At 69.3% G+C, this 55,191-nt stretch carries 57 protein-coding genes and 1 riboswitch (1 of these 58 running past the window's edge); of the genes, 30 read left to right on the top strand and 27 right to left on the bottom strand.

Features of this window, described 5'->3' with window-relative positions; genetic code table 11:
• The 5 genes from OHT76_RS28700 to OHT76_RS28720 all read left to right on the top strand — a co-directional run.
• A protein-coding gene (locus OHT76_RS28700) for an HD-GYP domain-containing protein (RefSeq protein WP_328873746.1) crosses the window boundary here: on the top strand, positions 1–975 show its 3' portion. It extends 273 nt beyond the left edge of the window; only the last 975 of its 1,248 coding nucleotides appear in the window; the start codon falls outside the window, past its left edge; it ends in the stop codon at positions 973–975.
• A 117-nt stretch (positions 976–1,092) separates the two neighbouring features.
• Positions 1,093–2,073: a tetratricopeptide repeat protein gene (locus OHT76_RS28705; protein ID WP_186284740.1), complete on the top strand. Its 981-nt coding sequence runs from the start codon at positions 1,093–1,095 to the stop codon at positions 2,071–2,073.
• A gap of 61 nt (positions 2,074–2,134) precedes the next feature.
• Positions 2,135–2,785 carry a peptide deformylase gene (gene def / locus OHT76_RS28710; RefSeq protein WP_328873747.1) on the top strand — a complete coding sequence of 217 codons (651 nt, stop codon included), beginning with the start codon at positions 2,135–2,137 and terminating at the stop codon, positions 2,783–2,785.
• A gap of 290 nt (positions 2,786–3,075) precedes the next feature.
• Positions 3,076–4,161 (top strand): epi-isozizaene synthase, encoded by a 1,086-nt coding sequence (gene cyc1 / locus OHT76_RS28715; protein WP_328876643.1) that lies wholly within the window; start codon positions 3,076–3,078, stop codon positions 4,159–4,161.
• Positions 4,158–5,534, top strand: coding sequence for a bifunctional albaflavenone monooxygenase/terpene synthase (locus OHT76_RS28720; RefSeq protein WP_328873748.1), 1,377 nt, complete (start codon positions 4,158–4,160; stop codon positions 5,532–5,534). The genes cyc1 and OHT76_RS28720 overlap by 4 nt, the downstream gene beginning before the upstream one ends.
• A 4-nt stretch (positions 5,535–5,538) precedes the next feature.
• On the opposite strand, the gene OHT76_RS28725 is transcribed toward OHT76_RS28720, so the two are convergent.
• The 9 genes from OHT76_RS28725 to OHT76_RS28765 form a co-directional block, all read right to left on the bottom strand.
• Positions 5,539–6,504 (bottom strand): GlxA family transcriptional regulator, encoded by a 966-nt coding sequence (locus tag OHT76_RS28725; protein WP_328873749.1) that lies wholly within the window; start codon positions 6,502–6,504, stop codon positions 5,539–5,541.
• Between the two features lie 211 nt (positions 6,505–6,715).
• The gene (locus OHT76_RS28730) at positions 6,716–7,729 is read right to left on the bottom strand and encodes a ribonucleotide-diphosphate reductase subunit beta (RefSeq protein WP_328873750.1); all 1,014 of its coding nucleotides are present in this window, start codon (positions 7,727–7,729) and stop codon (positions 6,716–6,718) included.
• Positions 7,729–10,080 (bottom strand): ribonucleoside-diphosphate reductase subunit alpha, encoded by a 2,352-nt coding sequence (locus OHT76_RS28735; protein WP_328873751.1) that lies wholly within the window; start codon positions 10,078–10,080, stop codon positions 7,729–7,731. The genes OHT76_RS28730 and OHT76_RS28735 overlap by 1 nt, the downstream gene beginning before the upstream one ends.
• A gap of 123 nt (positions 10,081–10,203) precedes the next feature.
• Positions 10,204–10,328, bottom strand: a riboswitch (cobalamin riboswitch).
• Between the two features lie 52 nt (positions 10,329–10,380).
• Positions 10,381–10,884, bottom strand: a complete 504-nt coding sequence (locus OHT76_RS28740; protein WP_328873752.1) for a GNAT family N-acetyltransferase — start codon at positions 10,882–10,884, stop codon at positions 10,381–10,383.
• Between the two features lie 67 nt (positions 10,885–10,951).
• Complete coding sequence (gene mctP, locus OHT76_RS28745; protein WP_328873753.1) at positions 10,952–12,547, bottom strand: monocarboxylate uptake permease MctP; 1,596 nt, start codon at positions 12,545–12,547, stop codon at positions 10,952–10,954.
• Positions 12,544–12,798: a DUF3311 domain-containing protein gene (locus OHT76_RS28750; RefSeq protein ID WP_328873754.1), complete on the bottom strand. Its 255-nt coding sequence runs from the start codon at positions 12,796–12,798 to the stop codon at positions 12,544–12,546. The genes mctP and OHT76_RS28750 overlap by 4 nt, the downstream gene beginning before the upstream one ends.
• 107 nt (positions 12,799–12,905) lie before the next feature.
• Positions 12,906–13,112 (bottom strand): YbdD/YjiX family protein, encoded by a 207-nt coding sequence (locus OHT76_RS28755; protein ID WP_328873755.1) that lies wholly within the window; start codon positions 13,110–13,112, stop codon positions 12,906–12,908.
• Positions 13,087–15,222, bottom strand: a complete 2,136-nt coding sequence (locus OHT76_RS28760; RefSeq protein ID WP_328873756.1) for a carbon starvation CstA family protein — start codon at positions 15,220–15,222, stop codon at positions 13,087–13,089. The genes OHT76_RS28755 and OHT76_RS28760 overlap by 26 nt, the downstream gene beginning before the upstream one ends.
• Before the next feature lie 75 nt (positions 15,223–15,297).
• Positions 15,298–16,062: a GntR family transcriptional regulator gene (locus OHT76_RS28765; RefSeq protein ID WP_315883503.1), complete on the bottom strand. Its 765-nt coding sequence runs from the start codon at positions 16,060–16,062 to the stop codon at positions 15,298–15,300.
• Positions 16,063–16,369: 307 nt separating this feature from the next.
• Here OHT76_RS28765 and OHT76_RS28770 point away from each other — a divergent pair, with 307 nt between their 5' ends.
• From OHT76_RS28770 to OHT76_RS28790, 5 genes are all read left to right on the top strand, one after another.
• Entirely contained in the window at positions 16,370–17,647 is a 1,278-nt protein-coding gene (locus OHT76_RS28770) for an extracellular solute-binding protein (RefSeq protein ID WP_328873757.1), read from the top strand.
• A 76-nt stretch (positions 17,648–17,723) separates the two neighbouring features.
• On the top strand, positions 17,724–18,716 hold the full coding sequence (locus OHT76_RS28775) for a carbohydrate ABC transporter permease (protein WP_328873758.1): 993 nt from the start codon (positions 17,724–17,726) through the stop codon (positions 18,714–18,716).
• Positions 18,713–19,543, top strand: coding sequence for a carbohydrate ABC transporter permease (locus tag OHT76_RS28780; RefSeq protein ID WP_328873759.1), 831 nt, complete (start codon positions 18,713–18,715; stop codon positions 19,541–19,543). Before OHT76_RS28775 ends, OHT76_RS28780 begins: the two co-directional genes overlap by 4 nt.
• 9 nt (positions 19,544–19,552) lie before the next feature.
• Positions 19,553–21,028, top strand: coding sequence for a glycoside hydrolase family 3 protein (locus tag OHT76_RS28785; RefSeq protein WP_328873760.1), 1,476 nt, complete (start codon positions 19,553–19,555; stop codon positions 21,026–21,028).
• 136 nt (positions 21,029–21,164) lie between these two features.
• Complete coding sequence (locus OHT76_RS28790) at positions 21,165–21,818, top strand: DNA alkylation repair protein (protein ID WP_328876644.1); 654 nt, start codon at positions 21,165–21,167, stop codon at positions 21,816–21,818.
• A 22-nt stretch (positions 21,819–21,840) separates the two neighbouring features.
• Here OHT76_RS28790 and nagB read toward each other — a convergent pair whose 3' ends face one another.
• Positions 21,841–22,626, bottom strand: a complete 786-nt coding sequence (gene nagB, locus OHT76_RS28795) for a glucosamine-6-phosphate deaminase (RefSeq protein ID WP_328873761.1) — start codon at positions 22,624–22,626, stop codon at positions 21,841–21,843.
• 154 nt (positions 22,627–22,780) lie between these two features.
• Between nagB and OHT76_RS28800 the strand changes: the two genes are divergently transcribed.
• Positions 22,781–23,854 carry an SIS domain-containing protein gene (locus OHT76_RS28800; RefSeq protein ID WP_328873762.1) on the top strand — a complete coding sequence of 358 codons (1,074 nt, stop codon included), beginning with the start codon at positions 22,781–22,783 and terminating at the stop codon, positions 23,852–23,854.
• 78 nt (positions 23,855–23,932) lie between these two features.
• Here the strand turns inward: OHT76_RS28800 and OHT76_RS28805 are convergent, their stop codons facing one another.
• On the bottom strand, positions 23,933–24,688 hold the full coding sequence (locus OHT76_RS28805) for an SDR family oxidoreductase (RefSeq protein ID WP_328873763.1): 756 nt from the start codon (positions 24,686–24,688) through the stop codon (positions 23,933–23,935).
• Between the two features lie 83 nt (positions 24,689–24,771).
• Between OHT76_RS28805 and OHT76_RS28810 the strand changes: the two genes are divergently transcribed.
• Both OHT76_RS28810 and OHT76_RS28815 read left to right on the top strand, forming a co-directional pair.
• Positions 24,772–25,401: a TetR/AcrR family transcriptional regulator gene (locus OHT76_RS28810; protein ID WP_328873764.1), complete on the top strand. Its 630-nt coding sequence runs from the start codon at positions 24,772–24,774 to the stop codon at positions 25,399–25,401.
• Between the two features lie 405 nt (positions 25,402–25,806).
• The gene (locus OHT76_RS28815) at positions 25,807–27,273 is read left to right on the top strand and encodes a sensor histidine kinase (protein ID WP_328876645.1); all 1,467 of its coding nucleotides are present in this window, start codon (positions 25,807–25,809) and stop codon (positions 27,271–27,273) included.
• A 183-nt stretch (positions 27,274–27,456) separates the two neighbouring features.
• On the opposite strand, the gene OHT76_RS28820 is transcribed toward OHT76_RS28815, so the two are convergent.
• Positions 27,457–27,714 (bottom strand): WhiB family transcriptional regulator, encoded by a 258-nt coding sequence (locus OHT76_RS28820; RefSeq protein WP_016639615.1) that lies wholly within the window; start codon positions 27,712–27,714, stop codon positions 27,457–27,459.
• Positions 27,715–28,034: 320 nt separating this feature from the next.
• A complete protein-coding gene (locus OHT76_RS28825; RefSeq protein ID WP_328873765.1) occupies positions 28,035–29,003 on the bottom strand; it encodes a diacylglycerol/lipid kinase family protein in 969 nt (322 codons plus the stop codon).
• A gap of 146 nt (positions 29,004–29,149) precedes the next feature.
• Between OHT76_RS28825 and OHT76_RS28830 the strand changes: the two genes are divergently transcribed.
• Positions 29,150–29,590 carry a hypothetical protein gene (locus OHT76_RS28830; protein WP_328873766.1) on the top strand — a complete coding sequence of 147 codons (441 nt, stop codon included), beginning with the start codon at positions 29,150–29,152 and terminating at the stop codon, positions 29,588–29,590.
• A gap of 2 nt (positions 29,591–29,592) precedes the next feature.
• Here the strand turns inward: OHT76_RS28830 and OHT76_RS28835 are convergent, their stop codons facing one another.
• The 3 genes from OHT76_RS28835 to OHT76_RS28845 all read right to left on the bottom strand — a co-directional run bounded on the left by OHT76_RS28835 (position 29,593) and on the right by OHT76_RS28845 (position 31,630).
• Positions 29,593–30,699, bottom strand: a complete 1,107-nt coding sequence (locus tag OHT76_RS28835) for an RNA polymerase sigma factor SigF (protein ID WP_328873767.1) — start codon at positions 30,697–30,699, stop codon at positions 29,593–29,595.
• The gene (locus OHT76_RS28840) at positions 30,696–31,109 is read right to left on the bottom strand and encodes an anti-sigma factor (RefSeq protein WP_015657891.1); all 414 of its coding nucleotides are present in this window, start codon (positions 31,107–31,109) and stop codon (positions 30,696–30,698) included. The genes OHT76_RS28835 and OHT76_RS28840 overlap by 4 nt, the downstream gene beginning before the upstream one ends.
• A 260-nt stretch (positions 31,110–31,369) precedes the next feature.
• On the bottom strand, positions 31,370–31,630 hold the full coding sequence (locus OHT76_RS28845; RefSeq protein WP_315883516.1) for a UBP-type zinc finger domain-containing protein: 261 nt from the start codon (positions 31,628–31,630) through the stop codon (positions 31,370–31,372).
• 62 nt (positions 31,631–31,692) lie between these two features.
• On the opposite strand from OHT76_RS28845, the gene OHT76_RS28850 reads away from it, so the two are divergent.
• The 3 genes from OHT76_RS28850 (at position 31,693) to OHT76_RS28860 (ending at position 35,983) form a co-directional block, all read left to right on the top strand.
• A complete protein-coding gene (locus OHT76_RS28850; RefSeq protein ID WP_328873768.1) occupies positions 31,693–33,288 on the top strand; it encodes a Na+/H+ antiporter in 1,596 nt (531 codons plus the stop codon).
• An 86-nt stretch (positions 33,289–33,374) separates the two neighbouring features.
• On the top strand, positions 33,375–33,806 hold the full coding sequence (locus OHT76_RS28855; protein ID WP_328873769.1) for a hypothetical protein: 432 nt from the start codon (positions 33,375–33,377) through the stop codon (positions 33,804–33,806).
• Between the two features lie 83 nt (positions 33,807–33,889).
• A complete protein-coding gene (locus OHT76_RS28860; protein WP_328873770.1) occupies positions 33,890–35,983 on the top strand; it encodes a tetratricopeptide repeat protein in 2,094 nt (697 codons plus the stop codon).
• Here the strand turns inward: OHT76_RS28860 and OHT76_RS28865 are convergent.
• Together OHT76_RS28865 and OHT76_RS28870 are read right to left on the bottom strand one after the other, a co-directional pair.
• Positions 35,973–36,869 (bottom strand): 1-aminocyclopropane-1-carboxylate deaminase/D-cysteine desulfhydrase, encoded by an 897-nt coding sequence (locus OHT76_RS28865; protein ID WP_328873771.1) that lies wholly within the window; start codon positions 36,867–36,869, stop codon positions 35,973–35,975. The genes OHT76_RS28860 and OHT76_RS28865 overlap by 11 nt on opposite strands.
• 29 nt (positions 36,870–36,898) lie before the next feature.
• Positions 36,899–37,489 (bottom strand): N-acetylmuramoyl-L-alanine amidase, encoded by a 591-nt coding sequence (locus OHT76_RS28870; protein ID WP_328873772.1) that lies wholly within the window; start codon positions 37,487–37,489, stop codon positions 36,899–36,901.
• Positions 37,490–37,781: 292 nt separating this feature from the next.
• On the opposite strand from OHT76_RS28870, the gene OHT76_RS28875 reads away from it, so the two are divergent.
• The 3 genes from OHT76_RS28875 to OHT76_RS28885 all read left to right on the top strand — a co-directional run bounded on the left by OHT76_RS28875 (position 37,782) and on the right by OHT76_RS28885 (position 41,169).
• Positions 37,782–39,188 (top strand): family 2B encapsulin nanocompartment shell protein, encoded by a 1,407-nt coding sequence (locus OHT76_RS28875; RefSeq protein WP_328873773.1) that lies wholly within the window; start codon positions 37,782–37,784, stop codon positions 39,186–39,188.
• A 92-nt stretch (positions 39,189–39,280) separates the two neighbouring features.
• On the top strand, positions 39,281–40,357 hold the full coding sequence (locus OHT76_RS28880; RefSeq protein WP_328876646.1) for a family 2 encapsulin nanocompartment cargo protein polyprenyl transferase: 1,077 nt from the start codon (positions 39,281–39,283) through the stop codon (positions 40,355–40,357).
• 194 nt (positions 40,358–40,551) lie between these two features.
• Entirely contained in the window at positions 40,552–41,169 is a 618-nt protein-coding gene (locus OHT76_RS28885; protein WP_328873774.1) for a GNAT family N-acetyltransferase, read from the top strand.
• On the opposite strand, the gene OHT76_RS28890 is transcribed toward OHT76_RS28885, so the two are convergent.
• Complete coding sequence (locus OHT76_RS28890) at positions 41,166–41,756, bottom strand: TetR/AcrR family transcriptional regulator (RefSeq protein ID WP_328873775.1); 591 nt, start codon at positions 41,754–41,756, stop codon at positions 41,166–41,168. The two genes, OHT76_RS28885 and OHT76_RS28890, sit on opposite strands and share 4 nt — an antisense overlap.
• A gap of 114 nt (positions 41,757–41,870) precedes the next feature.
• Between OHT76_RS28890 and OHT76_RS28895 the strand changes: the two genes are divergently transcribed.
• The 6 genes from OHT76_RS28895 (at position 41,871) to OHT76_RS28920 (ending at position 45,022) form a co-directional block, all read left to right on the top strand.
• Positions 41,871–42,458, top strand: a complete 588-nt coding sequence (locus OHT76_RS28895) for a dihydrofolate reductase family protein (RefSeq protein ID WP_328873776.1) — start codon at positions 41,871–41,873, stop codon at positions 42,456–42,458.
• An 18-nt stretch (positions 42,459–42,476) separates the two neighbouring features.
• Entirely contained in the window at positions 42,477–42,743 is a 267-nt protein-coding gene (locus OHT76_RS28900; protein ID WP_328873777.1) for a hypothetical protein, read from the top strand.
• A 94-nt stretch (positions 42,744–42,837) separates the two neighbouring features.
• On the top strand, positions 42,838–43,251 hold the full coding sequence (locus tag OHT76_RS28905) for a YciI family protein (RefSeq protein ID WP_328873778.1): 414 nt from the start codon (positions 42,838–42,840) through the stop codon (positions 43,249–43,251).
• Positions 43,252–43,256: 5 nt separating this feature from the next.
• Positions 43,257–44,450 carry an RNA polymerase sigma factor gene (locus tag OHT76_RS28910; protein ID WP_328873779.1) on the top strand — a complete coding sequence of 398 codons (1,194 nt, stop codon included), beginning with the start codon at positions 43,257–43,259 and terminating at the stop codon, positions 44,448–44,450.
• A 9-nt stretch (positions 44,451–44,459) separates the two neighbouring features.
• Positions 44,460–44,786, top strand: coding sequence for a DUF952 domain-containing protein (locus OHT76_RS28915; protein WP_328873780.1), 327 nt, complete (start codon positions 44,460–44,462; stop codon positions 44,784–44,786).
• On the top strand, positions 44,777–45,022 hold the full coding sequence (locus OHT76_RS28920) for a hypothetical protein (protein ID WP_328873781.1): 246 nt from the start codon (positions 44,777–44,779) through the stop codon (positions 45,020–45,022). The genes OHT76_RS28915 and OHT76_RS28920 overlap by 10 nt, the downstream gene beginning before the upstream one ends.
• Here OHT76_RS28920 and OHT76_RS28925 read toward each other — a convergent pair.
• From OHT76_RS28925 to sodN, 4 genes are all read right to left on the bottom strand, one after another.
• A complete protein-coding gene (locus tag OHT76_RS28925; protein ID WP_328873782.1) occupies positions 45,019–45,753 on the bottom strand; it encodes a VOC family protein in 735 nt (244 codons plus the stop codon). The genes OHT76_RS28920 and OHT76_RS28925 overlap by 4 nt on opposite strands.
• 14 nt (positions 45,754–45,767) lie before the next feature.
• Positions 45,768–46,187, bottom strand: coding sequence for a VOC family protein (locus OHT76_RS28930; RefSeq protein ID WP_328873783.1), 420 nt, complete (start codon positions 46,185–46,187; stop codon positions 45,768–45,770).
• 53 nt (positions 46,188–46,240) lie between these two features.
• Positions 46,241–46,633 (bottom strand): helix-turn-helix transcriptional regulator, encoded by a 393-nt coding sequence (locus OHT76_RS28935; RefSeq protein ID WP_328873784.1) that lies wholly within the window; start codon positions 46,631–46,633, stop codon positions 46,241–46,243.
• Between the two features lie 130 nt (positions 46,634–46,763).
• Positions 46,764–47,159 (bottom strand): superoxide dismutase, Ni, encoded by a 396-nt coding sequence (gene sodN, locus OHT76_RS28940; protein ID WP_020123534.1) that lies wholly within the window; start codon positions 47,157–47,159, stop codon positions 46,764–46,766.
• Positions 47,160–47,304: 145 nt separating this feature from the next.
• Here sodN and sodX point away from each other — a divergent pair, with 145 nt between their 5' ends.
• A complete protein-coding gene (gene sodX / locus OHT76_RS28945; RefSeq protein WP_328876647.1) occupies positions 47,305–47,739 on the top strand; it encodes a nickel-type superoxide dismutase maturation protease in 435 nt (144 codons plus the stop codon).
• Here sodX and OHT76_RS28950 read toward each other — a convergent pair.
• Complete coding sequence (locus OHT76_RS28950; RefSeq protein ID WP_328873785.1) at positions 47,643–48,272, bottom strand: CGNR zinc finger domain-containing protein; 630 nt, start codon at positions 48,270–48,272, stop codon at positions 47,643–47,645. The two genes, sodX and OHT76_RS28950, sit on opposite strands and share 97 nt — an antisense overlap.
• A gap of 100 nt (positions 48,273–48,372) precedes the next feature.
• Between OHT76_RS28950 and OHT76_RS28955 the strand changes: the two genes are divergently transcribed.
• Positions 48,373–49,146, top strand: coding sequence for a class I SAM-dependent methyltransferase (locus OHT76_RS28955; RefSeq protein ID WP_328873786.1), 774 nt, complete (start codon positions 48,373–48,375; stop codon positions 49,144–49,146).
• Positions 49,147–49,199: 53 nt separating this feature from the next.
• Here the strand turns inward: OHT76_RS28955 and OHT76_RS28960 are convergent, their stop codons facing one another.
• Genes OHT76_RS28960 through OHT76_RS28970 form a run of 3 tightly spaced genes read right to left on the bottom strand, consistent with a single transcriptional unit; the run spans position 49,200 to position 51,920 of the window.
• Positions 49,200–49,961, bottom strand: coding sequence for an amino acid ABC transporter ATP-binding protein (locus OHT76_RS28960; RefSeq protein ID WP_328873787.1), 762 nt, complete (start codon positions 49,959–49,961; stop codon positions 49,200–49,202).
• Positions 49,958–50,920, bottom strand: a complete 963-nt coding sequence (locus OHT76_RS28965) for an amino acid ABC transporter permease (RefSeq protein ID WP_328873788.1) — start codon at positions 50,918–50,920, stop codon at positions 49,958–49,960. Before OHT76_RS28965 ends, OHT76_RS28960 begins: the two co-directional genes overlap by 4 nt.
• 31 nt (positions 50,921–50,951) lie before the next feature.
• Positions 50,952–51,920 (bottom strand): ABC transporter substrate-binding protein, encoded by a 969-nt coding sequence (locus tag OHT76_RS28970; protein WP_328873789.1) that lies wholly within the window; start codon positions 51,918–51,920, stop codon positions 50,952–50,954.
• 649 nt (positions 51,921–52,569) lie between these two features.
• Here OHT76_RS28970 and OHT76_RS28975 point away from each other — a divergent pair.
• Together OHT76_RS28975 and OHT76_RS28980 are read left to right on the top strand one after the other, a co-directional pair.
• Positions 52,570–53,793, top strand: a complete 1,224-nt coding sequence (locus OHT76_RS28975) for an NAD(P)-dependent malic enzyme (protein ID WP_328873790.1) — start codon at positions 52,570–52,572, stop codon at positions 53,791–53,793.
• A gap of 322 nt (positions 53,794–54,115) precedes the next feature.
• Positions 54,116–55,081, top strand: a complete 966-nt coding sequence (locus tag OHT76_RS28980; protein ID WP_328873791.1) for a zinc-binding dehydrogenase — start codon at positions 54,116–54,118, stop codon at positions 55,079–55,081.
• Positions 55,082–55,191: the final 110 nt, after the last annotated feature.

The raw sequence follows: 55,191 nt of genomic DNA on the forward strand, positions 1-55,191 counted from the left end.
GTCGCCATCGTCCTCGTCGCCGCCCTCCTCGGCGGCGTCCCGCACATCGCGCGCGGCCGGAGCCTCGAGCCCGACCATCTGGCCCGGCGGGTGCTCACCGTCGGCTTCGCCGCGATCTGCTTCCAACCCCTGTACAACCGGGGCGTGTTCGACGAGTGGAGCGGCGCCGCCTACGCGCTGCTGCTGCTCGCGCTGCTCGCCCTCACCGCGCTGTGCGACGCAGTTCTCGTCGCCGCCCTGGCCCACTCCAGGACCGGCTGGCCCTTCGGCCCGCTGCTGCGGGACGAGCTGCGCACCCTGCTCGGGATCGGCTCGGCCGTCTGCGCGACCGGCGCGGTGATGGCGCTCGCGGTGGCCGTCGTAGGCCTGTGGGCGCTGCCCGTGTTCTGTCTGCCGCTGCTGCTCACCCAGCTCTCCTTCCGCCGCTACGCCGCCGTCCGCGCCACCTACCGGCAGACCATCGCCTCCCTCGCCCGCGCCACCGAGGTGGCCGGCTACACCCCCGCCGGTCACGCCCGCAGAGTCGCCGCGCTCAGCGTCGCCGTCGGCCGGGACCTCGGCCTGTCCGGGGCCGAGCTCACCGTGCTGGAGTACGCCGCCCTCATGCACGACATCGGTCAGCTCAGCCTGGTCGACCCGGTCCCGTCCGGCGCCACCGCAGGCCTGCCCACCGCCGAGCAGCGCAGGATCGCCCTCCTCGGCGGCGCCGTCGTCCGCCAGACCGGCGTCGACGGCTCGGTCGCCGTGGTCGTCGAGCGCCAGGCCGACCCCTGCCGGGAGCAGCCGGTCGCCGCGCGGATCGTACGGACGGTGAACGCCTACGAGGAGAAGGCCCAGGGCGCGGGGCCAGGCGGGCCGCTGAAGGCGCTGGAGGAGCTACGACTGGGCACCGCGGGGGACTACGACCCGGACGTCGTCGAGGCGCTGGCCAGGGTGCTGTCAAGAGACTGTCTGACCTTGGGGCGAGCGGGGTAACCCATGGGTAATGAGCGCCCCTCCAGCGGTACGTGGTTGGATGCGAAGGGAGAGGGTCTCCGACAGGCTGTCCGGGGGCACAGCCGGCCCACTCCACGGAACTGGCAGGCGGGAATCGTGAGGATCTTCGGCAAGGGACGGCACCGGCCCTCCGCCTCCTGGCGGCAGGCCACCGACCGCGCGTTCACCCTGATCGGCGACGGTCGGTACGAGGACGCGGGCGCGCTGCTGACACGTGCCGCCGATCTGGAGCCCTGGCTGTCCGAGTCCTGGTTCAACCTCGCCCTGCTGCACAAGTTCCGGCACGACTGGGAGCAGGCGCGGGCGGCGGGCCTGAGGGCCGTGGCGCTGCTCGACCGGGAGACCGGGGCGCCCGACTGGTGGAACGTCGGTATCGCGGCCACCGCCCTGCAGGACTGGCCGCTGGCCCGGCGGGCCTGGCAGGCCTACGGGCTGCGGGTGCCGGGCGGCGCGACCGACTCCGGCGAGCCGGTCGGCATGGACCTCGGCAGCGCGGCCGTACGGCTGTCCCCCGAGGGGGAGGCCGAGGTGGTGTGGGGGCGGCGGCTCGATCCCGCCCGGATCGAGGTGCTGTCGATTCCGCTGCCGTCGTCCGGGCGGCGCTGGGGCGAGGTCGTGCTGCACGACGGGGTCCCGCACGGCGAGCGGACCACGGCAGCCGGGCACGCCTACCCCGTCTTCGACGAGATCGAGCTGTGGGCGCCCTCTCCGGTGCCGACCTGGGTGGTGCTGCTGGAGGCGGCGACCGAGGCGGACCGGGACGCGCTGGAGCAGCTCGCGGCGGACGCGGGGTTCGCGGCGGAGGACTGGTCGTCGTCGGTGCGGCTGCTGTGCCGGACGTGCTCCGAGTCGCGGATGCCGTCCGACGAGGGTGACGGGGAGCATCTCGATCCGCACGATCACAGCGAGCCGGGGCATCCGGGGCCGCTGGGGCACCGGACGGACGGGCAGCTGTGGGTGCCGGAGCGGGAGTGCGGGGTGGCTGCGCCGGCTTCGCTGGTTCGGGGGCTCTTGGACGGATGGGTTGCGGACAGCCCCGATTCCCGGGACTGGCGGGATCTGGAAGAGGTCTGCTGAAACCTCGCCGTACCCTGTATCAGCACCGAATCCCAGTTTTCCAGGAAGGCATACGTCGGTCATGGCGCAGCAGGACACCGATCAGCAGCACGCGGGCGTGCTCCCCGTGGACGACGAGGGCTTCGTCATCGACACCGAGGAGACCGAGGAGCGCGAGAACGCCTGGCACGAGCGGGGTACCTCGCGGCCGATCACCGTCGTCGGGAACCCGGTGCTCCACAAGGAGTGCAAGGACGTCACCGAGTTCGGCCCGGAGCTGGAGCAGCTGATCGCGGACATGTTCGCCTCGCAGCGCACCGCGGAGGGCGTGGGCCTGGCCGCCAACCAGATCGGCGTGGACCTGAAGGTCTTCGTCTACGACTGCCAGGACGACCAGGGCGCGCGGCACGTCGGCGTCGTCTGCAACCCCAAGCTCGTCGATCTGCCCGCCGAGCAGCGCAGCCTCGACGACAGCAACGAGGGCTGTCTGTCCGTGCCGACCGCGTACGCGCCGCTCGCCCGGCCCGACTATGCCGAGGTCACCGGGCAGGACGAGAAGGGCAACCCGATCAAGGTGCGCGGCACCGGCTACTTCGCGCGCTGTTTGCAGCACGAGACCGACCACCTGTACGGCTACCTGTATATCGACCGGCTCTCCAAGCGTGAGCGCAAGGACGCGCTGCGGCAGATGGCCGAGAACGAGCCTCGCTACCCCGTGGTCGCAAACGACTGACGTCCCGCAAGATCTCTCAAGTCCCATACGCACGGCGTCTGTTCAGGAATCCCTTCCTGACCAGGCGCCGTTCGTCAGTGCGTCGCACGTTCGATCCCATGTGCGCATCTACTGATCCATATTCAGTCACACAAGGGGAGATTCTCGGCACCGTGGGGTAGTGAATGAAGCAAATCCGTTCCCAGACCGGTCAGTTGTGGTGCTGAATGGGAAGTGCGGGGATACGCAACGGCGCACGCCCGGCACGGCGGGAGGGGTGTGCGCAACTGGCGGCTGAGAGGGGTTTGTTCGTGCATGCTTTCTCACACAGCACCACATCGACGCCGACGGCGGTCGCGGTCCCACCATCGCTCTCCCTTCCGGTGATCGAGGCGGCGTTTCCCAGGCAACTCCACCCGTATTGGCCCCGACTTCAGGAGAAGACCCGCACCTGGCTGCTGGAAAAACGGCTGATGCCGGCGGACAAGGTGGAGGAATATGCCGATGGCCTTTGCTACACCGACCTGATGGCGGGGTACTACATTGGCGCCCCCGACGAGGTCCTGCAGGCGATTGCGGACTACAGCGCATGGTTCTTCGTCTGGGACGACCGGCACGACCGTGACATCGTGCACCGCCGCCCGTCCGCCTGGCGGCGGCTGAGGTTCCGGTTGCATGCGGCCCTCGACGCACCGGAGGACCACCTGCACCACGAGGATCCGCTGGTGGCCGGGTTCGCGGACAGTATGGTGCGGCTGTACTCGTTCCTGCCCTCGACGTGGAACGCCCGGTTCGCCCGGCACTTCCACTCGGTGATCGAGGCGTACGACCGGGAATTCCACAACCGCACAAACGGAATCATCCCGACCGTCGAGGATTATCTCGCCCTGCGCCGCCTCACCTTCGCGCACTGGATCTGGACCGATCTGTTGGAGCCGAGCGCCGGACATGAACTCCCGGACTCGGTAAGGAAACACCCGGCATATCGGCGGGCGGCGCTGCTGAGCCAGGAATTCGCCGCCTGGTACAACGACCTCTGCTCGCTTCCCAAGGAAATAGCGGGCGATGAGGTGCACAATCTCGGAATCAGTCTTATCAAACATGAGGGGCTGACTCTGGAAGAAGCGGTGGTGGAAGTAAGGCGGCGCGTCGAGGAATGCATATCAGAATTTCTGGTCGCCGAACGGGCCGCCCTTCGACTCGCCGATGATCTAGCCGACGGCACCCTGCGGGGAAAGGAAATGAGTGCCGCCGTACGGGCCTGTGTCTGCAATATGCGGAACTGGTTCAGCACCGTCTACTGGTTCCACCACGAGTCCGGCCGGTACATGGTCGACAGCTGGGACGACCGGTCCACGCCCCCGTACGTCAACAACGAAGCGGCAGGTGAGAAATGACCGTCGAGTCTGTGAAGCCCGAAGCGCAGATATATGCGGAATCGGAGCTGCGTGAGCCGCCTTTCGCCGGCGGCGGTGTCCCGCTTCTCGGCCACGGCTGGAAGCTGGTGCGCGACCCGCTCGCGTTCATGGCGGCGCTGCGCGAGCACGGCGATGTCGTCCGGCTGAAGCTGGGCCCGAAGACCGTGTACGCGGTCACCTCCCCGGACCTCACCGGCGCCCTGGCCCTCAGCACCGACTTCAAGATCGACGGTCCGCTGTGGGAGTCCCTCGAAGGCCTGCTCGGCAAGGAGGGTGTGGCCACCGCGAACGGCCCCCGGCACCGGCGTCAGCGGCGCACCATCCAGCCCGCGTTCCGGCTCGACGCGATCCCGGCGTACGGGCCGATCATGGAGGAGGAGGCGCATGCGCTGACCGTGCGCTGGCGGCCCGGCGAGACGATCGACTGCACCGCCGAGTCCTTCCGGGTGGCCGTCCGCATCGCTGCCCGCTGTCTGCTGCGCGGCGACTTCATGGACGAACGGGCGGAACGGCTGTGCATTGCACTCGCCACCGTCTTCCGTGGTATGTACCGCAGGATGGTGATACCGGCCGGGCCGCTCTACCGGCTGCCGCTTCCGCCCAACCGCAAATTCAACCGGGCCCTGGCCGATCTGCATCTGCTGGTCGACGAGATCGTCGCCGAGCGGCGCGCATCTGGTCAAAAGCCGGACGATTTGCTGACAGCCTTGCTGGAGGCGAAGGACGAGAATGGCGAGCCGATCGGGGAACAGGAGATCCACGACCAGGTCGTCGCGATACTCACCCCCGGAAGCGAAACCGTCGCGTCCACCATCATGTGGCTCCTGCACGTGCTCGCGGAACATCCCGAGCACGCCGACCGGGTGGCCGCGGAGGTCGAATCCGTCACCGGCGGCCGGCCCGTCGCATTCGAGGATGTCCGGGGGCTCCGGCACACGAACAATGTCGTCGTCGAGGCGATGCGTTTGCGTCCGGCCGTCTGGATATTGACGCGCCGGGCGGTCACCGACACCGAGCTCGGCGGGTATCGCATTCCGGCGGGCGCGGACATCGTCTACAGCCCGTATGCGATCCAGCGCGACGCGAAGTCGTACGCGGACAACCTGGAGTTCGACCCCGACCGCTGGCTTCCGGAACGCGTGAAGGAGGTGCCGAAATACGCCATGAGTCCCTTCAGCGTGGGCAACCGCAAGTGCCCGAGCGACCACTTCTCCATGGCACAGCTGACGCTGATCACGGCGGCGGTGGCCACGAAGTACCGCTTCGAGCAGGCGTCCGGTTCCAATGACACCACCCGGGTGGGCATCACCCTGCGTCCGCACAACCTGCTGCTCAGGCCGGTGTCCAGGTGACGGCTCAGGCCGCCTCCGGGCCCCGGAAGGTCCGCCGGTAGGCGTTCGGGGTGGTCCCGAGGGCCCGTACGAACTGATGGCGCAGCGCCGCCGCGGTGCCGAATCCGGTCCGGCTCGCGACGGCGTCCACCGTCTCGTCCGTCGTCTCCAGCAACTGCTGGGCCAGCAGCACACGTTGGCGCAGGATCCAGCGGTAGGGAGTCGTGCCCGTCTCCTGCTGGAAGCGGCGGGCGAAGGTGCGCGGGGACATATGCGCGAGGTCGGCGAGCTGCTCGACGGTGACCTCCTCGTCGAGGTGCCGTTCCATCCAGGTCAGGACATCGCCGACGGTGTCGCACTGGGAGCGGGGCAGCGGGCGGTCGATGTACTGCGCCTGCCCGCCGTCCCGGTGCGGTGGCACCACCATGCGCCGGGCGATGGCGTTGGCGACCTCCACGCCATGCTCCTTGCGGACGAGATGCAGACAGGCGTCGATCCCGGCGGCCGTGCCCGCCGAGGTGATCACCGGGTCCTCGTCCACGTACAGCACATCGGGCTCGATCACCGCGCGCGGGTAGCGCCGGGCGAGCTCGTCGGCCTGCCGCCAGTGCACGGCGCAGCGCCTGCCGTCCAGCAGCCCGGCCGCGCCGAGCACGAAGACGCCGGAACAGACGCTGAGCACCCGGGCACCCCGGTCCACGGCCCGCACCAGGGCGTCGAGCAGCGCGGGCGGATACTCCCGGCCGATGTAGTCGCTGCCCGCCGGCACGGCGATCAGATCGGCCTCGTCGAGCCGGTCGAGGCCGTACGGCGTGGAGACCGTGAATCCGGGGACATGGGTGGCCAGCGCCGGGCCCTCCGCCGAGACGACCGCGAAGTCGTACACCGGAAGTCCCTGGTCACTGCGGTCGAGTCCGAAGACCTCGCAGACGACGCCGAGTTCGAAGGGATGTACGCCGTCGAGCAGGGCGACGGCCACGTTTTTCAGCACACTGCCAGTGTGCCACCATCCTGGCAGTAATTCGATGGTGTGCGGCAGTCCTGCCACTGTCAGGAGTGTTCTCCGGGAACGAGACTTACCGCATGAACACATTCCTCGAATACGTCGCGCTCTTCCTGCTCTTCTCTCTTCTCGCGGGTCCGGCGCTCGTGGGAGCGGTCCTCGAGCGCCGGATCGATCGCCAGTTGAAGAAGGCGGAGACTCAGAAGTCCTCGTCCAAGTCGACCGTGCCCTCCACCGCCACCTGGTACGCGGAGGGACGCCGCTCGAAGAAGTTGGTGAGTTCCTGAACCCCCTGCAGCTCCATGAAGGAGAAGGGGTTCTCCGAGCCGTACACCGGAGCGAAGCCGAGCCGGGTCAGACGCTGGTCGGCGACGCACTCCAGGTACTGCCGCATCGACTCGGTGTTCATGCCCGGGAGGCCGTCACCGCACAGGTCGCGCGCGAACTGCAGCTCGGCCTCGACGGCCTCCCGCAGCATGTCGGTGACCTGCTGCTGAAGCTGCTCGTCGAAGAGCTCCGGCTCCTCCTTGCGGACGGTGTCGACCACGTCGAAGGCGAAGCTCATGTGCATCGTCTCGTCGCGGAACACCCAGTTGGTGCCGGTGGCCAGACCGTGCAGCAGACCCCGGCTGCGGAACCAGTAGACGTACGCGAAGGCGCCGTAGAAGAACAGGCCCTCGATGCACGCGGCGAAGCAGATCAGGTTGAGGAGGAAGCGGCGGCGGTCGGCCTGGGTCTCCAGGCGGTCCAGCTTCTCGACCTCATTGATCCACTTGAAGCAGAACCCGGCCTTCTCGCGGATGGAGGGGATGCTCTCCACCGCGTCGAAGGCCGCCGCCCTGTCCTCCGGGTCGGGGAGGTAGGTGTCCAGCAGCGTCAAGTAGAACTGGACGTGCACGGCCTCCTCGAAGAGCTGACGGCTCAAGTAGAGTCGCGCCTCGGGGGAGTTGATGTGCTTGTACAGCGTCAGCACCAGGTTGTTCGCGACGATCGAGTCGCCCGTCGCGAAGAAGGCGACCAGCCGGCCGATGAGGTGCTGCTCGGAGGGGGACAGCTTCGCGAGGTCGGAGACGTCCGAGTGGAGGTCGACCTCCTCGACGGTCCAGGTGTTCTTGATGGCGTCCCGGTAGCGCTCGTAGAAGTCCGGGTAGCGCATGGGGCGGAGAGTCAGCTCGAAGCCCGGGTCGAGCAGGTTTTTGGCATCGCTGGTCATTACTGGCAGGCCTCGCAGGACTCGGGGTTTTCCAGGGAGCAGGCGACGGCTTCGGGGTCGGCGGCCTGCTGGACGGGGACAGTTGCCTGGGCTGCGCGGGCGATACGGGTCGCCGGGCGCGAGCGCAGGTAGTACGTCGTCTTCAGCCCGGACTTCCAGGCGTAGGCGTACATCGAGGAGAGCTTGCCGATGGTCGGCGTCTCCAGGAAGAGGTTCAGGGACTGCGACTGGTCGAGGAACGGCGTCCGGGCGGCGGCCATGTCGATGAGCCCGCGCTGCGGGATCTCCCACGCCGTGCGGTAGAGCCGTCGTACGTCCTCGGGGATCCAGGCGAACTCCTGCACCGAGCCGTTCGCCTCGCGCAGCGCCTCGCGGGTGCGGGCGTCCCAGACGCCGAGCTCCTTCAGCTCCTGCACAAGGTAGGAGTTGACCTGGAGGAACTCGCCGGACAGCGTCTCGCGCTTGAACAGGTTGGACACCTGCGGCTCGATGCACTCGTAGACGCCGGCGATGGACGCGATGGTCGCGGTGGGCGCGATGGCGAGGAGGAGGGAGTTGCGCATCCCGACCTCGGCGATACGGCTGCGCAGCGCCGCCCAGCGCTCCGGCCAGGTGAGTTCGGCGTCGTAGTGGTCGGGGTGCAGGACGCCCTGCGCGGTACGGGTCTTCTCCCAGGCCGGCAGCGGGCCGCTGCGCTCGGCGAGGTCGGCGGAGGCCTCGTAGGCGGCGAGCATGATGCGCTCGGCGATCCGGGTGGAGAGCGCCTTGGCCTCGGGGGAGTCGAAGGGCAGCCGCAGCTTGAAGAAGACGTCCTGCAGCCCCATCGCACCGAGCCCCACCGGGCGCCACTTGGCGTTGGAGCGGCCCGCCTGCTCGGTCGGGTAGAAGTTGATGTCGACCACGCGGTCGAGGAAGGTGACGGCGGTGCGGACGGTGGCGTCGAGCCGCTCCCAGTCGATGTCACCGTCGACGACGAACGAGCCGAGGTTGACCGACCCCAGGTTGCAGACCGCCGTCTCCCCGTCGTCGGTGACCTCCAGGATCTCCGTGCAGAGGTTGGAGGAGTGGACCACCTGGCCCGGCAGGGCGGTCTGGTTGGCGGTGCGGTTGGCGGCGTCCTTGAAGGTCATCCAGCCGTTGCCGGTCTGCGCGAGGGTGCGCATCATGCGGCCGTAGAGGTCACGGGCGGGGATGGTCTTCTTCGCGAGGCCCTGTTCTTCTGCCTTGCGATAGGCCGCGTCGAACTCCTCGCCCCACAGGTCGACCAGCTCGGGCACATCGGCGGGCGAGAACAGGGACCACGGGGCGTCGGCGTTCACCCGGCGCATGAACTCGTCCGGGATCCAGTGCGCGAGGTTCAGATTGTGCGTACGCCGGGCGTCCTCACCGGTGTTGTCGCGCAGCTCCAGGAACTCCTCGATGTCGGAGTGCCAGGTCTCCAGGTAGACCGCCGCCGCGCCCTTGCGCCGCCCGCCCTGGTTCACGGCGGCGACCGAGGCGTCGAGGGTCTTCAGGAACGGGACGATGCCGTTGGAGTGCCCGTTGGTGCCGCGGATCAGCGAACCCCGGGAGCGGATACGGGAGTACGAGAGCCCGATGCCGCCGGCGTGCTTGGAGAGGCGGGCGACCTGGTGGTAGCGGTCGTAGATGGAGTCCAGCTCGTCGAGCGGGGAGTCGAGCAGGTAGCAGGACGACATCTGGGGGTGCCGGGTGCCGGAGTTGAAGAGCGTGGGGGAGGAGGGGAGGTAGTCGAGGCGGCTCATGAGCCCGTAGAGCGCGGCGACTTCGTCGAGGGCGCGCGTGGTGTCGTCCTCGGCGAGACCGGCGGCGACGCGGAGCATGAAGTGCTGGGGCGTCTCGATGACCTTGCGCGTGATGGGGTGCCGGAGCAGATAACGGCTGTGGAGGGTACGGAGCCCGAAGTAGCCGAAGCGGTCGTCGGCGCCGGTGTCGATCAGCGCGTCGAGGCGGGCGGCGTGGATCCGTACGAACTCGGCGGTCCGGTCGGCGATGAGCCCCTCCCGGTGCCCGACCGCGACGGACTCGGTGAAGGACGTGACGCCCTGGGAGGCGGCCTCGGCGGCGATGGAGACGGTCAGCAGCCGGGCGGCCAGCCGGGAGTAGGCGGGGTCCTCGGAGATGAGCCCTGCCGCGGCCTCGGTGGCCAGCTCGCGCAGCTCCGACACGTCCGCCCGGGCGGACCGGCCGCGCAGCGCGGCGGCGGCGACCCGGCCGGGGTCGGCGTCGGGGAGGTCGGCGGTCAGCTCGGTCAGGGTCCGCAGCAGCGCGGTTCCGGGACCGTCGGTCTCCACCTGGATGGCTGAAGCCGGGTCGGCTGGCGCGATGGTCACTGGGGGGCTCTCCCTCGCTCGGCACGGGGCCTTGCGGAGGGCAGGAGGCAGCTCACGAGCGCACGGGGCGTCGCGTCCACCGACCCATTCCACGAGGCCCGGACGTCAGGCGCACCGGCCGGTTGGCCGGGCGCGCTGTCGGCAGGTCCTCGGACTGACGCTTATGCACAGATGTGCACAAGTACACCGTTGCGGGACAGTTCCGGATTCGCACCGGATTCCCCTGCGACGACAGCGAGCATGAGCATACATCTTGTGCCGCCCTGCGGTGACACCCCCAGATGTTGTGTCGCGTCGGCTTCAGAGCGTCAACTGATAAGTGAGGAGAGTGAACTCGGGATGCTCCGGGATCGGGTTCCAGTCGCGCTCGGGGGCCCGGGTGAAGCCGAGACGTTCATAGATACGGTGGGCGGTGCGCATCAGGGACTGGGTCGACAGGACGATGCCCTTGCACTCCGCGGCTCTTGCCCGGTCGATACAGGCGCGGACGAGGGCTTCTCCGGCGCCCCTGCCACGGGCCGCGTGGGCGACGGCCAGCATGCGGATCTCGGCCTCTCCGGGGCGGGCGAGGTCGGCCATGGGGCCGGGGGAGGGGACGAAAGTGACGCCGCCCAGGAGCCCGTTGTGGTCTACGGCCACCAACACCTCAGCGGCTGCGGCCCGCTTGGCGACGTCCCTGAGTTCGCCGAGGTACCAGTCGCTCTCGCCGAAGGTGAGGAGGTCGTCCTGGAGGTAGGCCTGGGCGGTGATCTCGCCCAGTTCCTCGTATTCGATGGGTTCCGCCGGGCGGATCTGGAAGTCCATGGAGTGAGTGTGTACGACAGAGGGCCGCCGTTCGAATGGCTTTCGGCGGCCCTCTGCGGAGGATGCGTCAGTGCACCGGGGTCAGATCCTTCTGGACTCCCGGGTCTCCCGCGTCCGCCGTGTAGTCCTCCGGGCTCGTCTCGTCGATACCTTCGGGGGCCTTCGCCGCCTTCAGGACGAAGGTCAGGACCACCGTGACGACAAGGTTCAGGACGAACGCCGTCAGGCCGATGTAGCCGATCTCCCCGATGCCCGGGATCTCCTTCGACGAACCGCCGAAGTGCTTCTGCGTCGGCGACGCGACACCGTAGGCCGCCACCGTGCCGTAGATCATGCCGACCGCCCAGCCGGCGAGCAGCGCCCAGCGGTGGAACCAGCGCGTGAACAGGCCGCCGACCAGGGCCGGGAAGGTCTGCAGGATCCAGATGCCGCCCAGGAGCTGGAAGTTGATGGCGACCGTCTTGTCCATCGTCAGGACGAAGACCAGCGCGCCGACCTTCACCAGCAGCGAGACCAGCTTGGAGACCTTGGTCTCCTGGGCGGGCGTGGCGTCGGGCTTGATGAAGTCCTTGTAGATGTTCCGGGTGAACAGGTTCGCCGCCGCGATCGACATGATCGCCGCCGGCACCAGCGCGCCGATGCCGATCGCCGCGAAGGCCACGCCCGCGAACCAGGCCGGGAACATGTTCTCGAACAGCTGCGGGATCGCCAACTGGCCGTTCTCCACCTTCACTCCGGCCGCGATCGCCATGAAGCCCAGCAGCGCCAGCAGACCGAGCATCAGCGAATACAGCGGCAGGATCGTGGTGTTGCGGCGGATCACATCACGGCTCCGGGAGGAGAGGGTCGCGGTGATCGAGTGCGGGTACATGAACAGCGCCAGCGCCGAGCCCAAGGCCAGCGTGGCGTACGTCCATTGCCCGGCCTCCGGCGGGACCAGACCGCCCACCCCGGTGGTGGTGAACTTCTCGCCCGCGTCGGCGAAGATCTCGTCGAACCCGCCCAGCTTGATCGGGATGTAGATGATCGCCACCGCGATGACCAGATAGATCAGGGTGTCCTTGACGAAGGCGATCAGCGCGGGCGCCCGCAGCCCCGAGGAGTAGGTGTACGCGGCCAGCACACCGAACGCGATCAGCAGCGGGAGGTCCTTGATGAACCAGTTCGTGTTCTCCCCGCCGCCGACGCCCATCACATCCAGCACCGCCTGGATGCCGACGAGCTGGAGCGCGATGTACGGCATCGTTGCCAGGATGCCGGTCAGCGCCACCGCCAGCGACAGGCCCTTGGAGCCGTACCGGCCGCGCACGAAGTCCGAGGTCGTCACATAGCCGTGCTTGTGCGACACCGACCACAGGCGGGGCAGGAACGTGAAGATCAACGGGTAGACGAGGATCGTGTACGGCACCGCGAAGAAGCCCGCCGCGCCGGCCGCGTAGATCGCCGCCGGGACCGCCACGAAGGTGTAAGCCGTGTACAGGTCGCCGCCGAGCAGGAACCAGGTGACCCAGGTGCCGAACGAGCGTCCGCCCAGGCCCCATTCGTCGAGGCTCTGCTCGTTCTCGGCCTTGCGCCAGCGCGCGGCGAGGAAGCCCATGACCGTGACGGCCAGGAAGAAGAAGATGAAGACGGCGAGCGCGACGCCGTTCACGCCGTCGTTCACTTGGTACCTCCACGACGGGCGCGCTGGTCACGCTGCCACAGCTGGTACGCGATCACCGTCAGCACGGTCGACAGGAGTACCCAGGCCATCTGGTACCAGTAGAAGAACGGGATGCCGATGAAGGCCGGGTCGGCCTTCGCATACGAACCCACCCACAACATCGCCACGAAGGGCGCGATCAGGCAGAGGGCGATGACGACGCGCACAGGCGTCACCACCGGCTCTCTGCTCGCCTCTGAGGTATCTGACATCTGACGGCTCCGTCCCCTCACTGATCACCTGAAACAGGCAGGCAATCTAGGTCACGGCGTCGCAGAAGCGGAACCCCTCGTCCGCATATCGGTCCCTCAAGCTTCCCTCAACAGCAGCGGAAACCCTGGCGGGGGTCCGACTCCTGCCGGTCCGTCCGCATCCGTTCGAAGTCACGCCGGGACGGCACGGGCGCCCGGGGGTGGTCCTTGCGCACGTGCGCCACATAACGGTCGTAGGCGGATTCGTCGGTCAGTTCACGGACGTACCAGCGCACGGCCCTGAGCGCCCTAAGTGCCCGCCGGGGTGACCTCATCGCGCTGCTCCTCCTTCTCCTCACGGGTCGGGAACAGTCCGGCCGGGGCGACGATCTTCGATTCGATGTACGGCGCCTCGCTGAGCGTGGACAGGGCGGGGCGGAGGATGTGCCGGACGCAGACGCGGGTCGCGTCCACGATGACGACGACGATCAGCAGGGCGAGGACCGCGGTCAGGACGCCGTCCACCGTGGAGTTGGTGACCACGGTGTGCATGTCGTCCATGGACTTGGCGGGCGGCAGGATCTTGCCCTCGTCGATCGCGTCCTGGAACACCTGGCGCTGCTTGAAGAAGCCGACCCTCGGGTCGCTGGAGAACACCTTCTGGTAGCTGGCGGTCAGTGTGACCGTGGCGTCCCAGGCGAGCGGAATCCCGGTGATCCAGGCCCACTTGAGGCGGCCGGACTTCACCAGCAGGGTCGTGCAGACGGCGAGCGCGACGGCGGCCAGCAGCTGGTTGGAGATACCGAAGATCGGGAACAACTGGTTGATGCCGCCGAGCGGTTCATGGACGCCCACCCACAGGAAGTACCCCCAAAGACCGCACACGATCGCGCTGCAGATGACCAGACCGGGCTTCCAACTGACGTCCTTGAACGGGCGGTAGACGTTGCCGAGCGTGTCCTGGAGCATGAACCGGCCCACGCGCGTGCCGGCGTCCAGCGCGGTCAGGATGAACAGCGCCTCGAACATGATCGCGAAGTGATACCAGAAGGCCCGCAGACTGTCCCCGGTGATCTGGGAGAAGATGTCCGAGATGCCCACGGCCAGCGTGGGCGCCCCGCCGGTGCGGGAGAGCAGGCTCGCCTCCTCGACGTTCTCCGCGGCGCGGGCGAGCGCCTCGGGGGAGATCTGGTAGCCCCAACTGCCCACCACCTGCGAGGCGTTCTGCACGCTGTCCCCGATGACCCCGGCGGGCGCGTTCATCGCGAAGTACAGGCCGGGGTCGATGATGCTCGCCGCCACCAGAGCCATGACGGCGACCGAGGACTCCATCAGCATGGAGCCGTAGCCGATCATCCGGACCTGCGTCTCCTTCTGGATCATCTTCGGCGTCGTACCGCTGGAGATGAGGGAGTGGAAGCCGGACAGGGCCCCGCAGGCGATGGTGATGAAGACGAAGGGGAACAGTGAGCCCGCGAAGACCGGGCCGTCGCCGCGTGAGGCGAAGTCCGTCACCGCGTCCATCTTCAGGGTGGGCAGCGCGATGACGACGCCCAGGGCGAGCAGGAAGATCGTGCCGATCTTCATGAAGGTGGAGAGGTAGTCGCGGGGCGCCAGCAGCATCCACACCGGCAGGATCGAGGCGATGAAGCCGTACGCCACCAGCCAGACGACCAGCGTGGAGGGCGCGAGCGTGAACGCGTCGGCCCAGGACGACTCGGCGACCCAGCGGCCCGCGATCAGCGCGAGCAGCAGCAGGCCTACGCCGATGAGGGAGACCTCGCTGACCCGGCCGGGGCGCAGGACGCGCAGGTAGAAGCCCATCAGCAGGGCGATGGGGACGGTCATCGCGATGGAGAAGGTGCCCCAGGGCGACTCGGCCAGCGCGTTGACGATGACCAGGGCCAGCACCCCGAGCAGGATGATCATGATGGCGAAGGCGGCGAGGAGCGCTGCCGCGCCGCCGAACGGGCCGATCTCCTCGCGGGCCATCTGCCCGAGCGAACGGCCGTTGCGGCGGGTGGAGAAGAACAGCACCACCATGTCCTGGACCGCGCCCGCGAAGATGACGCCCGTGATGATCCAGATGGTGCCGGGCAGATAGCCCATCTGCGCCGCGAGGACGGGCCCGACCAGCGGTCCGGCGCCGGCGATCGCCGCGAAGTGGTGGCCGAGCAGGACCCGGCGGTCGGTCGGGTGGAAGTCGATGCCGTTGTCGAGCCGTTCCGCCGGGGTGGCCCGGGTCTTGTCGACCTTGAGGACCTTGTACGCGATGAACTTGGCGTAGAAGCGGTAGGCGATGGCGTACGAGCCCAGGGCCGCGGCGACCATCCAGGCGGCGGAGACATCCTCGCCGCGGGCCAGCGCGAGCACCGCCCAGCCGGTGCCGCCGACCAGCGCGACGAGGGTCCAGATGACGATGGTTCGAGTGTTCGCAGTGCGCACCGGGTCGTCCTCCCGTCCATGCGATGACGGGGAGGACGGTAGGGCAGGAACAGCAGGGGCGCTACACCACGAGCACTACTCTTGTGGACGCTTCAACCTCGCCACGAACTTGTAGCGGTCGCCGCGATAGACCGACCGCACCCACTCCACCGGCTGCCCCTCCCGGTCCAGCGAGTGGCGGGACAGCATCAGCATCGGCAGGCCCACGTCGGTGCCGAGCAGGCCCGCCTCGCGGGGAGTGGCCAGCGAGGTCTCGATGGTCTCCTCGGCCTCGGCGAGATGGACGTCGTAGACCTCGGCCAACGCGGTGTAGAGGGACGTGTACTTGACGAGCGAGCGGCGCAGGGCCGGGAAGCGCTTGGCGCTCAGGTGGGTCGTCTCGATCGCCATCGGCTCGCCGTTGGCCATGCGCAGGCGCTCGATGCGCAGCACCCGGCCGCCGGCGGTGATGTCGAGCAGGCCGGCGAGGCGGTCGTCGGCGGTGATGTAGCCGATGTCCAGCAGCTGGGAGGTCGGTTCGAGGCCCTGGGCGCGCATGTCCTCGGTGTACGAGGTGAGTTGGAGCGCCTGGGAGACCTTCGGCTTCGCTACGAAGGTGCCCTTGCCCTGGATCCGCTCCAGGCGTCCCTCGACGACCAGTTCCTGGAGGGCCTGGCGCACCGTCGTGCGGGAGGTGTCGAACTCCGCCGCCAGCGTCCGCTCGGGCGGGACCGGAGTGCCCGGGGCCTGCGTCTCCGTCATGTCGAGCAGGTGCTTCTTCAAGCGGTAGTACTTGGGCACGCGCGCGGTACGGACGGTGGCCCCACCCTCGTTCTCCGCACTGCTGACGTCGGTGCTCATGCTCTGCCTTCCCGGCTCCGGATGCGGCTCACATCGTGATCCCCTCTGTATACCGTCGCCACCGCTTTTGGTCTAGTCCATAGAGGCAAGTGGTCTAGCGGACGAGAGTACTCCGGCGCCGTTAATTTCGCTGGCTTCTTACTTAAAGGTTCCTGCATATGTAGGTCGCATAACGGCTGGTCAGAGCCCATTCCGTCCCCCTTGACAGGATTTTTGGTCTGGTCCAAGCTCCCCCTACTGGTCTACACCATTGGTCCAGGTCCCGGCCCATGGGCGGGAGGTGTGGGCATCCCCTGAGGAGGGTGGCGTGAAGCGCAAGCTGATATCCGCGATCGGTGTCGCGGCAATGATGGTCTCCATCGCGGCGTGCGGGGGCGACGACGGCGACGAGGGCGGCAAGGCCGGCGCGGACGGTTACGCGGGCCAGACCCTCACTGTGTGGGTGATGGACGGTTCCTCCCCGGACCAGTGGCAGAAGGACGTCGCCGCCGCCTTCGAGAAGAAGACCAAGGCGAAGGTCAAGTTCGAGATCCAGCAGTGGACCGGCATCCAGCAGAAGCTGACCACCGCCCTGTCGGAGGAGAACCCGCCGGACATCTTCGAGATCGGCAACACCCAGACCCCGGCCTACGCCAAGACCGGCGGCCTCGCCGACCTCGCCGACCTCAAGACCGAGATCGGCGCCGACTGGACCGAGTCCCTGAACAACTCCTCCGTCTTCGAGGGCAAGCAGTACGCGGCACCCTGGTACTTCGCCAACCGCGTCGTCCTCTACAACAAGAGCGTCTGGGCCGAGGCGGGCATCAAGGACACCCCCAAGACCCGCGACGAGTTCTACGACGACCTCAAGACCATCGGCGAGAAGACCGACGCCGAACCGATCTACCTGCCCGGCCAGAACTGGTACCACTTCGTCGGCCTGGCCATCGGTGAGGGCGCCGAGCTGGTCAAGAAGGACGGCGACAAGTACGTCTCCAACCTCGCCGACCCCAAGGTCGCCGCCGCCATGGAGACGTACAAGAAGTTCCAGTCCCTCTCCAAGGCCCCCAAGGACAAGGACGAGGCCACCCCGCAGCAGGGCGAGGTCTTCGGCAAGGGCAACGTCGGTGCCTTCATCGGCATGGGCTGGGAAGCCGGCATCGCCATCGAGGCCAACCCGAAGATCGAGAAGGAGATCGGCTACTTCACCATCCCCGGTGCCACGGCCGACAAGCCCGAGGGTGTCTTCCTCGGCGGCTCCAACCTCGCCGTCGCCGCGGGCAGCAAGAAGCAGGAGCTGGCCAAGGAGTTCCTGCGGATCGCCCTCTCCGACAAGTACGAGGGCCAGCTCGCCAAGCTCAACGGCGTCATCCCCAACAAGGAGTCGCTGCAGAGCAACCTGGCGGGCAACGTCGTCGCCGAGGCCGCCGCACCGGCCGCCGCGGGCGGTGGCACCACCCCGCTGATCGCCGAATGGGCCGCCGTCGAGAACGCGCCCAACCCGATCAAGACCTACATGACCGCCGTACTGAACGGAAAGTCCCCGGCCGAGGCGGCAGCCCAGGTCGAGGAGGAGTTCAACAAGCGCCTGTCGCAGCAGCAGTAGGCGCACCCGGGGCGGGGGCCGTCGAGGCGGCCCCCGCCCCGCGTTCAGGTTGGTCGAGGAGGAAGAGAACGCGAGCATGACCGTGCAGACCGAACGGCCGCCCTCCGGCCCGGCGGACGTCCGCAAGGGCCCCTCGGGATCCGGCGGGCCCACCCCGCGAGCCGCCTCCCGCTTCGGCGCGCTCGCCCCGTACCTTCTGCTGATGCCGGCCGTCGCGGCCTCCGTGCTGCTGCTCGGCTGGCCGCTGCTGAAGGACGTACTGCTGTCGTTCCAGAACCTCAACATGGGGCAGCTGATCCAGCACGTCACCGAGTGGAACGGCATCGACAACTACAAGGAGGTCCTCACCGGCGAGGACTTCTGGCGCGTCACCCTGCGCTCGATCCTGTTCACGGCGGTCAATGTCGCCCTGACCATGATCCTCGGGGCGTTCGTCGGCCTGCTGCTCGCCCGCCTCGGCAGGCGCATGCGGATCACCCTGATGATCGGCCTGGTACTGGCCTGGGCCATGCCCGTGGTTGTCGCCACCACCCTCTACCAGTGGCTCTTCGCCCAACGCTTCGGCGTGGTCAACTGGGTGCTGGACAAGCTCGGTTGGCACTCCATGGCCGACTACAGCTGGACCAGCGACCAGATGTCGACGTTCTTCGTCGTCACCGTGCTGATCGTCTGGATGTCCATCCCGTTCGTCGCGATCAACCTCTACGCCGCCACGACGACCATCCCGGGCGAGCTCTACGAGGCCGCCGCCCTCGACGGCGCCGGCGCCTGGAAGAGCTTCACCGCGGTCACCCTGCCGTACCTCAGGCCCTTCCTCTACGCGACCACGTTCCTGGAGATCATCTGGATCTTCAAGGCGTTCGTGCAGGTCTACACCTTCAACCAGGGCGGCCCCGACCGCCTCACCGAGATCCTGCCCGTCTACGCCTACGTCGAGGGCGTCGGCAACCAGCACTACGGCATGGGTGCCGCCATCGCCCTGCTGACCATCCTGATCATGATCGGCCTCACTGCCTACTACCTGCGGATCGTGCTCAAGCAAGAGAAGGAAGAGGAGGCCGGGCTGTGAAGCGCTCGCTCTTCGGCCGTATCTGGCCCAACGCCACGGCCGTCGTCCTGTTCATCGGCTTCGTCTTCCCCGTGTACTGGATGATCGCCACGGCGTTCAAGCCGACCGGCGACATCATCTCCGAGGACCCGGTCTGGTTCCCGACCGATATCACCTTCGACCACTTCAAGACGGCGACCGGCGCCGACCACTTCTGGACGTTCGTCACCAACTCGCTGACCGTCACGGTCCTGGCCGTGGTGTTCTCGCTGGTCATCGCGCTCGCCGGATCCTTCGCCCTGGCGCGGATGCGGTTCAAGGGGCGGCGCGGCTTCATCATCGGCTTCATGCTCGCCCAGATGGCGCCCTGGGAAGTCATGATCATCGCGATGTACATGATCGTCCGGGACGCGTCGATGCTCAACAGCCTGGTCCCGCTGACGGCCTTCTACACGATGATGATCCTCCCCTTCACCATCCTCACCCTGCGCGGTTTCGTGGCCGCCGTGCCCGCGGAGCTGGAGGAGTCGGCGATGGTCGACGGCTGCACCCGCATCCAGGCCTTCCGCCGGGTCATCCTGCCGCTGCTCGCGCCGGGCCTGATGGCCACCTCGATGTTCGGCTTCATCACCGCCTGGAACGAGTTCGCCCTGGTCCTGGTGCTGAACAAGGACGCCGAGGCCCAGACGCTGCCGCTGTGGCTGACCAGCTTCCAGACCGTCTTCGGCAACGACTGGGGCGCGACCATGGCGGCCTCCACCCTCTTCGCCGTTCCGATCCTGATCCTCTTCGTCTTCCTCCAGCGCCGGGCCGTCAGCGGTCTGACCTCCGGCGCCGTGAAGGGATAACGCCCACCGATGACGACTATCGCCAGCGATACCCTGACGCGGGACGCCCTGACCGTCCTCCAGCCCGGCTTCCCCGGCACCACCGCCCCCGACTGGCTGCTGCGCCGCCTCGGTGAGGGCCTCGCCTCCGTCGGCCTGTTCGGCCGCAATATCGCCACTGCCGAACAAGTGGCCGCGCTCACCGCCCAGTTGCGCGCCGAACGCGAGGACGTCCTCGTCGCCATCGACGAGGAGGGCGGCGACGTCACCCGCCTGGAGGTGCGCACCGGCTCCTCCTTCCCCGGCAACCACGCCCTCGGGGCGGTGGACGACGTCGACCTCACCCGCGAGGTCGCGCATGAACTCGGCCGGCGGCTCGCCGCCTGCGGGGTCAACTTCAACTGGGCTCCGTCGGCCGACGTGAACTCGAACCCGGGGAATCCGGTGATCGGTGTCCGCTCCTTCGGCGCCGACACCGACCTGACCGCCCGGCACACCGCCGCCTATGTCACCGGCCTCCAGGCCGCGGGCGTCGCGGCCTGCACCAAGCACTTCCCCGGCCACGGCGACACCGCCATCGACTCCCACGAGGCGATGCCGCGGATCGACGTCAGCCTCGATGTGCTGTCCGAGCGCGATCTGACCCCGTTCCGCGCGGCGATCACCGCCGGCTCACGCGCGATCATGACGGCCCACATCCTGGTCCCGGCCCTCGACCCCACCCGCCCGGCCACCCTCTCCCGCCCCATCCTCACCGACCTGCTGCGCGGCGAACTCGGCTACGACGGCCTCATCGTCACCGACGGCATGGAGATGCAGGCCATCGCCTCCACCTACGGCATCGAACGCGGCAGCGTCCTGGCCCTCGCGGCCGGCTCCGACGCGATCTGCGTGGGCGGCGGCCTGAACGACGAAGCCACGGTACGGCGCCTGCGCGACGCCCTCGTCACAGCCGTCCGCACCGGCGAACTCCCCGAGGAACGCCTCGCGGAGGCGGCCGAACGCGTCCGCGCCCTGGCCCGCTGGACGAAGACCGCGGCCACGACGGAGGACAGGGCCCCCTCCGACATCGGCCTGGTAGCGGCCCGCCGCGCCGTACGAGTGACGACGACCGCGGCCCACACCCCCCTCACCGAGCCCCCTTACGTGGCCGCACTGAGCCCGGAGGCGAACATCGCTGTGGGCGACGAAACGCCCTGGGGACTGGCAGCGGAACTGGCCGAACTCCTCCCCGGCACCGAAACCGCCACCCACACCGACGAGTCGGCGGCCCAGGCCACCCTGGACGCGGCAGGCACCCGCCGCATCGTCGCCGTGGTCCGCGACGAACACCGCCACAAGTGGATGTCGACGACACTGGACACCCTCCTGCGCGAACGCCCCGACACCATCGTGGTCGAAATGGGCGTACCCCAGTCCCCGCCGAGAGGCGCCCTGCACATCGCGACCCACGGCGCGGCCCGTGTGTGCGGACGAGCGGCGGCAGAGATCATCGCAGGCGAGTAAGGGCTACGACGACGAAGGCGCCGGTTCCGGATGGGGGAACCGGCGCCTTCGTCCCGCTCGGGGCCCCGTCGTAGGCTGAACCCGCACACGCGGGACAGGGAGGCTTGAGGTGGCCGAGACAACACTGGCCGAGGTGATGGCTGAGCTGGCCGAACTCGAGGACCCGAAGGCACGCGCCGTGAACGAACGGCACGGCGACGATCACGGGGTGAACCTCAGCAAACTCCGCGCACTCGCCAAGCGGCTGAAGACCCAGCAGGACCTCGCGCAGGAGCTCTGGGAGACCGACGACACCGCGGCGAAGCTGCTGGCCCTCCTGATCTGCCGCCCCAAGGCGTACGACCGCGACGAGCTGGACACCATGGTGCGCCGGGCGCGCACCCCCAAGGTGCACGACTGGCTCGTGAACTACGTCGTGAAGAAGAGCCCGCACGCCGAGGAACTGCGCCAGGCCTGGACCGCCGACCCCGATCCCGTGGTCGCGAGCGCCGGCTGGGCTCTGACCACCGAACGCGTGGCGAAGAAGCCCGAAGGCCTCGACCTCGAAGGACTCCTCGATGTCATCGAGGTGGAGATGAAGGACGCCCCGGACCGCCTCCAGTGGGCGATGAACCACTGCCTGGCCCAGATCGGCATCGAGCACCCCGAGCACCGCACCCGGGCCCTCGACATCGGCGAGCGCCTGGAGGTGCTCAAGGACTACCCGACCTCCCCGGGCTGCACCTCCCCCTACGCGCCCACCTGGATCACGGAGATGGTCCGCCGCCAGGGCGACCGCGCCGGAATCTAGGCCGGGCGTCAGGGGGACGGCCCTAAATGCCCTGCCAGTCCGGCTTGTTGGCGTAGGTGTGCCGGAAGTAGTCCGACAGCTTCAGCTTGGACGCGGCGCCCTCATCGACGACGACCGTCGCATGCGGATGCAACTGCAGCGCCGAGGCCGGACACACCGCGGCCACCGGCCCCTCCACGGTCGCCGCAACGGCATCGGCCTTGCCCTCACCCGTCGCCAGCAACACCAGATGCCGTGCCTCGAGGATCGTCCCGATCCCCTGAGTGATCACGTGATGCGGCACCTGCGTGATGTCCCCGTCGAAGAACCGCGCGTTGTCCACCCGCGTCTGCTCGGTCAACGTCTTGATCCGCGTACGCGACGCCAGCGACGAGCATGGCTCATTGAACCCGATGTGCCCGTCCGTCCCGATCCCCAGCAACTGCTGGTCGACGCCCCCGGCCTGTGCCAGCGCCAGGTCATATGCCTCGCACGCCGCCAGTACGTCCGCCGCCGTCCCGTCCGGCCCCATGAACGCGGACATCCCGATCCCGAGCGGCTCCAGCACCTCGCGCCGCAACACCGAGCGGTACGACTCCGGATGCTCGGCCGGCAGTCCCACATACTCGTCGAGCTGAGCGATCCGCGCCCGCGAGGCATCCACGGCACCGGAGCGCACCTTCGCCGCCAGCGCCTCGTAGATGGGCAGCGGCGTCGACCCGGTGGCCACACCCAGCAGGGCGTCGGGCTTGCGCCGCAGGAGCTGCGCCATGGCCTCGGCGATGAGCTCGCCACCCGCCTTGGCATCCGGAACGATGACAACTTCCACGCTGGGCCTGCCGATCTGAAGAGGGGACTCAACCGGTTCCCGAGAGGGCTATGTGGTTTAGACCAATCTAACAGGCGATGTTCACCGTGGGGGAGTGGAATGGGGGATGGCTTGAGCAGACGCGGTTCCGCTCCCTTTTCCTGAGAGGACTTCCATGACCAGCCCCGAGATCCCGCACCCCCTGAGCGAGCTCCCCGGTCGGATCATGGCTCGAGAGATGGCCGAGCAGCCCGCGGTGCTGCGCCGTCTCCTGGAGGAGGGCGCACCCGGCATCCGGCAGACCGCCCAGGACATCGCCACCCGCAAACCCCGCTTCGTACTGCTCACCGCCCGCGGCACCTCCGACAACGCCGCGCTCTACGCCAAGTACCTCCTGGAGATCCGCCTGGGCCTGCCCTGCGGCCTCACCTCCATGTCGACCACCACGGCCTACGGCGCCCAACCCGATCTCACCGACGTCCTGGTCATCACGGTCAGCCAGTCGGGCGGCTCCCCGGACCTGGTGGCGTCCACCCGGGCCGCCCGCGCGGCCGGCGCCATCACCCTCGCCGTGACCAACAACCCCGACTCACCGCTGGCCGGCGTGTCCGAGTACCACATCGACATCATGGCCGGACCCGAGAAGGCCCTCCCCGCGACCAAGACCTACACCGCCTCCCTTCTCGCTCTCTATCTCTTCGTCGAAGGCCTGCGCGGCGGCGACGGAGCCCCCGCGAAGCTGCTCCCGGACCTCGCGGCGCAACTGCTCGCCCGCCAGGACGAGGTGCACGCCCTCGCCGCCCGCTACCGCTTCGCCGAACGCATGGTGATCACCTCCCGCGGCTACGGCTACCCCACGGCAAAGGAAGCCGCCCTCAAGCTGATGGAGACCAGCTACATCCCCGCCCTCGCCTACTCCGGCGCCGACCTGCTGCACGGCCCCCTCGCCATGGTCGACAACGTCTCCCCGGTCATCGCGGTCGTCACCGACGGCAAGGGCGGCGAGGCCCTGCGCCCCGTCCTCGACCGGCTCCGCGGCCGGGGCGCCGACCTGGTCGTCATCGGCCCGAAGAGCCAGGTCGAGCGCGCCTCGGCGGGCTTCGTCCTGCCCACCGAAGGCGTCGCCGAGGAACTCCAGCCGGTGCTGGAGATCATCCCGCTGCAACTCCTGGCCCACGAGGTCACCATCGCCCGCGGCCAGGACCCGGACGCCCCCCGAGCCCTGGCGAAGGTGACGGAGACCCGCTGAGGGCGCGAAGACAGCAGTCCCGGGGCGCCTATTGCAGGCCCAGCAGCGACCCTCCCGTCGCGTCCATGTGATGCCCGGTCACCCAGCCAGGCTCAGCAGCGAGCCCCCCGTCGCGTCCATGTGCTGCCCCGTCACCCAGCGGGAGTCGGGCGAGGCCAGGAAGGCCACCACGTCCGCGACCTCGGCCGCCGTCCCCACGCGCCGGAAGACCGAGACCGCCTCGGCGTGCGCTCGCATGCCGGGGTCGGCCAGGACCGCGCTGGTGAGGTCGGTGTCGATGAAGCCGGGCGCGACGGAGTTGGCGGTGATGCCGCGCGGCGCCAGCTCGACCGCGAGGGAACGCGTCAGGGCGGTGACCGCACCCTTGGCCATGTGGGTGGCGGCGATACCGGGTATGCCGGCGTCCGTGGCAGCCGTGACATTGATGATCCGGCCGTGGTCGCGCAGCCGTCCGAGACCCTCCCGGACGATGAAGAACGGCGCTCTGGCGTTGAGGGCGTGGGTCCGCTCGTAGAGCTCCTCGTCCGTTTCGCCGATCGTGGCGAAGAACGCCGCTCCCGCGTTGTTGACCAGGATGTCCACGCCGTCCGCATGCCGGTCGAAGGCCTCCCAGAGGGTCCGCGCGTCCCCCGGCACCCCCAGCTCGGCGCGGAGGGCGAACGCGCTGCCCCCGGCCGCCTCGATCCCGGCCACCGTCTCCTTCGCCGCCGCCTCACTGCTGCCGTAATGCACGGCGACCCGGGCCCCGTCGCGCGCCAGCCGCTCGGCCACCGCTCGTCCGATCCCCCGGCTCGCCCCCGTGACCAGCGCTGTCCTGCCCGTGAGCACACCCATGCCACACCCCCGTAATTGTCTAGCGGTCGCTACAGAAAGACCGTAGCGCAGGGCGGGGACACTTTTCTAGTGCTCGCTATAAAATGCACTCCATGGTGAGCACCAAGGGCACAGAGCCCACCGCGGGCCGCCGCGGCCGCCCCCGCTCCTTCGACCGGGAAACCGCGCTGGAGAAGGCGATCATGGCCTTCTGGGAGCGCGGCTACGAGGCGACGTCCGTCTCCGACCTCACCCGCGTCATGGGCATCGGCGCCCCGAGCTTGTACGCGGCCTTCGGTGACAAGCGGGCGCTGTTCGACGAGGTCGTGGTCGAGTACGGCAAGCGATACGCCGCCTTCGGTGAACGCGCCCTCGCCGAGGAGCCCACCGCACGCTCCGCCGTGGCCCGCACTCTGCGTGAGGCCGCAGTGCGGTACACCATCCCCGGCCATCCTCAAGGCTGTCTCTACATCCACGCGGCCACCAACTGCACCAGCCCCGAGGTGGAACAGACCCTGCGGGACCGGCGCAACGCCACCATCGCGGCCGTGGAGAGCCGTATCCGCGCGGACATCGCCGCAGGTGAACTCCCCGCCGACACCGACGCCGGCACACTCGCCCGGCACACCGGCGCGATGATCCAGGGCATGTCCCAGCAGGCGCGCGACGGCGCGAGCCGTGCGGAGTTGGCGGCACTCGCGGAAATTGCCCTGTCCATCTGGCCCCGCGCATGAACCCACAAGGGTTAGGCTGCGTGATGAATGCTGGGACGTCCGACCAGTTGACGCCCCCGCTTCAGACGTCACAACAACGAACATCCTCCACCGCATGGACACGCCGAGTGGTCTAGTCCACAATGGTCCCAGTCCATGTGATACGAGGACGCGGACTTCCGTCTTCCCCGCACAGGAAGGCGGACCGAGGAACCGGTGCTCTCTGCCCTGACTGCCCCGGATCCTCATCCTTCGGCCGACCGGGACCGCACACCCCACGGCCGATATTGCTCCGGGCTGCGGTGCCGGGAGGGTTGAGGGTCCCTCTCAGGCGCCGCGGCCCGCGGGTGTCTTCGGGGCCGTTTCGGATTCGGCGCCGTTTCAGAGCCGTACAAACCGCCAGGTACGCTCGCACATGTGCCCTCCATGAACGAGCTGGTCCACCAGCACACCGCCCTCGACGAGTCCGACCTCGAGTGGCTCCATCTGCTGGTCTCGGAGTGGCAGCTGCTCTCCGACCTCTCCTTCGCCGACCTCGTCCTGTGGGTCCCCACCCGTGACGGCACCCGCTACGTTTCGGTCGCGCAGATGCGCCCCAACACCGGCCCCACCTCCTACCAGGACGACATGGTCGGCCACCTCGTGCCGCGCGGCCGCCGCCCCATGCTGGACGCCGCGCTCGACGAGGGCCGCATCGTGCGCGAGGGCGACCCCGAGTGGCGCGAGGAGGTCCCGGTCCGGGTCGAGTCGATTCCGGTACGGCGGGACGGGCGCGTCCTCGGTGTCATCGCCCGCAACACCAATCTGCTGACCGTGCGCACCCCGAGCCGTCTCGAACTGACGTATCTGCAAAGCGCCTCGGACCTCGCGCAGATGATCGCGGCCGGCTCCTTCCCGTTCGCGAACCAGCAGGTCGACATGGACGCCTCGCCCCGCGTCGGCGACGGACTGATCCGGCTGGACGCGGACGGCATCGTCCAGTACGCCTCCCCGAACGCCCTGTCCGCCTACCACCGTCTCGGCCTCGCCGCCGACCTGGTCGGCCACCACCTGGGCAAGACCACCGCCGAACTCGCCCCGACCCACGGGCCGGTGGACGAGGCGCTCGCCAAGGTGGCCAGCGGCTGGGCGCCCCGTGAGTTCGAGATCGAGTCGGACGACGGTGTCATCCAGTTCCGGGCGATCCCGCTCAAGCCCAAGGGCACCCGCATCGGTTCGCTCGTCCTGCTCCGCGACGTCACCGAACTGCGCCGCCGCGAACGCGAGTTGATCACCAAGGACGCCACCATCCGGGAGATCCACCACCGGGTGAAGAACAACCTCCAGACGGTCGCGGCCCTACTCCGCCTCCAGGCCCGGCGCATCGAGTCCGACCGCGGCCGGGAGGCCCTCGAAGAGGCGGTACGACGGGTCGGCTCGATCGCGATCGTGCACGAGACGCTCTCCCAGAACCTCGACGAGCGCGTGGAGTTCGACGAGATCGCCGACCGGGTCCTCGCGATGGTCGCCGAGATCTCACCCGGCAAGGTCACCGGCCGGCGCACCGGCCGCTTCGGCATCCTGGACGCCGAGGTCGCCACCCCGCTGTCGATGGTCCTGACCGAGGTGCTCCAGAACGCCCTGGAGCACGGCTTCCGTCAGGGCGAGACCGGAACCGTAGAGGTCTCCGCGGTCCGCGGCGGCACCACCAAGGAGGCCCGCCTGCTTGTCACCGTCCAGGACGACGGGGTGGGGCTGCCCGAGGGCTTCGACCCGAAGACCGCCGGCAACCTGGGCCTCCAGATCGTACGGACCCTGGTGGAGGGGGAGTTGGGCGGTACGTTCGACATGGTCGCGGCGCCGGAGCGCGGTACGCAGGTGATCCTGGACGTCCCGGTGCGGGCGCAGAAATAGCCGTACACAGCAGAAAGCCTCGGACCGGATTCGGTCCGAGGCTCGTGCTCGTTGCGATGGGGGTACCCCCATGCTTTTAGGCTATGGGGGAGCATCGGGGGTACTGCGCGCTGCGGCTCGGGGGCGGGAGATGCGTACTCGCTGTACGCGCCGCCAAGCTCAGGCTGTTGCGGGGCGGGAGTGTCAGGCGGAGGCCTGACGGGCCCGGTTGCGGGCGGCACGGCGCTTCATCGCGCGACGCTCGTCCTCGCTGAGACCACCCCAGACGCCGGAGTCCTGACCGGACTCGAGCGCCCACTGCAGGCACTGCTCCATGACGGGGCAGCGGCGGCAGACGGCCTTGGCTTCCTCGATCTGCAGCAGCGCAGGACCGGTGTTGCCGATGGGGAAGAAGAGCTCGGGGTCTTCCTCGCGGCAAACGGCGTTGTGACGCCAGTCCATGGCTGCTACCTCTCCTTGGTATTACATGCAGGTTGCTTGTGAATGTGAACGCTTTCACGAATCCCTCAACAAGTGAAGGGCCGACCGTCAGGTTTCCCTGGCGTGGTCCTGTGATTTGGAGAGGGGTTCCGGTGATCTGTGGAGGCCGGTCTTGCGGGCCGTCCCGATCGCCACGTAGAGACTCGCAAACCTCAGCGGCGGATACAACCCCTTCCGGAAAGTTTTTTTTGATTCCTCGGTGTCGACTAGGTCACAGCCGTACTTCCATGGGGTGGACCCTGGCCTAAACGTTCGAGTGAAAGGACTTCAGCCCTTTCTGCTCACACAATCACACGCAGTGCACGGCGTACGCCTGTGAACGTCACGCTCGTACGCAGCCCCAGGTGGTCGCCGTCCATCTGAAGGGGCAGCGGGACCTTCGAATGCAAGGTGAACTGGTCCAGGTCGTGCAGTGAGGCGGCGTGCTTGCCATGCGGTCCCCGCTCGGGGGACGAAGTGAGCAACTGGGTCGCATACCGGGCAACCGCGACCGTGGACATCCGGCTGAGACCGAGTACGTCGAGTCCCGTATCGAACGACGCCTTAGGCGACGCGTACACCGGGCGATTGCCCAGATAGGTCCACGGAGCGGTGTTGCAGACTATGGACAGCACCAAATCGGTCACCGGGTCGGCGCCGGGCCGCTCCAGGGTGATCGTGCCGTGCCGCCGGTTGGGCTCCTGCAGGAATTGGCGCAGCGCCTGGCGCATATAGAGGGCGTGCGTGGACTTCCTGCCCCGCTCGCGCTGCTGTTCGACTCGCCCGACCACGCCCGCGTCGAAGCCGAGCCCCGCGCAGAAGCTGAACCAGCGCGCCGGCACCCCCTCGTCCTCGGTGCCCGGCGTCCCCGCGGCGATACCCATGCCGACCGTCCGCTCGCTGCCGTCGCGCAGCGCGTCCAGGATCGCGCCGGTCGCCTCCACGGCGTCGTTGGGCAGGCCCAGGGCGCGGGCGAAGACATTGGTGGAGCCGCCCGGGACCACCGCCAGACGCGGCAGGCGCTCCGGGTCGGGGCCGGCGTGCAGCAGGCCGTTGACGACCTCGTTCACCGTGCCGTCGCCGCCGAGGGCCACCACCAGGTCGACGTCCTCGCTGTCCGCCGCCTGCCGGCCCAGGTCGCGCGCATGGCCGCGGTACTCGGTGGTGACCGCTTCCAGCTTCATTTCGCTGGCCAGTGCATGGATCAGGACATCGCGCGTACGTGCGCTTGTGGTGGTTGCCGCCGGATTGACCACGAGAAGTGCACGCATGGATTGCAGCGTACCTACTGGGGGGTACCGGGCCCACACCGGAGAGGGATCCAGTAGGAGAATCAGAGCGTGAACCTCGCCACGGGCGCGTGCCCCGTGCCCCGGGCGCCCGAGGGGGCGGACACCGCGAGGGCTACCCTGCTGGGGTGAGTGCTGAGCAGAGCCCCGCCCCGGAAACCGGACCCCGCCCGCGGCGGCTGACCTACGCGGCGGCCCTCGCCGCGCTGGAGGGGCTCGCCCTGGTGGCCGGCGGGATCTGGATCCTGGTCCTGGGTTTCACGGGTGACCCCGACGACCGTCAGCAGGCCGTCACCGGCGGAGTGACATTGGTCGTGCTCGCGCTGCTGCCGCTGCTGGCCGCCCGCGGACTGCTCGCCCGGCGCAGCTGGTCGCGCGGCCCGGCCGTCATCACCCAGATCCTGGCGCTGCCCGTCGCCTACAACCTGCTCCAGGCCGACAGCATGGCCATCCCGGCCGGGATCGTCCTCGCGGTGGTGGCCGTCACCGCCCTGGTCCTGCTGATCAACGCCGAGACGACCCGGGCCCTCGGAATCCGAGGACCCGGCAGCGTCCAGGACGAGAAGTAGCCTCACTCCTCCACGAGGAGCTTCTCCCGCAGCTGGGCCAGCGTGCGCGCCAGCAGGCGCGACACATGCATCTGCGAGATTCCGACCTCCTGCGCGATCTGCGACTGGGTCATGTTGCCGAAGAAGCGCAGTAGCAGGATCCGCTTCTCGCGCGGCGGCAGGTCCTCGAGGAGCGGCTTGAGCGACTCGCGGTACTCGACGCCCTCCAGGGCCTCGTCGTACGCGCCCAGCGTGTCCGCGACCGCCGGGGACTCGTCGTCGGTGTCCGGGACGTCCAGAGACAGCGTGGAGTACGCGTTGGCCGACTCCAGGCCCTCCAGGACCTCCTCCTCCGAGATGCCCAGCTTCTCGGCCAGCTCATGGACCGTGGGAGAGCGGCCGTGCCGCTGCGAGAGCTCCGCCGTGGCGGTGGTGAGCGCGAGGCGCAGCTCCTGCAGCCGGCGCGGGACGCGCACCGCCCAGCCCTTGTCGCGGAAGTGCCGCTTGATCTCGCCGACGACCGTCGGGGTCGCATATGTGGAGAACTCGACCCCGCGGTCCGGGTCGAAGCGGTCGACGGACTTGATCAGACCGATGGTGGCGACCTGGGTGAGGTCGTCCAGCGGCTCGCCGCGGTTGCGGAAGCGGCGGGCGAGGTGCTCGACGAGCGGCAGATGCATCCGGACCAGCTGGTTGCGCAGCTCCGCGTACTCCGGGCTGCCGTCCTTCAGCTTGCGCAGCTCGACGAACATGGCGCGCGCTCCGCTGCGGTCCTGCGGCTCGCGTTCCTGTACCTCGTGCTGCGTGGCCGGCACGCCCTGATCGTCGTCTCGCTCGTGCTCGCTCATCGTCCCGCCCGTCGCCCTCTGTCGAGCTCTCGTCTCAGCCCGGCCGGGGGTGCCCCCGATCCGCCTCTGTTGAGGCGAGCCCTGCACGGCGCTGTCCGGGAAACCCGCCCGCGCGGAGGCCGCGTCCTCCTCCGGGTGCGGCCTGGCCTGCTCGGGAATGCCCTCAATGCCGTCCGCCAAGTGTCGGGAACCGCCCGGAGCGACTGAATCGTCGGCGTTCTCGGCCGGCAGCTCCCGTGTGCCGCGCTCTTCGTCCCGCACCGGCCCGTCCCCGTCCCTCACGCCGGCCCGGGTCCCGCGCCGCGCTGTTTGTAGAGGCTGATCGAAACGGTCTTGTCGTCGTCCACGGCGGAGGAGACCTTGCCCGCGAGGGCGGACAGCACGGTCCAGGCGAAGGTGTCCCGTGACGGTGCGTGACCGTCTGTGGTCGGCGCCGAGACGGTGACCTCCAGTGAGTCGTCGACGAGCCGGAACACACAGCTGAGCACCGAGCCGGGCACGGCCTGCTGAAGCAGGATCGCGCAGGCCTCGTCCACCGCGATGCGCAGGTCCTCGATCTCGTCGAGGGTGAAGTCCAAACGGGCCGCGAGACCGGCAGTCGCCGTACGCAGCACCGACAGGTAGGCACCCGCAGCCGGCAGCCGGACTTCCACGAAGTCCTGGGTCGCGGGCTCGCCTGCGATCTGGGACACCCTCACCTCCAAGGTGGTACAAGCTTTCCGGGGGCCGAGGGTCGCCCCCCGGGGTAACGCGATGTGTGGTTCAGCGGTGACGCTATCGCGCTCCGAACTTTCCTGTCCCCAAGACCCCAACCCCTTGCTGTCACTCATAGTAAACACACGGATACGCTCCGTGGCTAGGGGGTCTGTGGGCCCAATTGGGAAGAGCGCGCGCCGGTTTGACGTACCCATGCGTTCGACGGTCGAACCGTCCGGATCCGCACTCGTGCCCTTTACACCAGGACGTGGTCCACAAAGCACCACCGCCAGCTCTCACCGGGCTCGAAGGTACGCATCACCGGATGCCCGGAATCCTTGTGGTGCTCGGTCGCGTGCCGTCCGGGCGAGGAGTCGCAGCAGCCGACGTGACCGCAGGTGAGGCACAGTCGCAGCTGTACCGGGTGGGTACCGTCCGCCAGGCACTCCGGACACGTCTCGCTCAGCGGGCCGGGTTCCGGGTGGGGCAGCACGTCGGCATGCGTGCACTGTTTCATGATTGCCAGGTTACGACGGGCGCGCGGAAGCTCGCGCGGAAGAACGAGGGCGGGCGAGGTTCATGGACGTGATGCCGCTGCTGTTGTTGGTGGCGGGCAGCGCCGCGGTCGCCGCGGCCGCCCGGCGGACCCCGATTCCCGCGCCGCTGCTGCTGGTCGCGGTGGGGCTCGTGGTGTCGTATCTGCCGGGGGTGCCCGATTACACCCTCGACCCGCACATCGTGCTGCCGCTCATCCTGCCGCCGCTGCTGCACACGGCCGCCACCGACAGCTCCTACCTGGACCTGAGGGCGCAACTGCGGCCCGTCGCGCTGCTGTCGGTCGGGTACGTGCTCTTCGCGACCTTCGCCGTGGGCTGGGCCGCCTATCTGATCGTGCCCGATCTGCCGCTGACCGCGGCCCTGGTGCTGGGCGCGGTGGTGGCGCCGCCCGACGCGGTCGCGGCCACGGCCGTCGCACGCCGGGTGGGGCTGCCGTCGAGGATCACCACGATCCTCCAGGGCGAGTCCCTGGTGAACGACGCGACCGCGATCACCGCCTACCGGGTGGCGCTCGCGGCCGCGGTCGGCGAGGGCGCCACCTGGGCCGGCGGCATCGGCGAGTTCCTGGTCGCGGCGATCGGCGGCATCGGCATCGGCCTGGTGCTCATGGTGCCGATCCACTGGTTGCGCATCCACGTGAAAGAAGCGCTGCTGCAGAACACGCTGTCGCTGCTGATCCCGTTCGTCGCCTACGCCGTCGCCGAGCAGGTGCACGCCTCCGGGGTGCTCGCGGTCGTGGTCGTCGCGCTCTGGCTGGGACACCGCGCGTGGGAGGTCGATTTCGCCACCCGCCTCCAGGAGGAGGCCGTGTGGAAGATGGTTGCCTTCGTCCTGGAGTCGGCGGTGTTCGCCCTCATCGGACTGCAGCTGCCGGTGGTCCTCAAGGGCCTCGGGGAGTACGAGGGAGGCCGCGCGGCCGGGTACGCGATCGTCATCTTCCTGGTGGTCGTCGTCTCGCGGTTCGTGTGGGTGTATCCGGCGACCTTCCTGCCGCGCATCATGTCGGCCCGGATCCGGGAGCGGGAGGAGAATCCGACCTGGAAGGGGCCCTTCGTCATCGCCTGGGCCGGGATGCGGGGCGTGGTCTCGCTCGCCATCGCCTTCTCCATCCCGCTCACCGTGCACGGCGGCGAGGACTTCCCCGAGCGCAATCTGATCCTGTTCCTGACCTTCACCACGGTCATCGGCACCCTCGTCGTCCAGGGCGTCACCCTCCCGCCGCTGATCCGCGTACTGAAGCTGCCCGGCCGCGACGTACAGGCCGAGACCCTCGCCGAGGCCAACGCCCAGGCCCAGGCCTCCCGGGCCGCCGAGAGCCGCCTCGACGAACTCCTCTCCGACGAACGCAACGCCCTGCCGCCCCCGCTCGCCGACCGCCTCCGCACCGTCCTCGAACGCCGCCGCAACGCCGTCTGGGAGCGCCTCGGCCAGGTCAATCCGGTCACCGGCGAAACCGTCGACGACACCTATCGCCGACTGTCCCGCGAAATGATCGGCGCCGAGCGGGCGGTCTTCGTGAGGCTCCGGGACGGCCGCTACATCGACGACGAAATGCTGCGCACGCTGCTGCGTCGCCTGGACCTGGAGGAGGCGGCGGCGTTCCGGGAGGCGGAGTGAGTTGGCCGTTCACGCCTCATGGCGGGTCGGCTCCCGCTTGAATGAGCTGCGGCGCAGGGAAGGCGGAGGGAAGGGGAGCGAGGAGCATGCTGAGTGAGGCGTTGACCGCCGTCGCCGCGGCGGGCGGCACCGCCGTGGTCCAGGCCGCGGGCACGGACGCGTGGACCTCCGTGCGGCAGCGCACGGCCCGCTTGTTCGGCCGTGGTGAGCAACAGGCGGTCCTCGACGAACTCGACCGGACCGAGGAGGAACTCGTGCGCGGCGGCGCGGACGAGGAGGCCGCCGCCCGATGGGCCGGCCGCTTCGCGCGGCTCCTGCAGGGCCTGAGCGAGGAGGAACGGTCGGCGGTCGTCGAGGAGCTGCGGCGTCTTGACGGTTCGCGCCCGCCTTCTCCGGCCGGGGGCCCCGTCTTCCACGGCGACGTCTCGGTCCGGGCCGACCAGGGCGTGGCCGGCGTGGTCATCAACGGGGCGGTGCGGATCGAAAACCCTCCGGCGCCGGGGCGGGATCAGGGCTGACCGCACCCGGGTTCCCGAGCCCGGCGACCCTCCACGCCGACACCTCGGCCATCGCCGCCGGCCACGGCGCCGCCTTCGGACGCGTGGAGAACGTCTACTACGGCGTCGGCGCGACGGCGCCGCGGATCGCGTGGCCGCATGTGGTGGGCGTACTGCCGACCGAGGCCCACTGCTTTCAGTCCCGTGCGGCCGCCGACACCGTGACGGACACACCGAGGTGCCGGATCCTCTCGGGCCTCGGCGGGGTCGGCAAGACCCAACTGGCGGCCCGCTGGGCCCGGAAGGCGCTGCAGACGGAGGCAGTTGACCTGCTGGTCTGGGTCAACGCCGGAACCAGACAGAGCATCGAGGCCGCCTACGCCCAGGCCGCCCACGAGGTCGACGGCGCGGACCCGGCCGACCTCAGGCGGGCGGTGGAGCACTTCCTCGCCTGGCTCCAGCGGACCCGGCGGCGCTGGATGATCGTGCTGGACGACCTCGCCGACCCCGGGGACCTGCGCGGACTGTGGCCGCCCGATCGCTTTGAGGGCCAGGTCGTGGTCACCACGCGCCGAAGGGACGCCGCCCTGCTCGGGCAGGGACGTGCCGTCATCGCCGTCGCGCCGTTCACCCCGGCCGAGTCCCTGGCCTACCTGCGGACGAAGCTGGCCGCCCACGGACGGACCCGGCCGGACCCGCACGCCGCGGAACTCGCCGCCGAACTCGGTCATCTGCCGCTCGCACTGGCACAGGCCGCGGCCTACCTCGCCGACCAGGGGCTGCCCTGCGCGCAGTACCTGGCGCGGCTGCGGGACCGCCGTAGATCCCTCGCGGACGTCCTGCCGGAGCACGACGGTCTGCCCGACGACCACAGGGAGACCGTTGCCGCCGTATGGGGGCTGTCCGTCGAGCGGGCCGACCGGCTGCGCCCCCGGGGTCTGGCCCGTCCGCTGCTGGAACTGGCCTCGGTGCTCGACTCCAACGGCATCCCCTGCTCCGTGCTCACCGGTGAAGCCGCGCGCGTGTACGCGACCGCCGTCATGACGCCGGAGCCGCCGGACGACCTGACGAGGCAGCAACTCCTGGACCGGATACCGGCTGAGAACGCGGCCGACGCTCTCCGGAACCTGAACCGGCTCAGCCTGGTCAGCCTCGCCGGTGAGGGCGACGAGCAGACCGTCCGCGTGCACGCGCTCGTGCAGCGCGCCACCCGGGAGTCCCTGGAGCCCGATCACTTCGCGGAGTTGGCGCACATGGCTGGCTCCGCGCTCTTCTTCGCCTGGCCGCCCGGGGTGTACGCGCAGACGCTGCCGCGCGCCCAGCTGCTCCGGGACAACGTCGACGCCCTGTACGCCGTCTCGAAGGACGCCGTGTGGGCCGTGGACGGGTACCACATCTTCATCCACAGCGCCGGGACGTACGGCCACGCAGGTATGGCCTCCAGGGCCGTCACCCTCTTCAAGGAGCTGTACGAGGCCGCTGTCCGTCACCTGGGTGCCGATCACCGGGACACGATCCAGATCCAGACGGATCTCGGGTACTGGCAGACCCATGGCGGGGATGTGGACAGCGCGGCCGACGATCTGATGGCGGCGCTGGTCGCGGCGCGGAGCAAGTACGGCGACGATCACATGGAAACGATCGAGATCAGCGGCCATCTGGCCACGCTCATGGGGCACTTGGGCGCCCCGCTCACGGCCGCCGAGCTGTTCGAGAACCTGCTGGAGGCGTTGCAGCGCGGTCATCCGGAGGAGCGGAGTCGTATCGCCGAGGCGCGGTTCCATGCCGTGTTCTGGCGCGGCATGGCGCACCCGGATCCGCACTGCGTCGACGCCCTGACCAAGCGCTACGACGAACTGTGCGCCGAGACGGGCGCCGAGAGCGAGGGGGTCGTCGGGGCAGCGCACAACCTGGCCAGTCTCCGCGCCGAATGCGGAGACCTGAAGGGCGCGCTCGCCGCCCTCGAAGAGGTGCTGCGGATCGAAGTGCGCAGCCGGGGCGAGGATCATCCCCAGACGCTGATCACCCGCCACAATCTGGCCGCCTACCGCGCGGAGGCGGGGGACATCGCCCGCGCGGAGGACGAGTTGGAGGCCGTGTTGCGCGATCGGCGGCGCGTGCTGGGGGAGGAGCATCCCAGCACCGCGAACACCCTGCGCGCGCTGAGCGAGCTGCGGGAAGGCGACGTCAGGGGGTGAACGGCGCGCCGGTGACCACGGCCGCGATCGTCGTACCGCGCGGGAAGGCGCCTTCCTCCGCGAGGGTGACGAGTCCGTACAGCAACTTGGCGACATACAGACGTTCCACGGGTATGTGGTGGCGGTGTTCGAAGTCGGCGGCGAAGGCTTCGAGTTCCGGGGTGGTGCGGGCGTAGCCGCCGAAGTGGAAGCGGTTGTCGAGGGTCCAGGTGCCTCGGGGGCCGCCGAAGGCGCGCTGTTGCAGCGCCTGTATGTCGTCGGTCAGGAAGCCGCCCTTCAGGACGGGGATGCCGAGAGCTCGCTGGTCGGGGGCGAGGCCCGCGGCGAGGCCCGCGAGGGTGCCGCCGGTGCCGCAGGCGAGGGCGACGAGGTCGGCGTGGCCGCGGAGCTCCGCGCCGAGGGCCTGGCAGCCGTGCACCGCGCGGCGATTGCTGCCGCCTTCCGGGATGACGTAGGCGTCCTCGGCTCTCGCCGTGCGGAGGATCGCCGCCAGGGTGTCCGGTTCGGTTTTTCGGCGGTACGTCGATCTGTCGACGAAGTGCAGGCGCATACCGTCGGCCGCGCAGCGGGCGAGGGAGGGGTTGAGGGGGCGGTCGGCCAGTTCCTGGCCCCGGACCACGCCGATGGTGGTCAGGCCCAGGAGACGGCCCGCGGCGGCCGTGGCGCGCAGATGGTTGGAGTACGCGCCGCCGAAGGTGAGTACGCTCCGGCCGGCCGCCGCGGTGAGATTCGGGGCGAGTTTTCGCCACTTGTTGCCGATGAGCTCCGGGTGAATCAGATCGTCCCGCTTGAGCAGCAGGCGGACTCCGGCGCGGGTGAATCGATCGTCGACGAGCTCCCGCAGCGGCGAGGGAAGCCGTGGCTGGAGGACGTCGAGGCTGGTCACAGCACCATTGTCGCTCGGCCGGCCGGGGGCTACTTCAGGCGGGCCCTGACGCGGTCCCGCATCGACGCCATGGTGAAGCCGTTCGGGTCCACCTTGCCCGGCTGCCATTCCAGGTGGCCGATCACCGAGCGCTCGGACCAGCCGTGATGGCGGCAGATGGCTGCGGAGACTCGTTCGATGGCCTCCAGCTGGACCTCCGGCCAGGGGTCCTCGCCGTCGCCCATGTTCTCGCATTCGAAGCCGTAGAAGTGACGGTTGCCGTCGGCGGTGGACTCGTTGTCGCGGGGGAGGGGCTCCTCGTCGATCACGGCGCGCAGGACGTCGTCGTCGCCCTTGCCCGCGTGGTTGGCGCGGCCGAAGCCGACCAGATGGACCCTGCCGTCCTTGGTGATGACGCCGTGGCACAGCGGGCCGGGCAGGTCCCCGTGGCCGTTGCGGCACAACTTCACCGTGAGCTCGCTGCCCTTGGTGACCGTGTGGTGAATCATCACGCCGTGGACCGGCCCCCAGGGGCCCTTGTGGTTGCGGTTGTGGTGCTCCCAGTCGCCGACCTCGACGACCGTCACGCCCTCCGCCCGCAGCTGCTCCAGGAATCTTGCCGCGGACATGGGTGAGGCCATGACCGCCTCCTTCGTGGCTGTGCGTCGGCCGCCGAACGCGGCCTCCTCGTACCGCAGCTTGTATCGAAAGGGGAGGATCGAAAACCAGCCGTTCGTACGGTGTGCGAGCCGTTTTGGACAACAAGCGGAACCGGCCCGGTGGACAGGAAATGCCCATGTGCCCAGCCACCCCGTGATCCATTCCCGCTCTTTCGTGTAATAGCACCGGCACGCTCCGTGAGGAAGGCTTGGCCCTGCGATTCGATGCCCGGCGCAGCACGGCGCCGGTGCATGACCGGGAGGGCAATTCCTTATGTCGGTAGGCGAAGAGATCCGCACTGATGAGGGCAGGCCGCAGCAGAGTCTCGGCACCGGCGCCGCGCGGAACCTGGCCACCACGACCAAGTCCGCACCCCAGATGCAGGAGATCAGCTCACGCTGGCTGCTGCGCATGCTGCCGTGGGTGAATGTGCAGGGCGGCACTTACCGAGTGAACCGCCGGCTGAGCTACGCCGTGGGGGACGGCCGTATCACCTTTGTGAAGACCGGAGACCGTGTCGAGGTCATCCCCGCGGAGCTGGGCGAACTGCCCGCACTGCGCAGTTACGAGGACCTGGAGGTGCTCGCCGAGCTCGCCCAGCGCTGCGAGCAGCGGGAGCTCGCCGCGGGCGAGGTGCTCGCCTCCTTCGGCAGCCCCGCCGAGGAGGTGTATCTGCTGGCGCACGGCCGCGTGGAGAAGGTCGGCACCGGCCCCTACGGCGACGACGAGTCCCTCGGTGTACTGGCCGACGGCGCCTACCTCGGCGACCAGTCGCTGCTCGCCTCCGACGCCATCTGGGAGTACACGGCCCGCACCGTCACCGCGTGCACCGTCCTCGTCCTGCCCCGCCAGGACGTCGAGCAGGTCGCGGAGCGCTCCGACTCCCTGCGCGAGCATCTCGACGCGCAGCGCGCGATCCCCGCCCAGCGCGCCAACAAGTACGGCGAGAAGGAGATCGACCTCGCGGCAGGACACAGCGGCGAGCCGGACATCCCGCACACCTTCGTCGACTACGAGGCCAGGCCCCGTGAGTACGAACTGAGCATCGCCCAGACCGTTCTGCGCATCCACTCCCGCGTGGCCGACCTCTACAACCAGCCGATGAACCAGACCGAGCAGCAGCTCCGGCTGACCGTCGAGGCGCTCAAGGAGCGCCAGGAGCACGAGCTCATCAACAACCGCGAGTTCGGGCTGCTCAACAACTGCGAGTACGAGCAGCGGATCCAGCCGCACGACGGCGTGCCCGGGCCCGACGACATGGACGAACTGCTCAGCAGGCGCCGCGGCACCAAGCTGTTCCTCGCCCACCCGCGCGCGATCTCCGCGTTCGGCCGCGAGCTCAACAAGCGCGGACTGGTGCCCGAGACCATCGAGATGGCCGGCAACCGCATCCCCACCTGGCGCGGGGTGCCGATCTTCCCGTGCAACAAGATCCCGGTCAGCGACGCCCGTACGACCTCGATCATCGCCATGCGTACCGGCGAGGCCGAGCAGGGGGTCATCGGGCTTCAGCAGGCCGGGATCCCCGACGAGATCGAGCCGAGCCTGTCGGTGCGGTTCATGGGCATCAACGAACAGGCGATCATCAAGTACCTGGTGACCGCCTACTACTCGGCCGCGGTCCTGGTGCCGGACGCGCTCGGTGTGCTGGAGAACGTCGAGATCGGGCGCTGGCGGTGACCCTGCCGCGTACAACCGGTGTCCCCGCCCTCCGGGGCGGGTACATCTCGGGAGTGCGCCCAGAGACCGAGACGCGTGAAAGGCGGAGGCCCATCGGGACCCAGACACACGCCGGACCGGGTCCGCTCGACGGGCAGGAGGCGATGGCGATCCTGGAGCGTGCACGAGGGTCCGTCGACCCCGAACTGCGCTCCGCCGTCGACTCGTTGCCGACCTCCATGCGCCGGGTCGCGCTCTACCACTTCGGCTGGGAGCACGCGGACGGCACCCCCGCGGCCGGTAACTCGGGCAAGGCCATCCGCCCCGCGCTCGTCCTCACCGCGGCCGAGGCGCTCGGCGGGCCACCGGCCCGCAAGGCTGCGGTACGGGCCGCCGCGGCGGTGGAGCTGGTCCACAACTTCACGTTGCTGCACGACGACGTGATGGACCGGGACACCACCCGACGGCACCGGCCCACCGCCTGGACCGTGTTCGGCGACGCCGACGCGATCCTCGCCGGGGACGCCCTCCAGGCGCTCGCCCTCAGACTGCTCGCCGAGGACCCGCATCCGGCGTCCACCGAGGCCGCCGCCCGGCTCGCCGCCTGTGTCGTCGAACTGTGCGAGGGCCAGCACGCGGACACGGCGATGGAGAAGCAGGCCCCCGCCGACGTCGGCCTCGACGAGGCGCTCGCCATGGCCGAGGCCAAGACGGGAGCGCTGCTGGGCTGCGCCTGCGCCCTCGGCGCGCTGTACGCGGGCGCGGCGGGGGAGGACGTGGAGGCGATGGACGCCTTCGGCCGGGAGGCGGGGCTCGCCTTCCAGCTCATCGACGACGTCATCGGCATATGGGGCGACCCCCGGCGCACCGGCAAGCCGGCCGGCGCGGACCTGGCCGCCCGTAAGAAGTCGCTGCCGGTCGTCGCCGCGCTGACCTCCGGTACGCCGGCGGCGGTGGAGCTGGCCGAGTTGTACGAAGTGCCGTACGGCAAGGGCGGGATGGCGGCGGAGGAGGAGACCGCGCGTACCGCACTGGCCGTGGAACAGGCGGGCGGGCGTGACTGGGCGCAGGTCCAGGCGGCCGACCGGATGGCCCGCGCGATGCAGGAACTGGCCCGCGCGGTGCCCGAACCGGAGGCGGCGGGCGGCCTGCTGGCCCTGGCCGAGTTCGTCACCCGCCGCAGCACCTAGAACCCCGGACCGGTGGCCGTGCGGCTCCTGACCCCGCACGGCCACCGGCTCCGGCCGGACGGGTCCCGCACATCCCCACGGTGTGCGGGGCCTGTGTGTTGTCGAACCCGATTCCCGCCAATCTCCCGCCCCGCCCACCACCCCGCCCCCAACCCCCCTACGATCAACCCCGATTGAGACGAAGGGGCGGAATCATGGGTGTGGCGATCCGGACGGCGACCGAGGCGGACCGGGACTTTGTGGTGCGGCTGCTGGACGAGGCCTTCCAGGACGATCCGGTCAGTGGCTGGGTCTTTCCCGGTGCCGAGTACCGCCGGGCGACCCATCACCGGCTGATGGCGGCCTTCACCGACATCGTGCTCGCCGACGGACGCATCGATCTCACCGAGGACGGCTCGGCCTGTGCGCTGTGGCTGCCGACGCCCGCCGGGGAGCACGACCCCGACGACGACGGGCCCGCGCAGCTCCGTGACGCCGTCGACCCGGCGAACGAGCGCGTCGAGTTGATCGGCCGGCTCACCGCCGGGATCCACCCCTGCGACCGCGCCCACGAGTACCTGTGGATGATCGGCGTCTCCCCGCAGCGGCAGGGCGAGGGCCTCGGCTCCGCGCTCATCGGCGCCGTACTCGACCGCTGTGACGGCGACGGCGTCCCCGCGTACCTGGAGGCGAGCAGCGCCCGCAGCCGGAAGCTGTACGAGCGCCTCGGCTTCGAACTCCTCGGCAGCCCCCTCGACCTGCCCGAGGGCCCGCAGATGTTCCCCATGTGGCGCGAACCCCGCGAACTCCGCGAACTCCGCGCCGCCCGCTAGGCCTCCGGCACCACCGTCTCCACGATCCGCTCGATCAACCCCTCCGGAACCCCCACCCCCGGCAACACCCCCTCCAGCACCCCCGGCAGCGTCAGATGCTCCAAGATCAGGCCGAGCATGGCCAGATAGAGCACCGTCACGGTCTCGTCGCCGCCGGGCAGCCCCGCGGCCCGGTGGAACTCCATGCCCTCCGTCAGGTCCCCGCGCACCGACTCCGTGTACGACGCCCGCAGTTCGGGCCGCCGGGTCGCCTCCAGGCGCATCTCCAGGAGCGCGAGATAGCCGGTGCGGTCGCGGGTGGCCCGGCCCATCAGGTCGTGCATGAACGCGGTGACCAGTGACCGGTCCTTCGGCCGCTGGAGCAGCTCCGCGATCACCTCGGGGTCGGGGGCCAGCCGTACATGCAGCCGGGTGTCGATCTGGCGCAGTAGGTCGTCGCGCCCGGTGAAGTAGTTGGAGGCCGTGCCCACCGGCACCCCGGCCTCGGCGTCCACCGCGCGGAACGTCAGCCCGCGCGCCCCCTCCCGTGCGAGCACCTCCACACCGGCGTCCACCAGCGCCGCGCGCCGCTCCGGATTCCTGGCCAATGCGGAATCTCCTCTCCCACTTCAATCCCGTTCCCGGAAAAAGCTTGCAACCACTACAGACGAAGTACTACAACTGCAGTTGTTCAAACGACAGCTTAAGGAAAGAGACCCGGCTTGCGAAAGCTCACGTACTACATCGCCTGCTCCATCGACGGCTTCATCGGAGACCCGAACGGCGACGCCACATCGATGTTCGCGTTCCTGGACGAGGAGTTCCTCGGCTACCTCGCCTCGACCTGGCCGGACACCATCGCCGCCCAGGGCCGCGAACAGCTCGGCCTCAAGGGCGCCGAGAACCTCCACTTCGACACGGTGATCCAGGGCCGCGGCAGCTACCAGCTCGCCCTCGACACCGGCACCACCAGCCCGTACGGCCATCTGCGCGAGTACGTCGCCTCGCGCTCCCTCGGTCCCTCCCCGGACCCGAACGTGACCGTGATCGACGGCGACCTGGTCGCCCGGATCCGTGAGCTGAAGGCCGAGGAGAGCGAGCTCGGCATCTGGCTCTGCGGCGGCTCCCAGATCGCGGGCGAACTGCTCGACGAGATCGACGAGCTGGTCATCAAGACCTATCCGCAGGTCTACGGCTCGGGGATGCCGATGTTCGGTGGTGCCGGGTTCGCCGTCAGCGACTTCACCCTGCAAGATGTCCGCACGTTCGGTAACGGAGTGCTCGTCCGCACCTACGCACGGAAGCGCTGATCGGCCTACCCTGGTGGCATGGACAGCGAAGAACACGCCTGTCCCGTATGCGGACAGTCCGTCGAAACGGTCGTCCGGCGCCACAAGACGCTGGGCGCATGGGTACCGCGCTGGGTGGCAGGACCCTGCCGTAATCCCAAGTGCGAGGCATTCGTCCCCGAAGGCGCCGAGGAAGACCCTCGCGAGCCCCACCCGCACCACCACCGGCGCCACGCGCACCACGAGCAAACCGAACAGCCCGAGCGCCGGGAGGAGCCCGAGGAACCCGCCGCGAGCAATTCCTGAAACGTCGTCCCGAACCATGTCGAGAACCCGGGCCCGGCTCCGACGTCCCCTGTGAGAGCCGCCCGACAGGCGGCGCGAGACAAAGGAGCCAGTCATGAAGTACCTGGTCATGGTGCAGGGCAGCCAGGCGGACTACGAGGCGATGAAGGGCAAGGCGTCCGAGAACTCGCCGGCCTGGACCGAACAGGACGTGCAGGCGATGTACGCCTTCATGGGCGCGCTCAACGACGACCTCGCCGAGACCGGCGAACTGGTCGACGGCCAGGGTCTGGTCGAGCCCGCCCGCACCCGGCACGTGGATCTCGGCGCGGACGGCAAGCCCGTCATCACCGACGGCCCCTACGGCGAGACCAAGGAGCTGCTGGCCGGCTACTGGGTCCTGGACTGCGCGAGCCTGGAGCGGGTCACGGAGATCGCCGCCCGTGTTCTGCAGTGCCCCCAGCCCGAAGGCGCGCCCGTCTACCCGGTAGTGATCCGGCCCATCGACGAGGGCACCGGAGACGTCTGAACCCCATGAGCGACACCGTCGAGGACCTGCTGCGCCACCACGCGCCGCAGGTCCTCGGTGCGCTCGTGCGCCGGTACGGCCATTTCGACGCTGCCGAGGACGCCGTACAGGAGGCGCTGCTCGCCGCGGCCGGGCAGTGGCCGGCGGCCGGGGTGCCGGACAATCCGCGCGGCTGGCTCATCAAGGTGGCCTCGCGGCGGCTGGTGGACGCGCTGCGGGCCGACGACGCCCGGCGGGCTCGGGAGGAGAAGGCGGTGGCGCTCAGCCTCCGCAGGGGAGAAGACCGCGCTCCTCAGGAGGACGACACCCTCTCCCTCCTGTTCCTCTGCTGCCACCCGGACCTCACCCCGCCCGCGCAGATCGCGCTCACCCTGCGCGCGGTCGGCGGTCTCACCACGGCGGAGATCGCCCGCGCCTGGCTCGTTCCCGAGGCGACCATGGCCCAGCGGATCAGCCGGGCCAAGCAGAAGCTGCGCGGGGTGAGCTTCGGTCGCCCGGACAACTGGGTGGAGCGGCTGCCCGCAGTCCTGCACACCCTCTACCTGATCTTCAACGAGGGCTATACGGCGACCTCGGGCACCAGCCTCCAGCGACGCGACCTCTCCGGCGAGGCGATCCGGCTGACGCGGACGGCCCACCGGCTGCTCCCGGACACCGGTGAGGTGGCCGGGCTGCTCGCCCTGATGCTGCTCACCGACGCCCGCCGCGACGCCCGCACCGGCCCGCACGGCGACCTCGTGCCCCTCGACGAACAGGACCGCGACCGCTGGGACAAGGCCGCGATCGAGGAGGGCGTCGCGCTGGTCACCCACGCCCTTGGGTACGGCCCCGCCGGCCCCTACCAACTGCGCGCGGCCATCGCCGCCGTCCACGACGAGGCGCCCTCCGCTGACGCCACGGACTGGCGGGAGATCCTGGGCCTCTACGACGTGCTGGTGGGCCTCGTCCCCGGCCCCGTCGAGCGCCTCAACCGCGCGGTCGCCGTCGCCATGGTGCGCGGACCGGAGGCGGGCCTTCGGGAAGTGGAGGCGCTGGAGGGGGAGTTGGGGCATCGGCGGGATGCCGTACGGGGGCATCTGCTGGAGCGGGCGGGGGCGTACGACGAAGCGTGCGCCGCCTACGAATCGGCGGCCGCGCAGACCATGAGCCTGCCCGAGCAGCGCTATTTGCGGGGGCGGGCGGCCCGGCTGAGGCCTTAACGTGGCGTCATGTCCACAACCATCGTGCACCTCACCGAACGCTCCCTGTGGGAGGAGGCCCGCGCCCGGGGGACGTACGCGATGTCGACCCGCGGCCGCACCCTCCAGGAGGAGGGCTTCATCCACTGCTCGACCCGCGAGCAACTGCCGAAAGTGGCCGCTTTCCTCTATTCCGACTACGACGGCCCCGACGAGCTCGTCCTGCTCGTCATCGACCCCGCCCGGCTCGGCGCACCGCTGAAGTACGAGGCCCCCGAGCCCGGTGCCGAGGAGTTCCCGCACATCTACGGGCCGATTCCGGTGGACGCCGTGGTGGGGGTCGAGCCGTGGGTCTGACCGGGCGGCGCCGGTTATGGCGGTGGGTCGTGGCCGTGTGGGTGGTCGCGGTGGCCGTCGGCGGCGGGCTCACGCTGTGGCTCCAGGACGCGGGGGAGCCGGAGAAGCTGCACCAGTGGCAGCAGGCGGAGCCCCGGGACGTCGACATGGACTCCGACTGCCCGGGCCCCGGCATCACGCAGCCGCCCCGGGACGACGGGCGGATCGTCCTGTGCGCCTACGCGACGACCCGCTAGGCCGGCAGCCCGCCCGTCTGCGGATCCCGTCCCGTCAGGCAGTAGGTGCCGCCCGCCGGATCGCGCATCACACGCCAGTGGGCGCCGCTGTACACGAGCGTGGCGCCCAGCTGTTCGTGGGCCGTGCGGGCGGCGTCGATGTCCGCGCAGGCCAGGTCGAGATGGGCCGCGGCGGGGCGCTCCTCGCCGAGCCGCTGGAGCAGGATGCGGATCGGCATCCCGGCCGGCGGCTTGACCACGTGGAACTCCGGGAGGGAACCCGGCAGCGACTCCCAGCCGGGCAACAGGGCGCTCCAGAAGGCGACTTCGGCGTCGTAGAGCGAAGGCGGGATGTCCAGGCAGACCTGGTCGAGGCGGGTTCCGCGCACCACGGGCGGGCGCAGGGACTCCCCGTGCCAGGGCACCGCGCAGAACAACTGCCCGGCCGGTGAGCGAAGTACGGCCCAGCCGTCGTGCTCGGCGACCATCCCGGCCCCGACCCGCCGGGCCTCCTTCACGAAGCCCGTGACGTCCTCGACGGCGAAGTCCAAGTGGGCGCCGCCGGGCCCCTCCGTGACGCCCTGGCCCTTGACGCAGGCGTCGCCGGACTCGGGCAGGAGTGTCACGAACTCGCCCTGATCACCCCGGAGTTCGGACAGACGCGTGCCGGTGACGGCGGTCCAGAAGTCGCAGGCGGGGCCGAAGACGGCGGCGGGCCGGTCGACGAAGGCGTACGTCCAGCGAATGGTCATGGACGTGATCGTAGTCAGCCCTGCTTCGACGGCTCCATGAAGCGCAGCATGTTCCCGGCCGGGTCCCGGAAGGCGCAGTCGCGCACGCCGTACGGCTGGTCCGTCGGCTCCTGGATCACATCGGCGCCGGACTCCCGTACCCGCGCGAACAGCTCGTCGCAGTCGGAGGTGGTGAAGTTGACCCCGCGCAGCACGCCCTTGGCGAGCAGCTGGGCCATCACCTCCTTGTCGGCGGGGGAGGTGTCCGGGTCCGCGGCGGGAGGCTCCAGCACGATCTCCACGTCCGGCTGCAAGGGCGAGCCGACGGTCACCCACCGCATCCCCTCGAACCCGACGTCACCGCGGACCTCGAGGCCCAGGACGTCGCGGTAGAAGGCGATCGCCTTGTCGTGGTCGTCGACGGCGAGGAAGCACTGCTTCAGTTTGATGTCCATGACGGCAGACTAGGCCGCGACCGCGGATTCGGCCGCTACGACTGCTACGGCCTCTACGACCGCCTCGGCCGGGTGTACCGGCGGGCCACACACGCCGGAATCACCTCGCCGTCCGCGTGCGAGCGGGCCCGGTAGGCGCTCGGGGTCTCCCCGACCAGCTCGGTGAAGCGCGCGCTGAAGGAGCCGAGGGAGGTACAGCCGACCGCCATGCACACCTCCGTCACGCTCATGTCGCCGCGCCGCAGCAGCGCCTTGGCGCGCTCGATCCGGCGCGTCATGAGATAGCCGTACGGTGTCTCGCCGTACGCGGCGCGGAAGCTGCGCTGGAAGTGGCCCGGGGACATCAGCGCGGTCCGGGCGAGCGCCGTGACGTCGAGGGGCTCGGTGTACTCGCGGTCCATACGGTCGCGCGCCTGCCGCAGCCGGACCAGATCCTCGGTGTTCACCCCGCCAGCATGGCACGAACGACCGAAGGGGCCCGGCCGCGTGATGATGCGGCCGGGCCCCTTCGGGGATGCCCTTCGACCTGCGATGGTGCACCGACCGCCGGTCGCGGCGATCCGAACAGGTCCTGGATCAGGCCTTCTTGGTCTCCCAGAAGATCTTGTCGATCTGGGCGATGTAGTCCAGCGCCTTCTGGCCGGTGGCCGGGTCGGTGGACGCCTTGGCGGCCGACAGGGCCTTCAGGGCGTCGTTGACCAGCTGGTGCAGCTCCGGGTACTTCTCGAAGTGCGGGGGCTTGAAGTAGTCGCTCCACAGGACCGACACGTGGTGCTTGGCGAGCTCGGCGCGCTGCTCCTTGATGACGGTGGCACGCGCCTGGAAGTGCGGGTCGTCGTTGGCGGCCATCTTCTCCTGCACGGCCTTGACCGACTCCGCCTCGATGCGGGCCTGGGCCGGGTCGTACACACCGCAGGGCAGGTCGCAGTGTGCGCTGACCTTCACCTTGGGGGCAAACAGGCGGGAAAGCATGGAGCATTCCTTCCTCGTGATCGTCTTCTCAGGTGGGACATTACTCCCTGAGGGACGGGTTTTCGCGAGTGCCCCCATGGGCTTAGGACAAAAGTCCAGGGTCAGACTGAGACTGGTGGAGGATAGGACCGGGGAGGTGCCGGTGATGCCGGAACTGTCGCAGGAGACCGAACGCGGGCGGCCGTTGCTGCCCTTCGGGCCGGCCGAGGTGACCGGGCCGTCCATGGTGCCCACGCTGCACCACGGGGACCGGCTGCTGGTGCACTACGGGGCTCGGATCCGGCCCGGTGACGTGGTCGTTCTGCGCCATCCGTTCCAGCAGGACCTGTTGGTCGTCAAGCGGGCCGCGGAGCGGCGCGAGGGCGGCTGGTGGGTGCTCGGGGACAACACGTACGCGGGCGGGGACAGCACGGACTACGGGACGGTCCCGGCGGAGCTGGTGCTGGGCAGGGTGCGGGGGCGGTTCCGGCCGCGCAGGGCGGATCAGCGCTCGCCGTTCGCGCTGGTGCGCTGGGCGCTGTCCGCCGTACGGCCCGTGCTGTCCGACCGGTCCGCCTCCAGGCGCTTGCGGGCGCGGTAGGCGGCCACGTTCGCGCGGGTGGCACAGCGGTCGGAGCAGTAGCGCCGGGAGCGGTTGGTCGAGGTGTCGAGGTAGGCGTTGCGGCACGGTGCTGCCTCGCACAGGCCGAGGCGGTCCACGCCGTACTCCGTGAGATGGAAGGCCAGGCCCATCGCCGCGATGGCCGCGTACCCCGCGGTCGCGTTCGAGGGGTGGTCGGCGAGGTGCATGTGCCACAGCGGGCGGCCGTCGTCGTCCCGGAAGTCGTGTCCGGAGATCTGCGGGCTGACCGGGAACTCCAGCAGCAGTGAGTTCAGCAGGTCCACCGCGAGGGTCTCGTCGCCGCCGTCCGCCGCCTCGAAGACCGCGCGCAGGCGGGCCCGGACCGAGCGGAAGCGGGTGACGTCCGCGTCCGTCGCGCGGCGGCCGGCCGACTGGTTCACGCCGAACAGATCGCGGACGGCCTCGACCGACGTCAGCGCGTCCTTGCCCCGGGCCGGGTCCTCGCTGTTGACGAGGCGTACCGCGTAGTCCGAGTAATAGGCCAGTTCCACTTGTAGTCCTTACGGAGGCGTTCTATGGTCGTGCTGCGGTCGGGGTAACAGACGATCGTGCTTCCAGGGTATTACGCGTACGTCCAAAGAGGGGGCTCCCATGACGACCAGTACAGGAACCGACTGGCACGCCTGGCAGGAGAGCTGGGACCGGCAGCAGGAGTGGTACATGCCCGACCGGGAGGAACGCTTCCGGATCATGCTCGACATGGTCGAGGCACTCGTCGGGGCCGAGCCCCGAGTGCTCGATCTGGCCTGCGGCACCGGCTCCATCACCGCCCGGCTGCTGGCCCGTCTGCCCGGCGCCACCAGCACCGGCGTCGACCTCGACCCGGCGCTCCTCGCCATCGCCGAGGGCACCTTCGAGGGCGACGAGCGGGTCAGCTTCGTCACCGCCGACCTCAAGGACCCCGACTGGCCGGCGAAGCTCCCGTACGACTCCTACGACGCCGTCCTGACCGCCACGGCCCTGCACTGGCTGCACCGTGAACCCCTCGCGGCCCTCTACGGTCAGGTCGCGGGGCTGGTCCGCGACGGCGGTGTCTTCATGAACGCGGACCACATGATCGACGACACGACGCCCCGGATCAACGCCGCCGAGCGAGAGCTGCGGCACGCGCGCATGGACCAGGCCAAGGCCGACGGCGCCCTGGACTGGGCCGAGTGGTGGCAGGTCGCCGCCCAGGACCCCGTCCTCGCCGAACCGACGGCCCGCCGCTTCGAGATCTACGGCGAGCACGCCGACGGCGACATGCCGTCGGCGGAGTGGCACGCGCGCGTGCTGCGCGAGAAGGGGTTCGCCGAAGCACGGCCTGTGTGGTGCTCGCCGTCGGACACCCTGTTGCTGGCGCTGAAGTCCGAGCCGCGGCCGTAACAGCGCGAAGGGGCGGTACGGGAATCCCGTACCGCCCCTTCGTCACGCCTGTGTCAGAGGACCTTCGACAGGAACGCCTTCGTGCGCTCGTGCTGCGGGTCCGTCAGAACGTCGCGCGGGTTGCCGGACTCGACCACCACACCGCCGTCCATGAAGACGAGGTTGTCGCCCACCTCGCGGGCGAAGCCCATCTCGTGGGTGACGACGACCATCGTCATGCCGGACTCGGCGAGGTCGCGCATGACGTCGAGGACGTCACCGACCAGCTCCGGGTCAAGGGCCGAGGTCGGCTCGTCGAAGAGCATCAGCTTCGGGTCCATTGCCAGCGCACGGGCGATCGCCACGCGCTGCTGCTGGCCACCGGAGAGCTGCGCGGGGTAGCTCCCGGCCTTGTCGGCGAGGCCGACGCGGTCGAGCAGCTCCTTCGCGCGCTCCCTGGCCTGGGCCTTGCTGGTGCCCTTGACCTGGATCGGCGCCTCCATGACGTTCTCGGCGGCCGTCATGTGCGGGAACAGGTTGAACCGCTGGAACACCATGCCGATGTCCCGGCGCTGCTGCGCGACCTCGCTGTCCTTGAGCTCGTACAGCTTGTCGCCCTTCTGGCGGTAGCCGACCAGGTCGCCGTCGACGTACAGCCGACCGGCGTTGATCTTCTCCAGGTGGTTGATGCACCTGAGGAACGTCGACTTACCGGAGCCCGAGGGGCCGATGAGGCAGAACACCTCGCCGGTCTGGACCTCCAGGTCGATGCCCTTGAGGACCTGTACGGCGCCGAAGGACTTGTGGACGCCTTCGGCCTTCACCATGGCGGTCATGCCGCACCCCTTTCACGGCCCAGGGACAGCAGGTTCGCCTTGACCTTCTGCCACGGCGTCGGCGGCAGCTGGCGCAGCGACCCGCGGGCGTAACGGCGCTCCAGGTAGAACTGGAACACGCTGAACACGCTGGTCATGACCAGGTACCAGATGGAGGCCACGAAGAGCAGCTCCATCACGGCGTACGACGTGGAGCCGATCGTCGAGGTGGCCCGCAGCAGCTCGTTGTACGTCACGACGTAGACCAGCGACGAGGTCTTGAGCATGTTGATGAACTCGTTGCCGGTGGGCGGCACGATCACCCGCATCGCCTGCGGGATCACGATCCGGCGCAGCGTCTTGGCGTGGCTCATGCCGAGCGCGTGCGAGGCCTCGGTCTGGCCCTCGTCGACGGCCATCAGACCGGCACGGCAGATCTCGGCCATGTACGCCGCCTCGTTCAGGCCCAGACCCAGCAGGGCGGCCATGAACGGGGTCATGACCTGCACCATCTCGTCCTTGTAGATCGGACCGAGGTTCAGGGTCTCGAAGACCAGCGCCAGGTTGAACCAGATGAGCAGCTGGACGTAGACCGGAGTGCCGCGGAAGACCCAGATGTAGAGCCAGGCGACCGAGCTGGTCACCGGGTTCTTGGACATCCGCATCACGGCCAGGATGACGCCCAGGACCACGCCCATGATCATCGCGAGGACGCTGATCAGCAGGGTGCGGCCCGCGCCCGCCAGGACCGTGGAGTCGAAGACGTAGTCGCCGACGGCGCTCCACTGGATCTTCTCGGCGGTGGCGAACGCGTTGATCAGCAGGGCCAGCAGGCCCAGCACGACGACACCGCTGATCCAGCGGCCGTAGTGCCGGACCGGGATGGCCTTGATCGCCTCGGGCGGGAGCTCCCCGCCCTCCTTGGAGACGGCGGCCGACGGCTCGGCGTCGGCCGGCTCCTTGTCGAACTTGTCAGTCACGGTGACTGCCCTTCAGAGGTGCTCGGGACGGTCACTTGCCGCCGTTGATCGCGGCCTTGTCGATCGCGCCGGTCTCGGCGCCCCACTTGGCGAGGATCTCCTTGTAGGTGCCGTCCTCGATGATCGCGTTGACGGCCGCTTCCAGCGCCTCGGTGAGCTGCTTGTTGTCCTTGTTCACCGCGATGCCGAACGGACCGGCGTCGACCTGCTCGCCGACGACCTCGAAGGCGTTGCCGCCGTCGGCCTTGCGGGCCAGGTCGACAGCGACCGGGTAGTCGTTGACGCCCGCGACGGCGCCGCCCGACTTCACTCGGGTCTGGGCCTCGGTGTCATTCTCGAACGACTCGATCTTGATCGCCTTGTCACCGGCGTCCGTGCACTTCTTGGACTGGTCCTTCAGCGCCTGCTCGTACGTCGTACCGCGCTGCACGGCGGCCGTCTGCCCGCACAGGTCCTCGATCGAGTTGATGTTCTTCGGGTTGCCCTTCTCGACGTACACGGCGGTGCCGGCCACGAAGTAGTCGACGAAGTCGACACCCGGGCCGAGCTTCTTGCCCTTGTCGTCCAGGCCCTCCTGGCGCTGCTTGTTGTCCGTGATGGACGACATGGCGATGTCGTAGCGGCCGGTGTTCAGCGAGGTGATCAGGCCGTCGAAGGAGCCTGAGGTGAACTTGAACTCGACGCCCAGCTTCTCGCCCAGGGCGGCGGCGATGTCGGGGTCGACACCGACGATCTTGCCGCCCTCCTGGTACTCCATGGGCGCGTACTCGGCGTTGGTGCCGACCTTGATCTCGCCCGCGTCCTGGATCTTCTTGGGCAGCTTGGAGAAGAGCGGCGCGGCGCTGGACGTCCCGGTCTCCTTGGACTCCGAGTTGTCGCTGCCGCTGTCGGTCTGGTCACCGCAGCCGGTGAGAATCAGGGCGCCTGCGACCGCGATCGAGCCGACCGCTGCCAGCCGGGAGCGCGCTGCGGTCGTACGACGGGTGGAGCGTGCGGTCATTTTGGGTTCCTCCGGCGGATGGGTGGAGTTGCCGATGGGGCGGCGCCTGCCGACGGGATCGGCAGTTGCCTTGGGTCTTGGGTCGACGAGAGCACACGCCTTCGAGTGTCGCGACCTCGTGTGATTACGGCATCTTGCCATTCGGACTGAGCCATTCAGGGGGCCAGCTATGTCAAAATCGGATAACGGGTTACCCCCGAACCACACCAGGTCGGTACATCACGACCGCACCTTCTTCGGGAATCTCCCCTTCCGGCCGGAAGATCTTCGGCGCATCTCAGGATGCGGATGGCCCGACGAGGTCACCTCGGGGCCACTCGAGTGCCGCTCGGGCACTCGTCAAGAGGGTTTCGGGGGCTTGTATCTATAAGACTCCATGATTCATGTCACCGGTATGCGGTGATCGATGATCGTTCTTCGTTCCGTCATGTGACCTTGCACGTATTGGACTCGTCCTCGACGGCGTCCGTCCGGTAAGAAGGTGCTTTACACCCCTCATCCGGGGCTCAGGGCGCGTGTGCGGCGCGCCCGTCGCGTATACGCCCTCAGTGACCGTACGTATCGGTAACTGGGCCGTGCGCGGTGCCCGCCCACTTCTCAACCAGGAGTGGCCACCCTCAAACCATGAATATCTAAGGGGTCAGACAAAGTGGCAGCGGAGATCGTCAATCCTCGCAGCGACAGCGATACGGGTCAGGACGGCGGGGCGGAGCCCCTCGATTCCTTCGACCCCGCGTTCGCGCTGCACCGCGGCGGCAAGATGGCTGTGCAGGCCACCGTGCCGGTCCGCGACAAGGACGACCTGTCCCTCGCGTACACACCCGGCGTGGCGAAGGTGTGCAGCGCCATCGCCGAGCAGCCGGATCTCGTCCACGACTACACGTGGAAGTCGTCGGTCGTCGCCGTCGTGACGGACGGTACGGCCGTGCTCGGGCTCGGCGACATCGGTCCTGAGGCCTCCCTTCCGGTGATGGAGGGCAAGGCGATTCTGTTCAAGCAGTTCGGCGGCGTGGACGCGGTGCCGATCGCGCTGAACTGCACCGGCGTCGACGAGATCGTCGAGACCGTGGTGCGCCTCGCGCCCTCCTTCGGGGGCGTCAACCTCGAGGACATCTCGGCGCCGCGGTGCTTCGAGATCGAGCGCAAGCTCCAGGAGCGCCTCGACATCCCGGTCTTCCATGACGACCAGCACGGTACGGCGGTCGTGACGCTGGCGGCGCTGCGGAACGCTGCGCGGCTGAGCGGGCGGGAGATCGGGCAGCTGCGGGCGGTCATCTCGGGCGCCGGGGCGGCCGGGGTCGCCATCGCCAAGATGCTGGTCGAGGCCGGTATCGGGGATGTGGCGCTCGCGGACCGCAAGGGCATCATCTCGGCGGATCGTGCGGATCTGACCGATGTGAAGCGCGAGGTCGCCGGGTTCACGAACAAGGCGGCGCTTACGGGGTCCCTGGAGGACGCTCTCGCCGGTGCCGATGTCTTCATCGGTGTCTCCGGCGGTACGGTCGCGGAGTCCGCGGTGGCTTCCATGGCGTCCGGTGCCTTCGTGTTCGCGATGGCCAACCCGAATCCCGAGGTGCACCCGGACGTCGCGCACAAGTACGCGGCGGTTGTGGCGACGGGGCGGTCGGACTTCCCGAACCAGATCAACAACGTGCTGGCGTTCCCCGGCATCTTCGCGGGCGCGCTCCAGGTTCGGGCCTCCCGGATCACGGAGGGTATGAAGATCGCGGCGGCGGAGGCGTTGGCGTCTGTGGTCGGGGATGACCTGGCCGCGGACTATGTGATTCCGTCGCCGTTCGATGAGCGGGTTGCTCCGGCGGTTACGGCGGCGGTTGCGGCCGCTGCTCGGGCGGAAGGTGTGGCTCGGCGGTGAGCTGAGTGTGGGTTGGGTGGCCCCGGTCGGGTTGGTTCTCGGCCGGGGTCATTTTTTTACCTGCGGGGTGGGCTGGTCGGGTGTTTTTCGCCCCCGCCGCCCCTACCCGTCCCGTCCCCGGGGGCTGCCGCCCCCGGACCCCCGCTTCGGCCCTGAAGGGGCCTCGTCCTCATACGCCGGGCGGGCTGGATGATGTCGACCCGCGTTGAGCAGCCGGCATAGCTGGACAGCCCCGCCCCAGCCGCCGGGCTGAGCACAAGAGGGCATGTGTCACAGGCGTCCCCGGTTCCGGAGTTGGGCGTGCGGGCCTATCGTCAAGGTCATGTTCGCCGTCTACGCCGCCCGAATCGACCGCGACCAGCCGCTCACCGGCCTTGAGTTGGGGGAGCGTCCCGCCCCTGAGGCCCGTGCCGGCTGGAGCGTCGTCAACGTCAAGGCCGCCTCCCTCAACCACCACGACCTGTGGTCCCTGCGTGGCGTGGGTCTCGCAGAGGACAAGCTGCCGATGATCCTCGGCTGCGATGCCGCCGGCGTCGACGAGGACGGCAACGAGGTCGTCCTGCACTCCGTCATCGGCCAGAGCGGCCACGGCGTCGGCCCGAAGGAACCCCGCTCCATCCTCACCGAGCGCTACCAGGGCACCTTCGCCGAGCAGGTCGCCGTACCGACCTGGAACGTCCTGCCCAAGCCGAAGGAGCTGTCCTTCGAGGAGGCCGCCTGTCTGCCCACGGCCTGGCTGACGGCGTACCGGATGCTCTTCACCAACGCGGGCGTACGCCCCGGCGACTCCGTCCTCGTCCAGGGCGCCGGCGGCGGTGTCGCCACGGCCGCGATCGTGCTCGGCAAGGCCGCGGGGCTGCGGGTCTTCGCCACCAGCCGGGACGAGGCCAAGCGGAAGCGGGCCCTGGAGCTGGGTGCCGTGGAGGCGGTGGAGTCGGGTGCGCGGCTGCCGGAGCGGGTGGACGCCGTCATCGAGACCGTGGGCGCCGCGACCTGGTCGCACTCGGTCAAGTCGCTCAAGCCCGGTGGCACGCTGGTCATCTCCGGTGCCACCAGCGGCGACCGGCCCTCGCATGCCGAGCTGACCCGGATCTTCTTCCTGGAGCTGAAGGTCGTCGGCTCCACGATGGGGACCAAGGACGAACTGGAGGACCTGCTCTCCTTCTGCGCCGCCACCGGTGTGCGGCCCGTCATCGACGAGGTGCTGCCGATGGACCGGGCGCGCGAGGGCTTCGAGCGGATGGCGTCGGGGGAGCAGTTCGGCAAGATCGTGCTCACCAACTCCTGAGCGGCTGACGGGGGTTTCGGCCAGGCGGGTCCGGGTGCTTCCGGGCCCGCCTTTTGCATGCCAGGCATGTCAACCAGGGTTGACATCACAGGGGCTGTCAACTTAGATTG

It is taken from the genome of Streptomyces sp. NBC_00287, assembly GCF_036173105.1.
GTDB lineage: Bacteria > Actinomycetota > Actinomycetes > Streptomycetales > Streptomycetaceae > Streptomyces.

Excerpts from the sequence above, each read along its gene's own strand:
- def (WP_328873747.1), top strand. The coding sequence starts at position 2,135 with ATGGCGCAGCAGGACACCGATCAGCAGCACGCGGGCGTGCTCCCCGTG.
- OHT76_RS28720 (WP_328873748.1), top strand. The coding sequence starts at position 4,158 with ATGACCGTCGAGTCTGTGAAGCCCGAAGCGCAGATATATGCGGAATCG.
- OHT76_RS28730 (WP_328873750.1), bottom strand. The coding sequence starts at position 7,729 with ATGACCAGCGATGCCAAAAACCTGCTCGACCCGGGCTTCGAGCTGACT.
- OHT76_RS28740 (WP_328873752.1), bottom strand. The coding sequence starts at position 10,884 with ATGGACTTCCAGATCCGCCCGGCGGAACCCATCGAATACGAGGAACTG.
- OHT76_RS28750 (WP_328873754.1), bottom strand. The coding sequence starts at position 12,798 with ATGTCAGATACCTCAGAGGCGAGCAGAGAGCCGGTGGTGACGCCTGTG.
- OHT76_RS28755 (WP_328873755.1), bottom strand. The coding sequence starts at position 13,112 with ATGAGGTCACCCCGGCGGGCACTTAGGGCGCTCAGGGCCGTGCGCTGG.
- OHT76_RS28765 (WP_315883503.1), bottom strand. The coding sequence starts at position 16,062 with ATGAGCACCGACGTCAGCAGTGCGGAGAACGAGGGTGGGGCCACCGTC.
- OHT76_RS28775 (WP_328873758.1), top strand. The coding sequence starts at position 17,724 with ATGACCGTGCAGACCGAACGGCCGCCCTCCGGCCCGGCGGACGTCCGC.
- OHT76_RS28785 (WP_328873760.1), top strand. The coding sequence starts at position 19,553 with ATGACGACTATCGCCAGCGATACCCTGACGCGGGACGCCCTGACCGTC.
- OHT76_RS28790 (WP_328876644.1), top strand. The coding sequence starts at position 21,165 with ATGGCTGAGCTGGCCGAACTCGAGGACCCGAAGGCACGCGCCGTGAAC.
- OHT76_RS28800 (WP_328873762.1), top strand. The coding sequence starts at position 22,781 with ATGACCAGCCCCGAGATCCCGCACCCCCTGAGCGAGCTCCCCGGTCGG.
- OHT76_RS28805 (WP_328873763.1), bottom strand. The coding sequence starts at position 24,688 with ATGGGTGTGCTCACGGGCAGGACAGCGCTGGTCACGGGGGCGAGCCGG.
- OHT76_RS28810 (WP_328873764.1), top strand. The coding sequence starts at position 24,772 with ATGCACTCCATGGTGAGCACCAAGGGCACAGAGCCCACCGCGGGCCGC.
- OHT76_RS28815 (WP_328876645.1), top strand. The coding sequence starts at position 25,807 with ATGAACGAGCTGGTCCACCAGCACACCGCCCTCGACGAGTCCGACCTC.
- OHT76_RS28820 (WP_016639615.1), bottom strand. The coding sequence starts at position 27,714 with ATGGACTGGCGTCACAACGCCGTTTGCCGCGAGGAAGACCCCGAGCTC.
- OHT76_RS28825 (WP_328873765.1), bottom strand. The coding sequence starts at position 29,003 with ATGCGTGCACTTCTCGTGGTCAATCCGGCGGCAACCACCACAAGCGCA.
- OHT76_RS28845 (WP_315883516.1), bottom strand. The coding sequence starts at position 31,630 with ATGAAACAGTGCACGCATGCCGACGTGCTGCCCCACCCGGAACCCGGC.
- OHT76_RS28850 (WP_328873768.1), top strand. The coding sequence starts at position 31,693 with ATGGACGTGATGCCGCTGCTGTTGTTGGTGGCGGGCAGCGCCGCGGTC.
- OHT76_RS28855 (WP_328873769.1), top strand. The coding sequence starts at position 33,375 with ATGCTGAGTGAGGCGTTGACCGCCGTCGCCGCGGCGGGCGGCACCGCC.
- OHT76_RS28870 (WP_328873772.1), bottom strand. The coding sequence starts at position 37,489 with ATGGCCTCACCCATGTCCGCGGCAAGATTCCTGGAGCAGCTGCGGGCG.
- OHT76_RS28875 (WP_328873773.1), top strand. The coding sequence starts at position 37,782 with ATGTCGGTAGGCGAAGAGATCCGCACTGATGAGGGCAGGCCGCAGCAG.
- OHT76_RS28885 (WP_328873774.1), top strand. The coding sequence starts at position 40,552 with ATGGGTGTGGCGATCCGGACGGCGACCGAGGCGGACCGGGACTTTGTG.
- OHT76_RS28900 (WP_328873777.1), top strand. The coding sequence starts at position 42,477 with ATGGACAGCGAAGAACACGCCTGTCCCGTATGCGGACAGTCCGTCGAA.
- OHT76_RS28905 (WP_328873778.1), top strand. The coding sequence starts at position 42,838 with ATGAAGTACCTGGTCATGGTGCAGGGCAGCCAGGCGGACTACGAGGCG.
- OHT76_RS28910 (WP_328873779.1), top strand. The coding sequence starts at position 43,257 with ATGAGCGACACCGTCGAGGACCTGCTGCGCCACCACGCGCCGCAGGTC.
- OHT76_RS28915 (WP_328873780.1), top strand. The coding sequence starts at position 44,460 with ATGTCCACAACCATCGTGCACCTCACCGAACGCTCCCTGTGGGAGGAG.
- OHT76_RS28925 (WP_328873782.1), bottom strand. The coding sequence starts at position 45,753 with ATGACCATTCGCTGGACGTACGCCTTCGTCGACCGGCCCGCCGCCGTC.
- OHT76_RS28930 (WP_328873783.1), bottom strand. The coding sequence starts at position 46,187 with ATGGACATCAAACTGAAGCAGTGCTTCCTCGCCGTCGACGACCACGAC.
- sodN (WP_020123534.1), bottom strand. The coding sequence starts at position 47,159 with ATGCTTTCCCGCCTGTTTGCCCCCAAGGTGAAGGTCAGCGCACACTGC.
- sodX (WP_328876647.1), top strand. The coding sequence starts at position 47,305 with ATGCCGGAACTGTCGCAGGAGACCGAACGCGGGCGGCCGTTGCTGCCC.
- OHT76_RS28955 (WP_328873786.1), top strand. The coding sequence starts at position 48,373 with ATGACGACCAGTACAGGAACCGACTGGCACGCCTGGCAGGAGAGCTGG.
- OHT76_RS28960 (WP_328873787.1), bottom strand. The coding sequence starts at position 49,961 with ATGACCGCCATGGTGAAGGCCGAAGGCGTCCACAAGTCCTTCGGCGCC.
- OHT76_RS28970 (WP_328873789.1), bottom strand. The coding sequence starts at position 51,920 with ATGACCGCACGCTCCACCCGTCGTACGACCGCAGCGCGCTCCCGGCTG.
- OHT76_RS28980 (WP_328873791.1), top strand. The coding sequence starts at position 54,116 with ATGTTCGCCGTCTACGCCGCCCGAATCGACCGCGACCAGCCGCTCACC.